Source organism: Rhizobium sp. 268, assembly GCF_036571585.1.
Taxonomy (GTDB): domain Bacteria; phylum Pseudomonadota; class Alphaproteobacteria; order Rhizobiales; family Rhizobiaceae; genus Rhizobium; species Rhizobium redzepovicii.
In genome coordinates this window covers 1-57,671 of sequence record NZ_JAPPSO010000010.1, presented here as the reverse complement: position 1 = coordinate 57,671, position 57,671 = coordinate 1, and the positions used below count along the sequence as shown (strand labels likewise).

Genomic DNA, 57,671 nt, shown 5'->3' with positions numbered 1-57,671 from the left:
TGAAACGATAGAGATCCTCGATGTCGCGTTCCGCATCCTCGGCGAAAAGAACACGATACGACATCAGGATTGGCTGTCGACCAGACGTTTGCGGATACGTGCGAAGGATTCGGCAACAGGGCGTAGTTTGCCCTCCTCGACTTGCCGGTTGGTCAGCGCCAGCACTTTCAGGAGCGCTAGGGTCTCCTGTGTCTCTTCATATTGGCCGACATCCTGCAGAATGGCTTTCGCCTCGCCGTGTAGAGTGATGACGACCGGCTGCGGATTGTCCTTCAGCGTTCGGATGATCTCCGGCGCATGCGCCTTGAGATAACTGATGGGCTTCACCTGTTCTGACAACTTCATGCGGTTGCTCCCTTTCGACCAGAATATAGATCATCAAATGGTCGATTGAAAGAAGCCCTTTGAACACCGGGCTGCAACCCGAGCCTCCGACTTCCCTTTCAGGCACCGCCGCTTTTTTTCACGCAACCTCTGCGAAAGAGAATGCCATTTCTTATAACGAAGTTTGTCTACTGATTTTATAGATTAAACTTTGCAACCAGCGAGCGGATCGTGATCTCATGGCCTATCTCCTCAGCCTTCTCGACAAAAGCCCGATTGAACAGGGTTTCACCGCCGCGGATGCGTTGCGGGCAACGGTCAAGATTGCCGCCCGCGCAGAGGAACTCGGTTATCACCGCTTCTGGGTGGCCGAGCATCACAACATGTCCAATCTGGCGAGTTCCGCGCCGGAGGCGCTGATCGCCTATCTTCTTGCCAGGACCTCGAAGATCCGCATCGGCTCCGGCGGCGTCATGTTGCAGCATTACAGCGCCTATAAGGTTGCCGAGACGTTCAATCTTCTGGCATCGCTTGCACCCGGCCGTGTCGATCTCGGTGTCGGCAAGGCGCCGGGCGGATTTCCGCTGTCGACGCGCGCGCTACAGCTCGCCGTCGATCCGTCCAGGAAGCCGGATTTTGCAAGCCAGCTTTCCGATCTCAACACCTATCTCGCCGCCGATCCGAATCATGACGGTGCGCAGGCGACCCCTTTCCCCCCGACGGCGCCCGATCGTTTCTTGCTCGGGGCCAGCGTCGAAAGCGCCGAACTGGCGGCCGAGAAGGGCTGGGAACTGGTCTTTGCCGGGCACCTGAACGGCGATCCTGACAATCTGCGCAGAACCTTCGAGACCTATGAGCGGGCATCCGGCGGCAAGCGGCCGATCCTGGCGCTCGCAGCCTTTGCCGCCGAAAGCGAGGACTACGCCCGCGAGAGGATCGGCCATCTGCGCATCGTCAAGGTATTCCTGCCGAACGGCCAGACCGTCAATGTCGGCAGCGAGGAGCAGGCGGCCGAATTTGCCCGGCAGGCTGGCGTCACCGATTACCGCATCGAGGAGAAGGTGCCGAGCGTGCTGCACGGCACGGCAAAGCAGATCCGCAAGGAATTGGACGAGCTTCACCGCCGCTACGGCGTCAAGGAATTCGTGCTCGACACGCCGGCGCTTTCGGTCGCCGAGCGCCTGGCCTCCATCGAGCTGCTCGCCGAAGAGCGGCTTTCCCTCGTCGCCTGACCGTTTTTGAAGGAGATCGATCCCATGGCTCAGAAACACGTCACGTTCGGCATCATGCTGCAGGGTCCCGGCGGTCACATGAATGCCTGGAAGCATCCAAGCGGACCAGCCGATGCCAGCGTCAATTTCGACTTCTTCGTCAAGACGGCGCGCAAGGCGGAGGCGGCCGGCATCGCCTTCGCCTTCGTCGCCGACGGGCTCTATATCAACGAGCAGTCGATCCCGCATTTCCTCAATCGGTTCGAGCCGATCGCCATTCTCTCGGCGCTTGCGGCCTCGACTTCGAAAATCGGCCTCGTCGGCACAGTCTCGACCTCCTATAGCGATCCCTTCACCATCGCGCGCCAGTTCGCGTCGATCGATCTCATCAGCGGCGGCCGGGCAGGGTGGAACGCGGTGACCTCGCCGCTCGAGGGTTCGGGGCGCAATTACAGCCGAGAACATCCCGAACATGAACTGCGCTACGAGATCGCCGAGGACTATATCGATGCGATCAAGGGCCTGTGGGATTCCTGGGATGACGACGCCTTCGTCCGCAATCGCGAAACCGGCGTCTATGCCGATAAGACCAGGATGCACCGCCTCAACCACAAGGGCCGCTTTTTCCGCATAGAAGGACCACTCAACATCGGCCGCTCGAAGCAGGGGCAACCGGTGGTCTTCCAGGCCGGCGCTTCGGACTCCGGCGTCAGGCTTGCCGGCAAGCATGCAGACGCCGTCTTTACCAATAGCGGCCCGTTCGAAGAGGCTCGAGGTTTCTATCGGCAGCTGAAGGACAGCGTCATCGCCCATGGGCGCCCGGCAGCCGAAGTCGGCATCTATCCCGGCATCGGCCCGATCGTCGGGAAGACGACCGAGGAAGCGGAAGCCAAATATCAGGCGATCCGCAATCTCGTCACGATCGAAGAGGCGCTCCTCTATCTCGGCCGCTTCTTCGATCACCATGATTTCAGCGTCTACCCGCTCGATGAGGCTTTCCCTGAACTCGGCGATATCGGCAGGAATAATTTCCGTGCCACCACCGACCGGATCAAAAGAACGGCGCGGGAAAAAGGCCTGACGCTCCGCCAGGTCGCGCTCGATTCCGCGACGCCCCGCACGGCCTTCATCGGGACGGCGGAACATATCGCCAACGAGATCATCCGCTGGGTGGACCATGGCGCTGCCGATGGCTTTATCCTCGGCTTCCCCATTATCGCCGAAGGCTTCGCCGACTTCGCCGAACATGTCCTGCCGATCCTCACGGCGCGCGGTTATTTCGATCCGGTCCTGAGGGGCGAGACGCTGCGCGATCATCTAGGCCTGCCCTTCCGGGAAAGCCGCTATGCGGCCGGCGCCGATCAGCTCGATCAGGGAAGGGCTGTCGGCGCCTGAGGCGCCGGCGAACCGCCATGGACACTATCGCTCGGAACCCGCGCAGCAACGATCCGGTCGAGAAGGGCATCGCCGCCTATCTCGACGAGATCATCGCGCTTCGCCACGATCTGCATCAATATCCGGAGCTTGCCTTCCAGGAACTCAGGACCAGCAAGCTCGTGGCCTCCCGCCTTTCCTCCTGGGGCTATGAGGTGGCGACGGGCATTGCCGGCACCGGCATCGTCGCCACCCTCAGGCGCGGCGAAGGCAAGAAGCGCATCGGCATTCGCGCCGACATGGATGCGCTGCCGATCGAGGAGGCGACCGGTCTTGCCTATGCCAGCAGCAATCCCGGCGTCATGCATGCCTGCGGCCATGACGGACATACGTCGATCCTGCTCGCCGCCGCGCGTTATCTCGCCGAAAGCGGCAATTTCAGCGGCACGCTGCGGCTGATCTTCCAGCCCGCTGAGGAAATCGGCGCCGGTGCCCGCGAGATGATCTCGGAAGGCCTGTTCGAACGCTTTCCCGTCGATGCGGTCTTCGGCCTGCACAACTGGCCGGGTGTGCCGGCGGGCCAGTTCGGTTTCGTCGCCGGCCCGGCTATGGCCTCGGTCGATCAGGCGGTGGTCAAAATCGTCGGCAAGGGCGGGCATGGCGCGGAGCCGCACCGTGCCGTCGATCCGGTGCTTGCTTCCGCCTCCTTCATCTCCGCGCTGCAAAGCGTCGTCTCGCGCAATGTCGATCCGCAAGATATGGCGGTTGCCACCGTCGGCTCGATCCATGCCGGCTCCGCCTCCAATGTCATCCCCGAGAGCGTGGAGATGAAGCTCACCATGCGGGCCTTCAGCGAGACGGTTCGCCAGCTGCTGCAGGAGCGCATTCCAGCCCTTGCCCGCGCCCAGGCCGAAAGCTTCGGCGCGGTGGCGGAGGTGAACTACCGGCTCGGTTTTCCGGCGCTGGTCAACCACGCCAATGAAACGGCCTTTGCCCGCGACGTCGCCGACGACGCACTCGGCCCCGCGGCGATCGAGAAGGATTTCCGGCCGAGGACAGCGAGCGAGGATTTTGCCTTCATGCTGCAGGCAAATCCCGGCAGCTATCTCTTCGTCGGGAATGGCGACAGCGCTCCTCTCCACAGCGCCCACTATAATTTCAACGACGCGATCATCGCGCCCGCCGCCCGTTACTGGGTGCGGCTCGCCGAAACCTTCCTCACTGATGACAAGGGGTGATGAACGATATGAGCGATACGTTTCTCTATACCAGCCCTCTCGACCCGCGCGCCAAGCCGCTGATCGATGAATTGATCCACGAATATGACAGCCGCTACGGCAACTATTTCAATGCCGAAGGGGCTGCGGCCGAGCTAAACCGCTATCCTCCTGAAGCCTTTGCGCCGCCTCACGGCAATTTTCTCCTGTTGGTCCGTGATGGCGAGACCATCGGCGGCGGCGCCTTCAAGAATTATGACGAAGGCACGGCCGAGTTCAAACGCATCTGGACGCGCTCCGATCTGCGTCGTCAGGGCCTTGCCCGCAAGGTGCTGGTGGAACTGGAGGCCCAGGCCGCCCGCCAGGGCTATGGCCGCATCTACCTGACGACTGGCTTTCGCCAGCCCGAAGCCGTCGGCCTCTATCTGAACTACGGCTACACCGCTCTCTTCGACACCTCTGCCGATCCAGAGATCTACAAGAGCCTGCCCTTCGAGAAGGACATCACCCATCTCGCTGAGCCTGCGCATGAAGATGCCGAACCGCGCCTGCGCGTGGCCGGCGCAAATTACTGAAAGCGGCAAAGACCGACAATCATAAAAGGGAAGCACAATGGCACTGACGACGGATTTCGCGGGCATCGACCCCGGCAGCAGGACGGCAGGATCGAAGGATTATTCCCGTTACCGCATCGTGCCGGCGCGTCATCCGGGCCGCCTGGCAGGCACGATCTTTGCCGCCGTCGTCATCATCGCCGTGCTCTATTCCATTTTCACCAATCCGCGCTGGGGTTGGGGCGTCTTCGCCGAATGGTTCTTTGCCGAACCAGTCCTCGTCGGTCTCGGCAGGACGCTGCTTTTGACCGTACTTGCCGCCATATCCGGCTCCATCCTCGGAACGGCCCTGGCGCTTGCCCGCGTTTCCAAGTCGCCGCTGCTCTCCGGCCTTTCCTGGGGCTATATCTGGCTGCTGCGCTCGATCCCGGTCATCGTGTTGCTGCTGATCCTGAACAATCTCGGCTACCTCTATGAGACGATCAAGATCGGCATTCCCTTCACCGATACCGTCTTCCTCGACTATCCCACCGTGCAGCTGCTGACGCCCTTTGCCGCTGCCTTTCTCGGCCTGACGCTCAACCAATCGGCCTTCTTCGCTGAGATCGTGCGCGGCGGTATTCTCTCGGTGGATCACGGACAGCTGGAGGCCGCCGCCGCACTCGGCCTGCCGCACCGTCGCCAGGCCTTCCGCATCGTGCTGCCGCAGGCCATGCGCTCGATTCTGCCGACAGGCTTCAACGAACTCATCGGACTGGCGAAGAGCACCTCCATGGTCTACGTGCTGGCGCTGCCGGAGCTCTTCTATACGGTCCAGGTGATCTACCGCCGCAATCTCGAAGTTATTCCGCTGCTGATGGTCGCGACCGTCTGGTATCTGATCATCATGACGGTGCTGTCGATCGCTCAGCGCTATATTGAACGCTACTTCTCCAAAGGCGCCGTGCGCAATCCGACGCCGTTGCCCTTCCAGGCACTTTTCGAGCGTTTCCGCCGTCCGCTGCCTGTCCTCGAGGCGGCCACCGACAGCGTGCGCAAGATCGGTTTACATGATGCGGCGACGCTGCGGGCCGCAGGCGCCGCGGTGCGCATTTACGGCATTTCCAAAAGCTTCGGCTCGCTGAAAGTGCTCGATGATGTCGAGCTCAGTCTGCCTGCAGGCAGCGTGACCGCCATCCTCGGTCCGTCCGGCTCGGGCAAGTCGACGCTTCTGCGCTCCATCAACCACCTGGAGCGTGTCGATGAGGGTTTCATCTCGGTGGACGGCGATTTCGTCGGCTATAGCAGGAAGGGCGAGACGCTCTACGAGCTCAAGGAGAAGGATATCCTCAAACGCCGCGCCGATATCGGCATGGTCTTCCAGAGCTTCAATCTCTTCCCGCATCTGACCGTGCTCGAAAACCTCATCGAGGCACCGATCCAGGTTCGCGGCGTCAGCCGTGAGGACGCCGTGCAACTGGCGCAGGAGCTGCTGGCACGCATCGGCCTCAGCGACAAGATCAACGCCTATCCGCGCCAGCTTTCCGGCGGCCAGCAGCAGCGTGTGGCGATTGCCCGTGCACTGGCGCTCCGCCCGAAGGTACTGCTTTTCGACGAGCCGACCTCGGCGCTTGACCCGGAGCTCGTCGGCGAAGTGCTCGACGTCATCAAGGAGCTTGCCCGCACCGGCACGACGCTTGTCATCGTCACCCATGAGGTCGGTTTTGCCCGCGAAGTCGCCGACACGGTCGTCTTCATGGAAAGCGGCCGCATCCTGGAGGCTGGCCCGCCGGCCCGCATCTTCGCACAAGCGGAACATCCCCGTACGCGGGAATTCCTCGCCAAGGTTCTCTAGCGCCTGATAGCGCTGGCGAAATGCCGGGCCGACGGGCTGCTCCGGCCGAATAACAATAACCACAACCTAAAGATGAAATGGAGAAGGGGCATGACATTTACAGATAGGGCAAGGCTTCTGATAGCGGGAGCCGTCACCATTGGCGCGATCGGTTTCGGTTCCGCTCAGGCGCAGCAGAAGTTCGATCTCAGCCCCGAGCAGGCGAACCGGCTGCGGGTGGAAAAGAACGAGAAGCGCATTGCCGAAGTCAAGGACTTCAAGTTCGTCGAAAACGGCGTCTTCACCGTCGGCATCAGCTCGAGCGGCAATCTTCCGCTGCATGATTATGCCTCCGATTCCAAGACGGTCATCGGTTACGACGTCGATCTGGCCCAGGCGATTGCCGACAGCCTGGGTCTGAAGCTCGAGCTCGTTTCCGTCGCCTGGGCCGATTGGCCCCTGGGGCTGACCTCAGGAAAGTTCGACGCGGTGATCTCCAACGTGACGGTCACGGAAGAGCGCAAGGAGAAATTCGATTTCTCGACCTATCGCAAGGACGAGCTTGGCTTCTACGTCAAGTCCGACAGCTCGATCACCTCGATCAAGCAACCGAAAGATATTGCCGGTCTGAAGGTCATCACCGATGCCGGCACCAACCAGGAGAAGATCCTGCTGGAATGGGATCGTGAGAATGTCGCCGCCGGCCTGAAGCCGATCGAGGTGCAATATTATGACGACGATGCGGTCAAGGATCTTGCCGTCCAGTCGGGCAGAGCAGACACCGTCTTCAGCGTGAACGCGACGCAGGCCTATTCGGCGGGGATCAACGGCAAGACCAAGCTCGTCGGCACCGTCAGCGGCGGTTGGCCGATCACCGCAGAAATTGCCGTCACCACGCGCAAGGGCAGCGGCCTGGCCGCGCCCTTGACCGATGTCGTTAACGACCTGATCGCCAGCGGTGCTTACCGGAAGATCCTCGATACGTGGAACCTCGGTCCTGAGGCGATCGACAAGGCCCAGACCAACCCACCGGGCCTGCCGAAGAGCGGCTCCTGATCGATCCCTATTGGGCCGGCGGCAATGCTGCCGGCCTTTCCTGCCTGACAATTTGGAGATTGAAGACGATGATTGCCTTTCCGGCATTCCGGACCCTAATGATCGCCGCCATGGCGTCGGCCCTTTCCTTCGGCGCAACCCGTGCAGCCGAGGATTTCGACCTTAGCCCGGAACAACCGGGCCGGCTTCACGCCGCCAAGAACGATGCGGCGATTGCCGCAATCCCCAAGGATTTCAAGTTCGTCACGTCAGGCAAGTTCACCATCGCCGTCAGCCCGGGCGGTCCGCCGCTTGCCACCTATGCCACCGACGCCAAGACCGTGGTCGGGGCAGATCCCGATTATGCCTATGCCATCGCCGAGAGCCTCGGCCTGACGCTGGAGATCGTGCCCGTCGCCTGGATCGACTGGCCGCTTGGCCTCGTCTCGGGCAAGTATGATGCCGTCATTTCGAACGTCGGCGTCACCGAGCAGCGCAAGGAAAAGTTCGATTTCTCCACCTACCGCCAGGGCTTGCATGGCTTCTTCGTGAAATCCGACAGTCCTGTCACCTCGATCAAGGAGCCCAAGGATGCGGCCGGCCTCAGGATCATTGTCGGGGCCGGCACCAACCAGGAGCGCATCCTGGTGAAGTGGAGCGAGGAAGATGTTGCCGCGGGCCTGAAGCCGATCGAGCTGCAATATTACGACGACGAGGCGGCAAGCCTTCTCGCGCTGCGTTCCGGCCGGGCCGATGTCATCGTCCAGCCGCATGCACAGCTCGTCTTCATCGCAGCGCGCGACAAGAACATCAAGCGCGTCGGCACGCTGAGTGCCGGCTGGCCGGATCGCTCGGATGTCGCGATCACCACCCGCAAGGGAAGCGGACTGGCCGATGCGCTGACTGCCGCCACCAACGGCCTGATCAAGGATGGCACCTACGCAAAAATCCTCGACCACTGGCATCTTTCCGAGGAAGCCTTGCCGGCATCCGAGACCAACCCGCCCGGCCTGCCGAAATACTGATCATCGGATGGCACGAGTGGGCAACATATCCATCAGCCATATCGGCTTCCTCACCCCCGGCAATTATCCCGACGGCGATCCGTTGTCGGGATTGGAGCAGACGCTCCAACAACTGCAATTTGGCGAGGAGCTGGGTTTCGACAGCGCCTGGGTCCGCCAGCGTCATCTTGAGCCGGGGATCTCTTCGGCGAGCGCCTTCCTGGCGGCGGCCACACAGCGCACCAGCCGGATCGAACTCGGAACGGCGGTCATTCCGATCGGCTATGAGAGCCCCTATCGGCTGGCCGAAGACCTGGCCACGGTCGATATTCTCGCGCGCGGGCGCCTGAACATCGGCGTCAGCGCCGGCCGGCCGCTGCATGCCGAATTGATTGCCCGCTCGTCTTCGACGGCGATTGGACCGGCCACGATGTCTCCCATGATCGCGTGCTGCGCTTTGCCGACAATTTGCGCGGCACCTATCTGGGCGACGAGCAGACGTTCATCAAGACGCCCTTCGGCCCGCAGCGGCCGCGCCTGCAGCCCTATGCCAAGGGTGCCTGATCGACCGCATCTGGTATGGCGGCGGCTCGCAGCGCTCGGCCGGATGGGCCGGCCGCAATGGCTTCAATCTGTTGACCGGCAATGTGATAAGGGGGGAGGGGACGGATGATTTCTTCGTTGCCCAATCCAGGTTGGTTGAAACCCACCGTGCCGCCGGACCTCAGCGCCGTATTGCGCTCGGCCGCGTTATCGTGCCTTTCGACAGCGCCGACAAGGCAACGCGCCGCCGTTACCGCGATTATGCCGAGAGCCGCCATGGGCGCACACTTTCGCCGCAAGGCGAGCGGCGCACCTTATTCGCGCGCGATGTCGTCGGCACCGCGGACGAGATCTTGGCGCAGCTTTTTGCCGATCCGATCCCGCCTGAGGTCGGCGAGCTGAGGCTGGAGCTTCCTTACGAGTTCGAGCACGAGGAATACCGCCAGATCCTCTACGACTTCGTGACATCAATCGCACCCGAGCTCGGATGGAAAGCCCAGCCCCAAATTCGGGCCGCTTCCTGAAAAGGCGGACGCCGAGTCGACGCCAGAAGCGTCATCCCACGAGGAACATTTATCAGTGACCAAAACGGTAGAATACTTCTTTTCGATCGGATCGCCCTGGTCCTACATCGGCTTCGACGCCCTCATCGAATTGGCGGCCAAGAACGACGTCGTCATCACGCCCTATCTGACGACGGTGGTCGAGGAAAATGGCGGTATCTTCTCGCGCAACCGTCCGGAGATCCGGCGCGCCTATTGGACGCGGGACCTAAAACGCTGGGCGCGCGTGCGCGGGAAGGAATTGCGGCTCGAACACCGCCCGGAGCTGAGCGATCCGACGCCGGCCTCCCTTTTCGTGATCGCCGCCTATCTCGATGGACAGGATTGGATCGGCGTCAGCAAGGCCTTGCAGCATGCCTTCTGGAGCGAGGCGAGGGATATCGGCAAACCCGATGTGCGCGAGGCGATCGTCACATCGGCAGGTTTCGATGGCGCAGCCCTTCTCAGGCGGCAAGCCGACGAGGACGTCCAGAACAAGTGGTCGGCGGACCGCGTGCATGCGCGCGACAGCGGCGTTTTCGGTTTTCCCACCTATGTCCATGACGGCGAGATCTATTGGGGACAGGACAATCTGCCCTTCCTCGAGCGACATCTTCGCGGCGACAGACCGTAGGAAGATCACCAAGACGAATGTTTTTTCCGCCGAGCGTCAAAGGAGAGACGCTCATTCCTTTAATCCAGTAATTTTATAGACAATATTTGAGGCGATATAGAGAGGAAAAACCATGTCAGGTTTCAAACTCGTCGGCATCGCCGGCAGCTTCAACCGTCCATCGAAGACACTGGCGCTCGTTCGGCATGTCGCCGACCGCGCCAGCTTCCGATACGGCTTTACCAGCAAGACCTATGATCTGCATGATCTCGGCCCGTCACTGGGCCACGCCTTGTGGCGCAAGGACCTCGATGAGCAGGCCGGGCGCGTCGTCGACGAGATCGTTAGGGCCGATGCCTTGATCATCGGCTCGCCGACTTACAAGGGCTCTTATCCCGGTCTGTTCAAACATTTGATCGATCTGATCGACCCGCAGGAACTTCGGGGCAAGCCGATCATCATTACCGCGACGGGCGGCGGCGACCGGCACGCGTTGATGGTCGAGCATCAGCTTCGGCCGCTATTCGGTTTTTTCATGGCCCATACGCTGCCGACGGCGGTTTATGCCTCTGACCGCGATTTCGCAAATTACGCGGTTTCATCGGAGGCGCTCTCGAACCGCATCAGCGAAGTGATCGGCGAGTTGGCAGCCTTCTTTCCTGAAGCAAGCCCGGCAATAGCGGCGGCGGAATAGGGATCGTCGCGATGGCCCGGTCTCAGGAGGCAGCAATGGACGATGCGGAGCGGCCGGGATCAGACGAGCAATTATGGAGCGTCTTTGAATTCGTCCGACGATATCGCCTCGCCAAGCGGCAAGAGAACCGCCTGTTGATGCTCTACGGACCGACTGCATCGTTTCGCGATCTTCTTGCCAATGCGCAACGTCATTCGCTGATTTCCAAACCGCCGAAGATATCGGTCCCGACAGGAGGTTTGTATGAAGCTTGATTTCTTTTTCCGGCTGAAACGAGTGATCGGCTACTTCCTCCAGCGCAAGGCGCGGAAGCCTGTAATCGGATTGTTTGCTCGTGACGAAGAGCGAGACCGGTCGGCCCGCGAATATGAACTCCATTATTGGGGTGCGATGCCCGGACTTTGGTATTGAGGAGTGCGGTGTGATGGCAATCGTCGTCGAGACCGGCCTCCGCCGGCGCGGCCTGAGAAGACCGGCAGGCAGCGTCATGCCGCAATTCAGGCATGCGGCGGGAATCTGCACGATCGTCGGTTCCTTCACGTTCCTCTTCGCCCTGGCGGTCGGGCTGATCCAATGAGTGCCGTCCTTATTCTTCCCGGACTTTTCGGCTCAGGAGAGGGGCATTGGCAACAGCACTGGCTGCAGGATCAGCCAGGCAGCCTTTGCGTCGCCCAGGACGACTGGGCTCATCCTGACCTCGACTCGTGGCTGGCGCGCCTGGAAGGCGTGCTCGAAGAGGCCGGTGAGGCCTATCTGGTTGCCCATAGTCTCGGATGCCTGCTCGCCGCCCGGCTGGCCGGGCGAAGTGTTGCCCGTCGGGTGAAGGGAGCGTTGCTCGTTGCTCCCTGCGATCTGCCGGCCACGGACATTCTGCACCCCGGGCATATCTCTTTCGGCGGCATGCCGACGGCGCCTCTGCCATTTCCGAGCATCGTTATCGGCAGCATGAACGACGCCTATATGGCGGTCGATCGACTGACCCTGTTTGGTCGCCTGTGGAAGGCCGAGACCAGGAATATCGGCCTTGCCGGCCACATCAATATCGCCAGCGGTTTTGGCCGCTGGCGAAGCGGCTACCAGCTGCTGGATGCCTTGAAGATGCGCGCCGGCGATCGAAGGCGCAACGTTTTCGCGCGGCCGGCTTTCGCGCTGTGAATGGAAACGGAATGTCCGATATCATCGACGATCTTCTGCGCCTCAGCGAAGATCCGAATGTTGACCCGAGGTGCCGGCGCCGGCAAACCATGGAGCGATTGGTAGAGACGCTGCTTGCCATGGCTGATGCCGAAATTGGGCCTGAAGAGGTGCAACATCGTTATTCGATCATCCATTTGACGACAATCATCCGCGACATGACGGGCAGGATCGCAGAGGCCGACGATACGACAATTTGCGGCGATCGTCAGGGAGGCCGCGATGCTGATCCGCAGCTTGCAGCGGCGCCGAGCCGACGCGGCCAGATTTACGGTGCATTGAAACGTGACCGGTATTATCGCGCATAAGCAGCCCGGTATGCGACGAAGCGAGGTTCGGATGCTCGGCGCAACCAGGATGGCTCTCACGGACGAGCTCGTGTCGCTCAGCCTTCGCCCCGAGCTCGATCCCGGCCCCGAGCCGCACCGGACACCGCTGACCGAGATGGAGACGGAGATGTTTGCCAGGCGGCTGCTCCAGGAATCCGATGGCGCGCCGCTCTGGGTTTTCGCCTGTGGATCATTGATATGGAAGCCGGACTTCGATGCCGTCGAGTGGCAGCGCGGCGCAGCAAGGGGTTGGCATCGGTCCTTCTGCCTTAAGATGACCCGCTGGCGGGGAAGCCGGGCGCAGCCCGGCCTCATGATGGCGCTTGATCGCGGCGGACGCCGCAACGGCATCCTCTACAGGCTTGCCGATGGGGATCGTCTTGGCCAGATTCGGCGGTTGATCCGCCGTGAGGTCGGCACGATCGAAGATGCCGCGACGGTTCGCTGGATTCGGGTTGAAACCGCACATGGCTTCGTGCGCGCCCTGGTCTTTTGGGCCGGCCCGAAGGGGGAGCGCGTTTCCCGCAAATTGCCGCTGGAGACGGTGGCGGCCGTGCTTGCCAGGGCCTGCGGACATATGGGCTCCTGCGCCGAATATCTTTATCTGACGGTCAAGCATCTGGAAGAACGCGGCATCCGCGATCGCAATTTGTGGCGGCTTCAGGAACTCGTCGCCGCCGAACTCCTGTCGATACACCGCTTCCAGCGGGGTAACACAAAGCCTTTAAGTGCTGCACGTCTTTTCAGACCCGCGGCGCTTTGAGGTTTTGAATTGGCTGCATTCCCTCAGAGCTTGCCTTTCCACGGCACAAGGTAGGTCTCCAGGAAACGGATGGCGGCCGAGAAGGTGAAGGCGCAGACCGCGATGATGCCGATGCCGACGAAGACGACGTCGGTTGCCAGGAACTGCGATGCCGACATGATCATGAAGCCAATCCCCCGCGTCGAGGCGATCAATTCGGCGGCGACCAGCGTGCCCCAGCCGACGCCGAGGGCAATGCGGATGCCGGTGAGGATTTCCGGCAGGGCGGAGGGCAGGACGATATCGATGAATAGCTGCAGCCGGCTCGCACCCAGCGAACGGGCGGCATTGACGCGCTCGATCGGCAGCGAACGGACGCCTGCCTGGGCCGAGAGGCAGATCGGCGCGAACATTGCCAGCACCAGGAGCGTGATCTTCGACGTTTCGCCGATGCCGAGCCAGATGATCATCAGCGGCAGGTAGGAGAGGGGCGGAAGCGGCCAGTAGAACTCGATCGGCGCATCGAGCACCCCTTTGGCCCAGCGGTTCAGGCCCATGAGCAATCCGAGCGGAATGCCGACGGAGATGGCGATCAGCGCTGCGACGACGATGCGGAACAGACTCGCGAGGATATGCTCGGAAAGCGATGCGCCGGCATAACCGTCACGATAGACGAGGCCGATCTGCGTCAGCACCTCGTCCGGCCGCGGCAGGAACAGGTGTGGCACGAGACCGAGCGCGGAAACGAGCCACCACAGCAGCAGAATCGCCAAGGCGGTAGCGACGCTGATCGCCATCGTGGATTTCTCGCCGGCGCCGAAACTTGCCATCTTCACCAGTTTGACCTGGCGGTCCTCTCTCCGCGCCGCGACCGGCGATCTCTGGACGATATCGCTCATGCGACGCTCCTCAAATCTTCGCTGCTGTGGAGAATGGCGCGTATCTCCTCGCGCAGCTCGGCAAATTGCGGCGAGGCCTTGATCGATCGTGCGTCGCCGGTTTCGGCGAAGCGGCTGATGAAATCGAGATCGAAGCGGGCGACAACGCGCCCCGGCCGAGGCGACATGACCAGAACCTGCGTGCCGAGAAACAGCGCCTCTTCGATCGAATGGGTGATGAAGAAAATCTTCTTCGCCGTCTTGTTCCAGACGGAAACCAGCAGTTCCTGCATCTGCTCGCGTGTCAGGCTGTCGAGCGCTCCGAACGGCTCGTCCATGAGCAGGATGTCCGGATTGGCCGCAAGGGCCCGGGCGATGCCGACCCGCTGGCGCATGCCGCCCGACAGTTCGTAGGGAAAGGCATTGGCGAATTCGTCGAGGCCGACGAGCCGGAGCAGTTCGAACGCGCGCGCCCGTCGCTCCTTGCGGTTGACGCCGGCAAATTTCAGTCCGAGCGCGATATTGTCGGCCACCGATTTCCAGGGCAGCAGCGAATCTTTCTGAAAGACGACGCCGCGATCGGCGCCCGGCCGTTCGACTGCGCGGCCATCAAGCGTGATCCGGCCATCCGACAGCGGAAGGAAACCGGCAATCGCGTTGAGAAGGGTTGATTTGCCGCATCCCGAGGCGCCGAGCGCGACGACGAAACCCCGTTCGGGGATATCGAAGGAGACGCGATCGAGCGCGTGGACGGTCCGCCCGTCCCGAGCTGCAAAGAAAACGCTGGCGTGATCGACTTTAAGCATGGTCCGCTCGCTAGTTCGATGCCGGCGCCACAACAGCCGCGCCGGCATCGGGGAGGATCAGTTGCTGACGCTGGTAAGCGCGTCTGCGGTGACGAAGGCGCCGTAATTTGCCAGCACGTCGGACACCTTGCCCTGCTCTTTCAGGAACGATGCGGTGTCCTTGAGGATCTTGCCGGCGCCGGCCTTTTCGCCGCCGCCGAGCCAGGCGTCCGATGCCTGAACCTCTGGGGTGAGCAGCGTCAGGTTCTTCAGGGCCGAGGCCTGTTGCTCGGCCGTTCCGCCGAGAAGCTTTGCGAGCGACTTGGCGTTGTCGCTGTCGGGACCCCAGACTGCTTTGTCGGAGGCAAAGGAGGCGTAGTATTTGTTGATGACCGAAGCGAAGCCCTTCAGGAATTCCGGGTTCTCGGTCGCAAACGTCGAGGTGGCGACCCAGGCGGAGAATGTCGGTGCACCCTTGTCGGCCACGTCCTTGGAAGTCACGAGAACCTTTCCGTTCTTCTTGAGTTCGGTGAGCGCCGGATCCCAGACGAAGCCACCGTCGATATCGCCGCGGTTATAGCTCGCCACGATCTCCGGCTGCGGGACTGCGAAGACCTGGACGTCCTTCTCGGTCAGGCCAAGCGATTTGATCAGCGCCAGGAGCTGATAATGGTCAGTCGAGACAGGCGCGGCGGCGAGCTTCTTGCCCCTCAGATCGTTCAGGCTTTCGATGCCCGAGCCGTTGCGGACGACGAGGGCCTCGTCGATGCCGGAGATGGAGGCGAGGTAGAAGGCCTTGACCTCGAGCCCGCGCGACACCGCAGCTGCAAACGGGCTGGAGCCGACATAGCCGACCTGAACGTCGCCCGAGGCAATGGCGGCAAAAATTTCGGCGCCGGAATTGAACCTGCGGAAATCGATGTCGTAGCCCGTGTCCTTGGCGAATTCGCCGTTGGCGATCGCCACGGAAGACGGCAGGGCATCGGTCTGATAACCGACGACGACCTTCTTGTCCGCCGCCTCGGCGACGATCGCCGTTGCGAGAGTGCCGACGCTGACCGCGATTGCGGCAACCAAATTTCTGAAATTCATCCTGAGCCCCTTTTGTTTCCAGGGCCACCCGGCCCCTTGATCTCACCTTCAAAGGGTAATCGTCGAGAAGGGGCTGGCGGGAGGAATAACAAACTATATTTATAGACTATAGAGATAATTGTTTTCGTGATTCTGCCGCTCATGCGGTCCGCAGGACCGGCGAGCGACGTCAGGGCTTAAATGACGAGATGTCTCGACAGCGTTTGAAGCTTCAGGGAGAATGCATTGATATACGATGTGATCGTCGTCGGTTCCGGTTTTTCAGCGATCGCTGTGACCTGCAATCTCATCCAGCAGCTTCCCGCTTCGGCGCAGGTTGCCGTCGTCGGCGACGATCCCGGTTTCGGGCGCGGGACGGCATACCGGACGGAGCTCTATCTCCATCGCCTCAACGTTCCTGCCGGCCGCATGAGCCTGCTGCCCCACCACCCCGACGACTTTGTCGACTGGCTGAAAAGCAACGGGCGTCCGCTGCAGGCAGGCGATTTCGCCTCGCGCAGCGATTACGGGCTTTATGTCAGGGATACGCTTGCCCGGCTGCTTCGCAAGCGGGAGCGCCGTTGCCGGGTCGATTTTATCAAGGCCAAGGCGGCGGGCTGCGTGGAACGCTATACGAGCACGCTCGCGTTCCATCTCGGCAATGGCGACGAGATTGCCGGGAAAAACGTGGTGCTTTGTCTTGGCGTCGGAAACGCCAACCTTCCGGTCGATCCGACCGGCGTCCCGCCATTTTTGCGATCCCACATCGTCGAGAACCCGTGGCGGCTCTCCTGGCTGAGGCGAGTCGCGCCGCCCGATACGGTTTGTGTTCTCGGCTCCGGCCTGACGATGATCGATCAGGTTCTGGCACTTCGCGCCCATGGCCACAGAGGCAGGATCGAGGTGCTTTCGCGGCGCGGCCTGGCACCGCTCGGCCATGCAAGGACGCCGCCCGCGCCTCTGCCGATCGACGTTCACGCGCTTCCCGCTACGATCAGTGGCCTGTTGAAGATCTTGCGGGGCAAAAGCAGGGAGGTCGCCGACTGGCGAAGCGTGATGGACGGCCTGAGGCCGGTGACGCAGGCTCTCTGGCAACGGCTTTCGAACGAGGAGCGGGCCCGCTTCCTGCGCCACGCGCTTCCCTGGTGGAACATCCATCGCCACCGGGTCGCGCCCGACGTATTCGCCGGCTTCGAGAAACTGGTCTCGGACGGTTCCGTTCGCTTCCACGCCGGCTTTTTGAAATCGCTCGAGGCCAGGGAAGGCAGGCTCGTTGCCGACTATAGGATCAGGGCCAAGCGTGAGATCGCCGAAATCAAGGCGGACTGGCTGGTCAACTGCACGGGGATGGAGCGCGCCGGGATCAGCCATTCGCCGCTTCTGAAGGAAATGAGCCGGTTTCAGCTGATCGTGCCTGATCGGCTTGGCCTTGGCATTCAGGTGGATGCGGCTTCCGAGGTGACGGCTCCATCTCGAATTTCGCCGGCCCGGCTGTTTGCCGTCGGCGCCTTGACGGCGGGGCAATTCTGGGAGATCACCGCCGTCCCCGACATTCGGCTGCAGGCGAAGGCCGTGGCCGAGGAGATCGTCAGGGCAAGGCCAAATTCCGGCGCATAGGCTGACAAACTCGGGATCGGCGCAGTGCTGTTGAATTGCTGGCCGCCGACAGCTACAGTATTTGGTAGGCCATAATACGATTCCCTGAATTCGGCTGCCGCAGAAGTTGAGCCTGCGAAGTCAATCCAAACACTGAGGTACAGCATGAGCGGTGCTCTGAAGGACGCAGCAATCAGGGTGGAGCGTCCTGCGAAGACATTGCGGGAATTGGCGCTCGACAAAGTTCGCGAGGCCATCGTTAACGGATATTTTCGTCCCGGAGACCGCCTTGTCGAGCGCGACCTCTGCGCCCAGCTCGGCGTCAGCCGGACGGTGGTGCGCGAGGTTCTGAGACATCTGGAATCGGAAGGGCTCGTCGCCAATCTGCCGAACAAGGGACCGATCGTCGCCCTGCTGGATATCGAGGAAGCCAAACAGATCTATGAGATCCGCGGTGCGCTCGAAGGCATGGCGGCACGGCTATGCGCGGAGCGCGGCAGCCCCGAGATCGTCGCCGCTCTCGAGGAATCCCTGACCGCCATCCGCAACAGCTATCGCGACCAAGATATGGCGGCTGTGCTTGCCCATACCTCGTCCTTCTACCAAACGCTTTTCACCAGAGTCGACAGGCATGTCGCCTGGGGCGTTGTCAACCTCCTCACCGTGCGCATCAACCATCTGCGCTCGATGACGATCAAGACGGAAGGGCGCGGCACTGAGGGGCCGCTCCAGATGTCGAAGATTATCGACGCCATCCGCCGTGGCGACGGCGAGGGGGCCCAGCGGGCCGCGATGGATCATGTCGCGGCCGCCAGCGCAATTGCCGAGGCGGTGCTGTCTGCTCAGAAGCCTGCCGAATAGGTTGACACGTCAACCACCGCTGTCTTTCAGGAGGCTGCCAGTAGGGGGCCTCGCATCGACATTGTCGATGCCTGTCGCCTGCATCCGTAATCCGTTCCTGGCCGGCGTTGCGTCGATCCGGAACGATTCTATCGTTTCCATGCGTTGGGAGCCTGAACAATTGCATTGTTTACTCCTCCCAGCGCTTCATCATTCGCGCCGGTAACGTGGCTACGCCTAGCTTAAGGTGTAATAAAAATCGCAATTCAAGAATATCACGCGCTTTTGCTTCCGAAGAAGGCAGCCATGAACCCCAAACCGACGAGAATAATGCCGCTCACATAGCGTTCGATAGTAAGATAGTTGGCGTTGCGCTTCAGCCAGTTTCCGAAGCCTCCCGCCACCATTGCGTAGCTACCGTCGGTCATAATTCCAAGAATGGTGTAAATCATCCCAAGTATGAGGGTCTGAGCTGCAACCGATCCACGGGACGGGTCGATGAATTGAGGCAAGAAGGCCAGAAAGAACAGAACCGTCTTAGGATTGAGAAGGTTGATTGCAAATCCGTCGCGAAACAAATGACCGTAGGGATATGGTTTAATGGGCACGGTCTCATCGAAAGAAACAGCTCGGGAAAGAATCTTCTTGATCCCTATTCCAATCAGGTATGCCGCACCGGCATATTTCACCACTTCCAACGCTATTGGCGATGAGGCGACCATGGCTGAAAGCCCAAACGCTGCAGCAACTATATGTACCCCCGTCGCAACGTGAATTCCGAGAATTGAAACAACACCAGCAACACGTCCCTGCTCAACAGAACGAGCAAAGATATATAAAACTGCCGGCCCGGGAATCAGCAGCAAGGTCAATGCCGCAGCGATGAACATAGCGAGCGTACCGGTGGCGGGCATTTTTATTCCTCCTGCTTGTTCCCCCGGACTGTTGCTGAGGGCGAACGGTTGTGTACCATCTGCGTTTTGTCGGACTATCGCAGCAGGATTTCACACAGGAGGTTCCGTTAGTCTTGAACGCTATAAACTTCGCGCGAAAAATGCGGGTGTCACGCCTGTGGTTTGTTTAAACAATCGGGTCAGGTGACTCTGGTCGGCGAAGCCGACGAGTGCTGCCACCTCGGCGGGCGGTGTACCGGCCCTAAGCAAGTTCCGAGCATGACTAATCCGCAACTGTGTCTGATAGGCATGCGGAGGCATCCCCATGCATGACCGAAACGACCTAACGAGATAGACTGGATTCAATCCCACGACATCGGCGAGACAAGCCAAAGATACACGCTCGTTGTAATGCGCATGCAGAAAATCACGAATCACTTTGATATGTTTCGGTTCTCTGTTGTCGACGCGCCAGGAGGCTCGCTCATTGCGTTGAGACACCAGCATCTCAACGCAAAGCGCCAGGATCGTGTCACATCCAAGAAAGCCATCATCAACCTCAAGCCGCCTGTGAGCTGCACTCAACGCACCAAAAAGACTAGAATCTTGCAAGGAAATATGGGCGGGACATGAAGCTTTCTTCCCCAAAGCTATCATGTAATCGTCCATGAATTTTCTGGGCAAAAATAGGCACCTATAACTTAGGGGCTGCTCGTTTCCAGGAAGGCAAGAATGAACAACGCCAGGATGGATCAAATTGATGCTTCCCGGCTTCAATGCCACCTCTGCTCGACCATACGAGAATATCATCGTCCCGCTTTCATGCAGGTGAACAGCGTACGTGTCGTGAAAATGCTTTGGAAAGCGATGATAACTTTGCGAGACTTTAGACAATTCAACACCAGATATAGCATTGCTTTGCCATAATTTAATTTCAGCTCTTTTCATACTAAGTACCAAAGCCCGAACTCCGTGATTTGCAACCTTTTCATATCATTTTTTATGGTGGTTGATGGTCTCGCTACCTACGAGACCCAGAGAGGCGACAAGTAACTGACACCTGAGTAAGTCTCAGCGCGGTATCACGATGGCAAACAGCCATCCTCCGGTGATCCGACGCCGTCGCGCGCCGACCTCGACATACGAAGCTGTTCATCCAGGCGGCCAAGCCGCTCGACATCAAGGACGGTCATGTCAGCCTGAAAGGGATTGAAGCTGATCTGAAAAGCAGGGGCAAGCTTCAATTGGCGCTCGTATATCAATTTGTACATTGACCGAGTACCGAACCCGTTGCTGCATATCCAAACCCAGAGCGGTTCCGTCTCTGGAGCAGCACCTGTCAGCTACCGTATATCCGTGTCCCTTGGATGTTCAGGGCAATGAGGAGAATTCAAACTCCAAGCTTGACACCCAACTTTGCTCGATGTGATGGTATGCCATAATCACTAATATCTAAGGCGGTCATATGGGCCGGGAAAATATTGGCGTTGTACGTGTCGCGTCACTAAGGGAGCGTCGCGCCGTCCGGCTCTAGAGCTGAAGGAACAAGCGTTTCCGGGCGACGAAGCGCCACACGCCAAGCCAATCTTCGGACTTTATTTTGTCTCGGCCAAAACCAAGTTGACACTCATATATTATGGTATACCATAATACCAAACAGAGAGACGAGATATTCCATGGCCATTCAAATTCGCAAGACGGGACTGCAGATTGAAACGACGCTGATCGAAGGCGGCAAGGCCGCGGCGGTGCCACTGAAGATGTTTACCGCTTTCGCGGTCGTGAAGAACCCATGGGCGGACCAGGGCTTCGTCGAAGACCTCAAGCCCGAAATCCACGCCGGTGCGCCGGTTCTCGGCGAATTGCTGACCAAGATGATCATCGATGCGGTCGGGTCCGGCGATGCCGTCGAAGCCTATGGCAAGGCCGCCGTGGTCGGCCTGGACGGTGAGATCGAACATGCCTCCGCGCTCATCCACACGCTTCGCTTCGGCAATTTTTATCGTCACGCCGTCGGCGCCAAGTCCTATCTCGCCTTCTGCAATACGCGCGGTCCCGCCAATGCGCCGATCATGATCCCGCTGATGGACAAGAACGACGAAGGTCGTCGCTCGCATTACCTGACCATCCAGACCTCGATCCCCGATGCGCCGGCCGCCAACGAGATTGTCGTGGCTCTCGGCGCGTCGGTGGGGGGGCGTCCTCATCACCGCATCGGCGACCGCTACCAGGATCTGAAAGATCTTGGGCAGGACGTCGCCAATCCCGCGGGCGTTTGAAAGGGGCTCCGAGATGCTGACAGCCGGATCGATCTCAGGCGCCGCTGCAGCAAAGAGCGTCGCCGGTGACTTGCCCCGAAGGAAGACGGCAAGCGGAACGGCCTATCACGAGGCCGGCAGCGGTAAGCCGCTGGTTCTCATTCATGGCGTCGGCATGCGGCTCGAAGCCTGGGCGCCGCAGATCACCTTTCTGTCGGCCGGCCATCGTGTCATCGCCGTCGACATGCCGGGACATGGCGAGAGCGCAAAATTGCCGGCGGGCAGCCGCCTCAATGAGTTTGTCGCCTGGTTCGGGCGTTTTCTCGACGAGATGGCAATCGATACGGTGAATGTTGCCGGCCACTCCATGGGTGCGTTGGTATCCGGAGGAGCAGCGGCGACGTTCGGCGAACGGATCAGCCGTGTCGCGTACCTTAACGGCGTTTACAGGCGCGATCCCCAAGCAAAAGCTGCCGTGCTCGCACGGGCCGCGGCCATTCCGGTGACGGGCGTGGACAAGGAAGGTCCCTTGGCTCGCTGGTTCGGCGATGACGCTGACAGCGTTGTTGCGCGGGAATTGACGCGGAAATGGCTCAACCTCGTCGATCCGGAGGGTTATGCTGTCGCTTACGCCGCCTTCGCCGGCGGCGACGAGACCTATGCCGATCGCTGGAAAGACGTGGCTGGGCCGGCCCTGTTCCTAACGGGGTCCGATGATCCGAATTCGACACCTCTGATGGCGCAGCAGATGGCGGCGCTTGCGCCGAAGGGCTGGGCCCGCATCGTCGAAGGCCATCGTCATATGGTGAACCTGACCGCGCCTGATATCGTCAATTCGCTGCTCGCCGAGTGGCTGTCGTTCGGGGAGGATGAACGATGACAATCCAGACTGTCGACCCAAGGGCATTGCGAGATGCATTCGGCGCTTTTCCCACAGGCGTGACTGTCGTCACCGCCTGCGACGGAGATGGAAATCCGATCGGCTTCACCGCGAACTCCTTCACATCGGTCTCGCTCAATCCGCCATTGCTCCTCGTCTGCCTTGCCAAGACGTCGCGCAATTTCGCCACCATGACCGGTACGCCGCATTTCGCGATCAACGTGCTGTCGGAAACGCAGAAGGACGTGTCGAACACGTTTGCGCGGCCGGTCGAAGACAGATTTGCTGCGGTCGAATGGGCCAAGGGATCGGCCGGCTGCCCGATATTCTCGAATGTGGCCGCCTGGTTCGAATGCGCCATGGAACAGGTCGTCGAGGCTGGCGACCATGTCATCCTGATGGGCCGCATCGAATCCTTCGACAATAGCGGCCGCAATGGTCTCGGTTATGCGCGCGGCGGCTATTTCACGCCGACGCTCGCAAGCAAGGCGGTTTCCGCGGCAAGCGAAGGCAATATCGAACTCGCAGCCGTCGTCGAGCGCCGCGGAGAAGTTCTTCTGCTCGGCGACGATGTGCTCTGCCTGCCGAGCGTCGACGCTCATGACGGCAACCCGACCGAGGCGCTGCAGGAATATCTGGAGACGCTCACCGGGCTGAAGGTCAGCATCGGCTTTCTTTATTCGGTCTACGAGGGCAAGAGCGATGGGAAGCAGCATATCGTCTATCACGCCGTTGCCGGAGACGGTGAGCCGGCCGGCGGCAGGTTCGTAAAACCTGACGCCCTGGCTGCGGCAAAATTCAAGACCAGCTCGACCGCCGATATCGTCAACCGCTTCGCGATGGAAAGCTCGATCGGCAATTTCGGCGTCTATTTCGGCGACGAGACCGGCGGCACCATTCATCCTATTCCAGCCAAGGGCGCAAAAGCATGAAGTTCTCCCTCTTCGTCCATATGGAACGGCTCGACGCCAACCAGAGCCATAAGAGCCTCTATGAGGAATTCGTCGCGCTCTGTGAGATCGCCGACAAAGGCGGCATGCATGCGATCTGGACGGGCGAACACCATGGCATGGATTTCACCATTGCCCCCAACCCCTTCGTGACCATTGCCGATCTCGCGCGGCGCACATCGCGGGCAAGGCTCGGGACGGGGACGGTGATCGCCCCCTTCTGGCATCCGATCAAGCTTGCCGGCGAGGCAGCCATGACCGACATCATCTGCGACGGCAGGCTCGATATCGGCATTGCGCGCGGCGCCTATTCCTTCGAATACGAACGGTTGCTGCCGGGTCTCGACGCCTGGGGTGCCGGCCAGCGCATGCGCGAGCTCATCCCGGCGGTCAAGGGCATATGGGCCGGCGACTACGCCCATGACGGGGAGTTCTTCAAGTTCCCCGCGACCACGTCGGCGCCGAAGCCGCTGCAGCAGCCGAACCCGCCGATCTGGGTCGCTGCGCGCGATCCGAACTCGCATGAATTTGCCGTCGCGAACGGCTGCAACGTCCAGGTCACGCCGCTCTGGCAGGGCGATGACGAGGTCCAGTCGCTGATGGACCGTTTCAACGATGCCTGCGCCAAGAATCCCGATGTCGAGCGGTCGAAGATCATGCTTTTGCGCCACACCTATGTCGGCTCGTCGGAAGAAGACGTCGCCCAAGCCGCCCATGAACTCAGCGTCTACTACAACTATTTCTTCGCCTGGTTCAAGAATGAGAAGCCGGTGACCCAGGGCCTGATCGAACGGATTCCGGACGAGCAGATCCGCGCCAACGCCATGCTGTCGGACGAGGTCATGCGCACCAACAACGTCGTTGGCGACGCCGAGACCGTCATCCGCAGGCTCAAGGCCTATGAAGCGCTCGGCTATGACGAATATTCCTTCTGGATCGACACCGGCATGAGTTTCGAGCGCAAGAAGGCGTCGCTCGAGCGCTTCATCGCCGAGGTCATGCCGGCATTTCAGGAGTAGCACCATGCGGCGTTTCCAGCATTACATCGACGGCGAATTCTCGGATGGCGAAGCGAGCTATCCGAGCATCGATCCGGCCACCGGTGCGGTCTGGGCTGAAATGCCCGAAGCGCGAGAGGGCGATGTCGATCGGGCCGTGAACGCTGCCGAGAGGGCGCTTTATGATGGCCCCTGGGCGAAGATGACGGCCACGCAGCGCGGCAAGCTGCTCTACAAGCTCGCCGACCTCGTCGCTGCCAACGCGCAGGTCCTCGCGGAACTGGAAACACGCGACACCGGTAAGATCATCCGCGAAACATCCGCGCAGATCGCCTATGTCGCTGAATATTATCGCTATTATGCCGGCATATCAGACAAGATCGAAGGCTCCTATCTGCCGATCGACAAACCCGACATGGATGTCTGGCTTCGCCGCGAGCCGATCGGCGTCGTTGCGATGGTCGTGCCGTGGAACAGCCAGCTCTTCCTGTCGGCGGTCAAGATCGGCCCGGCGCTCGCCGCCGGCTGCACCATGGTGGTCAAGGCCTCGGAAGACGGGCCGGCGCCACTGCTTGAATTTGCCCGTCTCGTGCACGAAGCTGGCTTACCCGCCGGCGTCGTCAACATCATCACCGGTTTCGGCCCCTCCTGCGGTGCGGCTCTTGGCCGTCACCCGAAGGTCGCCCATGTCGCCTTCACCGGCGGCCCGGAAACCGCCCGGCACGTCGTTCGCAACTCGGCCGAAAACCTCGCCTCCACCTCGCTCGAACTCGGCGGCAAGTCGCCCTTCATCGTCTTTGCCGACGCCGACCTCGACAGTGCCGCCAACGCCCAGGTCGCCGGCATTTTCGCAGCGACAGGGCAGAGCTGCGTTGCCGGATCGAGGCTGATCGTCGAACGCTGCGTCAAGGACAAATTCGTCGCCCTGCTGCGGGAGAAGGCCGAGGCGATCCGGATCGGCGCGCCGCTCGACATGACGACCGAGGTCGGCCCCCTTGCTACCCGGCGCCAGCAGGACAATATCGGTGCACTCGTTACCAGGTCGGTCGAAAGCGGCGCCCGTCTCGTTACCGGCGGACGCAAAATCGATGGTGAAGGCTTTTACTTCCCGCCGACGATCCTCGATTGCGACAATGTCGCTTCGCCGTCGCTGATCGAGGAGTTCTTCGGGCCGGTCCTTTCCGTCGTCTCGTTCGAGACCGAGGCAGAGGCGCTGAGGCTTGCCAACGACACCCGCTATGGCCTGGCCTCCGGCATCTTCACGCAGAACCTGACCCGGGCGCACCGGCTGATGAAGGGCATCCGTGCCGGCATCGTCTGGGTCAACACCTACCGCGCGGTATCGCCGATCGCGCCCTTTGGCGGTTTCGGCCTGTCGGGCCACGGCAGGGAGGGCGGCATGGCCGCGGCGCTCGATTATACCCGCACCAAAACGATCTGGCTCCGGACCTCGGACGATCCGATCCCCGATCCCTTCGTGATGAGGTGACGCGATGTTTTACGAAATCCGCACCTATCGGCTGAAGAACGGAACGATCCCGCAATATCTCAAGGTCGTCGAGGAAGAGGGCATCGAGATCCAGAAAAGCCATCTCGGCACGCTGGTCGGCTACTTCTTCTCGGAGATCGGCACGATCAACGAGATCGTCCACATCTGGGCCTTTACGAGCCTGGATGACAGGGAGGCGAGACGCCAGCGGCTTATGGCCGATCCCCGGTGGCAGGCCTTCCTGCCCAAGATTCGCGACCTCATCGAGGTGGCGGAAAACAAGATTATGAAGCCAGCAAGCTTCTCTCCCGGGAGCGAGGCGCACTGACGGCATAAGGCATAACCCGCAGGACAAATCAGAACAAGGATAAGGGAACATGAAAACGACATTTGCTTTCGCGGCGGTTGCCGCATTCGTCGCCGTCTCCGCGCCGGTGCACGCCGACAACATGGTCTTCTCGAGCTGGGGCGGAACGACCCAGGATGCGCAGAAGGCGGCATGGGCAAGCCCGTTCACCGAAAAGACCGGCATCACCGTCGTGCAGGACGGCCCAACCGACTACGGCAAGCTGAAGGCGATGGTCGAGGCCGGCGAAGTCACCTGGGACGTCGTCGACGTCGAAGGCGATTATGCCGCCCAGGCCGGCAAGAACGGCCAGCTCGAGAAGCTCGACTTCTCCGTCATCGACAAATCCAAGCTCGATCCGCGCTTCGTCACGGACTATTCGGTCGGCAGCTTCTATTATTCCTTCGTCATCGGCTGCAATGCCGATGCCGTCAAGGCCTGCCCGAAGACATGGGCCGACCTGTTCGACACCGCGAAGTTTCCGGGCAAGCGCACCTTCTACAAGTGGTCGGCTCCCGGCGTGATCGAAGCGGCGCTGCTTGCCGACGGCGTGCCTGCCGACAAGCTCTATCCGCTCGATCTCGACCGCGCTTTCAAGAAGCTCGACACGATCAAATCGGACATCATCTGGTGGTCGGGCGGCGCCCAGTCGCAGCAACTGCTCGCATCCGCCGAAGCAGCCTTCGGCAGCGTCTGGAACGGCCGCATGACGGCGCTTGCCGCGACCGGCATCAAGGTTGAAACCTCCTGGGAACAGAACATCACTGCTGCCGATGCGCTCGTCGTGCCGAAGGGCTCGCCGAATGTCGAAGCTGCGATGAAGTTCATTGCACTGGCGACCTCGGCCGAACCGCAGGCCGCCCTGGCAAAGGCCACCGGTTATGCGCCGATCAATGTCGACTCGGCCAAGCTGATGGACCCGGAAACGGCCAAGACCTTGCCGGATCAGCAGACCGCAAGCCAGGTCAATGCCGATATGACCTACTGGGCTGATAATCGCGATGCCATCGGCGAGAAATGGTACGCTTGGCAGGCGAAATAAGCTGAAGCTTGAGATCAACGGGCACGGCGAAGGTCGCCGTGCCCCCGCAGCGCCAGTGCCAATCGGTTGCACCTATGCGCCTCGCGGAAATTGACGGGTGGGAAGGACTGTCATGTCGACGTTTAGCGATGCATCCGGCGTAATTGCGCCCTTGCCGAAGATACGCAGGCCGACAGGTTTCAGCGGGGTCGTTCCGGCTTTCGCCTTCGTCGGTATCTTTTTCGTCGTGCCGGTGGCGATACTGCTGTTGCGAAGCGTGCTGGAACCCGTGCCGGGTCTGGGAAACTATGCGCAACTGATCGGGTCATCGACCTATCTGAAGATTTTCGCCAACACCTTCATCGTCTCGGGTCTCGTCACGGTGATTTCGCTCGCGATCGGTTTTCCCGTCGCCTGGGCGCTGGCAATCATGCCCGGCCGGCTGACCTCGGTGATCTTTGCGATCCTGCTGCTGTCGATGTGGACCAACCTCTTGGCCCGCACCTATGCCTGGATGGTGCTCCTGCAACGCACCGGGCTGATCAACAAGATGCTGATGGGAATGGGCCTGATCGACCAGCCGCTGGCGCTCGTCAACAATCTGACCGGTGTCACAATCGGCATGACTTATATCATGCTGCCTTTCATCATCCTGCCGCTCTATGGCGTGATCAAGAAGATCGATCCGTCGACCCTGCAGGCGGCCGCCCTTTGTGGCGCCAACCGCTGGCAGTGCCTGACGCGGGTTCTGCTGCCGCTGGCGATGCCCGGCATGGCGGCGGGCGCCCTGATGGTCTTCGTCATGTCACTTGGTTATTTCGTCACGCCCTCGCTTCTCGGCGGCACTGCCAACATGATGCTCGCGGAGCTGATCGCGCAGTTCGTGCAGTCGCTGGTCAACTGGGGAATGGGGGGCGCTGCGGCGCTGGTCCTTCTGGTGGTGACGCTCTCGCTTTATGCCGTGCAGTTGCGCTTCTTCGGCAATCAAAACCCGGGAGGACGTTGACATGCTGCTCAATTTCGACCGTCTCGGCTGGTGGAAATACGTCCTTCTCGGCATAACGCTTCTGACCGCAGCCTTCCTGCTGCTGCCGATTGTGTTCATCGCGGCGCTGTCCTTCGGCTCCTCGCAGTGGCTGATCTTTCCGCCGCCGGGCTGGACGTTTCAGTGGTACAGCGAACTCTTTGCCGACCCGCGCTGGCTGGAATCGGCTTTGACGAGCCTCAAGATCGCGGTCATCGTGACGATCTTGTCGGTGCTGCTCGGGCTTGTGACATCCTTCGGGCTGGTGCGTGGTTCGTTCATGTTCCGGGATGCGCTGAAAGCGCTGTTCCTGACGCCGATGATCCTTCCGGTCGTGGTTCTGGCGGTCGCCCTCTACGCCTTCTTTCTCAGGATCGGCCTTGGCGGCACGCTGACGGGCTTCGTCATTTCGCATCTCGTGCTGGCACTGCCCTTCTCGATCCTGTCCATCTCGAGTGCCCTGGAAGGCTTCGACAAGTCGATCGAGGACGCGGCCGTGCTCTGCGGCGCCTCGCCTTTGGAAGCGAAGATCAGGGTCACCCTTCCGGCAATCAGCCACGGGTTGTTTTCGGCGGCCGTCTTCTCGTTTCTGACATCCTGGGACGAGGTGGTGGTGGCGATCTTCATGTCCAGCCCGACCCTGCAGACGCTGCCCGTGAAGGTATGGGCGACGCTCAGGCAAGACCTGACGCCGGTTGTCGCCGCCGCATCGACCCTTCTCATCCTTTTGACGATCATCTTGATGGCGCTGGTTGCCGTCGTGCGTAAGGTACTGAAACAATGAACGAACCATTCCTTCAGATCCGCGGAATACGCAAGGAATACGGCCCTGTGGTCGCCGTACATGATGTTACCCTCGACGTTCGGCGCGGGGAGTTCCTGACCTTTCTCGGGCCATCGGGATCGGGCAAGAGCACGACGCTGTACATCCTGGCGGGATTTGACAATCCGACGAAAGGTGACATTACGCTGGAGGGCAAGACCCTGCTCGCCACGCCGTCGCACAAGCGCAACATCGGCATGGTGTTCCAGCGCTACACGCTGTTCCCGCATCTGACGGTGGGTGAAAACATCGCCTTTCCGCTGAAGGTCCGGCGCAAGTCCAAGGCCGAGATCGACAGCAAGGTGAAGGAGATGCTGCGCCTCGTCCGTCTCGAAGGCTTCGAGGATCGCAAGCCCGCGCAAATGTCCGGCGGCCAGCAGCAGCGCGTCGCGCTTGCCAGAGCCCTTGCCTATGATCCGCCGGTGCTTCTGATGGACGAGCCGCTGTCTGCGCTCGACAAGAAGCTGCGCGAGGAAATCCAGCATGAGATCCGTCGCATCCACCAGCAGACCGAAGTGACGATCCTTTATGTCACACACGACCAGGAAGAGGCACTGCGGCTCTCCGACCGCATCGCTGTCTTTTCCAAGGGGGTCATCGACCAGATCGGCACCGGCCCCGAACTCTACGCCAATCCGAAGACCCGCTTCGTTGCCGAATTCATCGGCGACAGCGACTTCATTTCCTGTGACCTGCTGTCGTCATCCGACGGACAGGCCACCATTTCGCTAGGCCGCGGAACCGTCTTCAACAGCATTCCGGTGCATGGAAAAGGCGCTGCCGGCACAAAAGCAGCCTTGATGCTGAGGCCGGAGCGCATTCGGCTGTCGCGCGCTCATGCGGGAGTGGGTCTCGCCGCGACTGTCAGCGACATCACTTTCCTCGGCAACAATATCCACGTTTCCACCGAAATGGCCAACGGCGAGGCGCTGGCGGTGCGTCTGCCGTTCGGTCATGAGGCGATCACCGGGCTCAGCCGCGGCGATACGGTGAATCTGGATTTCGATCCGGGTGCGGCCCACGTGTTCTGTTGAAAGTCGTCCTATGAAGCTCAGTGATCTCTCGCTGTTCCGTCAGGCATGCCCCGTCGCCGGCCGCTGGATCGAAGCGGAAGGCCGCCAGGCGACGACGGTGCGCAATCCGGCGACCGGCGAACCGCTCGGCGCGGTCCCCGACCTCGGAGCCGCGGAAACGGAGGATGCCATCGCCGCCGCTGTCGTCGCCCAGAAGCTTTGGGCGAAGAAGACCGCTAGCGAGCGCGCCGCCATACTCAAGACATGGCACCGCCTGATGATCGAAAACCGCGACGATCTGGCGATGATCCTGACGCTGGAGCAGGGAAAACCGCTCACTGAGGCTAAGGGAGAGATCACCTATGGCGCGAGCTTCATCGAATGGTTCGCCGAGGAGGCAAGACGCATCAACGGCGAGACCATACCGGGACATCAACCGGATAAGCGCATCCTCGTGCTGCGTCAGCCGGCAGGCGTGGTGGCGGCGATCACGCCCTGGAACTTTCCAAATGCGATGATCACCCGCAAGGTGGGCCCGGCCCTTGCCGCCGGCTGCGCCGTCGTTCTCAAGCCGGCGCCGCAGACGCCGTTCTCGGCAATCGCCATCGCCATTCTTGCAGAGCGCGCCGGCCTGCCGGCAGGCCTGCTCAACATCGTGACCGGTGATGCTGCCGCAATTGGCGGGACGCTGACGGCAAGCCGTGACATCCGGGTCCTGACCTTCACCGGTTCCACCCGGACGGGCGAGCTGCTTTACCGGCAATGCGCGCCGACGATCAAAAAGCTCGGCCTCGAGCTTGGCGGCAATGCACCCTTCATCGTCTTCGACGATGCTGATCTCGACGCGGCCGTCGAAGGCGCAATCATCGCCAAGTTCCGCAATAATGGCCAGACCTGCGTCTGCGCCAACCGGCTCTATGTCCAGGACGGCGTCTATGAGGCCTTTGCCGCCAAGCTGGCGACGGCCGTTTCGGCACTGAAGGTTGGCAATGGCCTGGAGCGCGATGTCGTGCTCGGCCCGCTCATCGACGAAAACGCCGTTGCCAAGATCGAAGCCCATATCGGCGATGCCGTCTCTAGGGGCGCCCGGATTGTTTCAGGCGGCAAGCGCCATGCGCTTGGCGGCCATTTCTTCGAACCGACCGTTCTCCGCGATGTCGCGGCCGGCATGCAGGTCGCCCGCGAGGAAACCTTCGGACCTCTTGCGCCGCTCTTTCGTTTCCGCGACGAAGAGGACGTCATTGAACAAGCAAATGACACCGAATTCGGGCTTGCCTCTTATTTCTATGCACGCGATCTGTCGCGGGTCTTCCGTGTCGCTGAAGCGCTCGAATATGGGATGGTCGGCGTCAATACCGGTCTGGTCTCAACCGCCGAGGCGCCGTTCGGCGGTGTCAAAATGTCGGGTCTCGGTCGCGAAGGCTCCAGGCACGGGTTGGACGAGTATACCGAACTCAAGTATGTATGCTTGGGCGGCATTGCCTGACTTGGTCGACATTTGCGCATGCCGCAAAAGAAAGACCAGCATGCAATTCGCCAGTATAGCGATGTATCTCACACCCCAGCCGCTTGCAGATGCGACGGCCAAGCTCTGGTCGTTCCTCCGGCATTATCTCTCGCAGGCCGGCCTGACGGACCTGCCCGAAACGCTCGATCGGACGCTGCCCTATGACGAGGCCTGGCTGAGATCGGATCTTCTCCTTTCGCAGACCTGCGGCTATCCCTTTGCCAGCCGCCTGCGCGGCAAAGTTCGCCTGGTTGCGACGCCGGTTTATGATCATCCCGGCTGCGACGGTCCGCTGATGCGCAGCTTCATCATCGTCCGCACGGGTTCTTCCCTTCGCACGCTGGAGGATCTGCGCGGCACCACGGCTGCAATCAACAGCCCCGACAGCAATTCCGGCAGCAATCTCTTTCACGCGGCCGTCGCTCCGCGTGCCCGCGAAGGCCGTTTCTTCGGGCGGATCATCGAAACCGGCAGCCATAGCAACAGCATCGCTGCCGTCGTCGAGGGCAGGGCGGATAGCGCGGCCATCGATTGCATCACCTATGGCAATATTCGCCGCTTCAATCCCGGCCATGTCGACGGGGTCCGCATCATCGCCGAAACACCGAAAGGCCCAGGACTGCCGTTCGTAACTTCAGGCGATGCTTCGGACGAGAGGGTCTTTCTCCTGCGCCGTGCGCTGACCGCCGCTGTCAAGGAGCCAGCGCTGGCGGCGACGCGGGCCACGCTCGGCCTCGTTGATTTCGCGGTGCTTTCCGAAGCCGACTACGAGCCGCTTCTCTCATTGGCCGGCGACGCATTGCCGCAATTAACCGCTTGAAGAGGCGGCGGACTTCACTGCGCCGCAGGTGCTTCCAATGCGGCAAGACGATGGGCGATGCGATCGGCATTGGCCATGATCGTCATGGTGATGTATTTCGAGGATAGATCGGGAAGAATGGAGCCGTCGACGACGTGAAGACCCGGGTGAAGATTCAATTCGCCGTCCGAGGAGCTGCCGAACGGGCCGGCTTCGCCCATAGGTAGAGTGCCGGCGAAATGGGCGTCAATACCAGGCTCCGCCAGCGATGCGCCCGGGAGCTGAATAAGCCCCAGCCGTTTCCATTCCCGGCGAAGCGCTTTTTTCAAAGCCTCGGCGCGGATTTCGAAACCGTCCGTGAAACCGCCGCGGACGGTCAGCCCTTTTTTCGCCGTTGCATCCCGATGAATGTAGCTCCGGCTTTGATCGCCGGGATAGTAGATCGTCGCGACGAGAAGGCTGCCGGCGATCAGTTCGAAGGCGGCTCGCCCGGCCTTTCGGCCGAGGGGCATCCTGTTGACGAAACTCTGCACCGGCAGGGAACCGACTTCATAGATCGCGCCCGTCACGTAATCGGATGCGCCGTCACCATAGCGCAGTGACAATCCGAGTTGCGCAAGACTGTGCGTCGGCGTCGTCGAACGCAGCAATCTCGCGGGAGAGAGCAGAGGGATGGCCAGTGTGGGGCTGTTCAGGAGACGCAGTCCCTGCTGGCCGATCGGCAGAAGATCGGTGAGCAGGGCGGCCGTTCCGAGAACTCCTGCGGCAAGAATGATCCGCGGTGCGGAAAATGACGATCCATCGGCCGTTCCGACCGTCCAGCCTGAGCCGCGTGTCAACGAGACGGCCCGCCTGTTGTCGAGCAAACGAAAATGCGGTGACTTTCGCAACGCAAGCAGATCCTGCCTGCTGTTATAGATCGCGCCGCTGGGGCAGCCATAGAGACAGTCGCCGCGCAGATCGCACGTCGCCCGTCCGGGCCTCGCCTCGGAGAGTATCGCATTGACGGCGGCAAATAGCCGAAACGATCCATCCGCCGGTTTTGCAGCCTTGTGCCGACGAAGAACATGGGCGGCGGTCGCGCCAAGCGGCAGGACGGCCTCGCCATCGGCGCCGGTCGTGAGATCGGCGTTGGTGCTGATCCCGATGCGTTGGGCGACCCGCTCGTAAGAGCTCTGCAGGGACGCGAGGTCGATCGGCCAATCGGCGATATCCCCAGCGTCGAGATAGCTGATTTGCGCACCCCAGATATTGGAGAGCCCGCCGCGCGCGAGGCTGCCGATCGGTTTGAAGCCATCGCCCGATATTCCGGCGTCGCGTTGGAACCGTTCGAGAATCCCGCGTGATACAGGGGTCTGCAGTTTCGGCGAGCTGCCGTCGTCGACGCGCAGCGATTCCAGATCGCTTCCCAGGACACGGACGCTGCGGTTTTCCTCCTGCAATCCCAAGTCATCGCCGGCATCAAGCATCAGAACGCGACGGCCGGCCGCTATCAGCGGAAACGCAGCGGAGACGCCGGCAGGGCCGCTGCCGATGATGATGAAGTCGGCGTCGGGCGCATTCATCGATATGTCCCGGCCAAAAGCGCGCGTAGCGGAAAAAGCAGGACATCGCCGGCGATGGTCAATGCTGCGCCGAAAAACCCGGCCCTTTGGCCGGCATGCCTTTCCGGTTCACTCGCGAGGTCGGCTAGATAGAGGGCTCGGGCGAGACGATGCTGCGTCCGACTGGCCGGCGGCTCGAAGAACGCCAGCAGGCGCGGATGCCTGATCACCGTTGTGGAAAGGCCGAGCGGCGAGAGCCCTTCACGCCGAAGCCCTTCGCAGAGCCGCTGGAGCTGCATTTCCGTCGGCGCGATGCCGAGATATCGCAACAGAGCCTGCGCTTCACTGCGCGATCGCTCCTCGCCTGTTTGGCCGAATTCGCCAGAAAGCACAGTCATCGGGTCAGCCAGGTTCAATTTAAGCAATCTGAGGCTCTCGCCGCTTTCCATGGGCGCGGCACCCGCAAGCCCCAGGACGCGCTCCGGATCGACCGTCGGGATCAACGGCACGAGCTTGGTCATGTGGCAGGCAAGGAGTGCGGCGGCCAGGGGAACCGGTATGAAATGGAGATTGCCCTTGCCCTGACTGCGGCGAAGCATTCTGAGCCATGCGGCAAAGCTTATCGGATTTTCCTGCGCAAGCACGAATGTCTGCGGCGGCTGGCTCTCCTGGGTCGCCAATGCCAGCAGACCTTCAACGACTTCGTCGAGATGAATCGGCTGGACCTCGCGGCTGAGCCCGATCATCGGCAGAAGCGGACTTAAGGCGGCCAATTTGGCCATCAGCCCGTACATGGCGGTACGTGGTCCACCATAGACGAGCCCTATTCGTGCAACGCGAACGATCGGCGCTGCGGGGCTGGCAGCCAAATGCTGTTCGATCCTGAATTTGGTGCGGCCGTAAACATTGAGCGCCTCCCGCCGGGACGAAGTGGAGGAGGAAAAGACGAAACGCGGCACGCCGGCTGCCTTTGCGGCCTCCGCCAATGTCACCGTGCCGGATATATTGATGTTGTCTTCTTCGGCGGCCTCCGGCTCGGTGGCCCAGGAATGCGCGAGATGGACGATTCCCACCGCCCCTTCCAGGTCGGAGGCAGCAGGCGCATCACCGATGCGCCATTTGGCTCCGGACCGCCGGCCGAGTTCAACCACCTCGAAGCCGCGCTCACGCGCCATCGCTGCCAGTCTTGCGCCGATATAGCCGGTCGATCCCGTGATGATGAGACGCGGTGCCATTCACACCCTCTACTGCGCAAAGGCGATACGCGCGCCGCTCCAGTCGAAACGAAACTCGATTTCCTTGAGCTGCGACAGCGCCTGGCGCACTTTTTCCTGGCGGTCTTTCGGGCAATAGAGGACGAGGAAGCCCCCTCCGCCAGCACCTGCCAGCTTGCCGCCGATGGCGCCGGCAGCACGGGCCGCATCGTAAAACTCGTCGATCGCGCTGTTGGTGATCTTCGAGGTCAGCGACCTTTTCATCATCCATCCGCGATGAAGCGCTTCGCCGAAGGCGCCGAGATCCCCGCTCATCAGGATGTCGCGCATTTCGTAAGCCAGTTGCACCATGCGCTCGACGGTCCGAAATTTTTCCTCGTCCGCCTCCATGGCCTGCACCTGCGTCGACAGCACAGAGCGCGTATCGCGCTGGCTTCCGGTGAAAAACAACAGGATGTTGCTCTCAAGCTCTGCCATCTTTTCAGAGCTGAGGACGACGGGCTGTACGTTCACGCTGCCGTTGGAATTGAATTCGATGAAGTTCAAGCCGCCATGAGCGGCTGCATATTGGTCCTGTTTGCCAATCGGCTCCTTGAGGATATCGATTTCGAGTTTGCAGGCTTCTTCCGCCAACTGGTCCTTGGAGGCAAAACGCGACCTGTGAGCATAGAGCGCGTTGATCAGTGCCACGGAAAAGGAGCTGGAGGATCCGAGACCCGTCCCGGAGGGAATGTCGGCGACGGAAGCGACCTCGATGCCGGGCTCGACGCGATGCATCCGAAGTGCCTCGCGCAACAGCGGATGCGCAATCTCCTCAAGCGTCTCGGCAAGTTCGGTACGCGTATATTTCAGATGATATTTGTTTTCATTGAAATAGTTGTGCACGATCACGAAGCTGTATTTGGCTATCGCACAGGACAGTACCGCGCCCGCCTGACGGCGGTAGTAGGACGCTATGTCCGAGCCGCCGCCGGCGAAGCTGACCCGAAAAGGTGCGGATGAAACGATCAAAGGATTGCCTCCTCGAGATTGATGACGATATCGGCCGATTTGCGCTGCAGATCGATCCTCGGCCACTCTTCCTGAATTCGCGACTGCCAGAGCGCTTCGGCGGCAACTGGCGTAAGGCCTTTCCAGGCGTAGAACGTGTGAAAGCGGTTCAGCAGGCTCTGCTGAGATGCTTCGACGAAGACGGACATGTCGACCTGTTCTCGGATCGACGCATGTCCGGCAAAGATGCCGTCCATGAGGATGACCTCGGCATCGCGGGCGTCATAGGCGGTGGTACCCCTAAGCCGGCCGCGGCTTGCCGCGTCATAGCCGGGTGCCTTAACCTGTCCGGAGCGGCGCAGCATGCTGACGATCTCGGGATAGAGCTCCACTCTGCTGCGCTCTTCCGCATTCATGTCGGGGCGGCGATGTTCGAGCGGCAGTATCCAGCGGTCGAGTTCAAGTCTCTGCACCCTCCGCCCTGTTTCCGAGAGCATGCGTTGAACGGCATGCGCAAACGTGCTTTTCCCGGAGCGGGAACGGCCGCATATGCTGATGAGCAACGGACCGGCCGTAGATGAAAGCCGTTCATCAATCGCACCGGACAGAGTCTTGCCGATCTCTTGGTAGCCGCATTGGAAACGGACCGCGTCATAGACCGTGTCGAAGACAAGATCGGCATGCGGAATCTCTGTTTCGACGGTGGGATAGCTCTTTTCGTCCCGCAGGCCATAGCCTGTCCGAACGCCGTAGGACCAGATGCCCGCCTTGCGGCCAGCACCTATGTCGCGCAGGCTGTCGCCGATGATGATGGATTTCGATTTTTCGACAGGCAGTTCCGACATGGCCTGGCGGATCATCAGATCGCCCGGCTTCCGGCAGGCACAATCGATCTTGAGCGCGGCGACTTCGTTGGGAAATCCTTTGTCCGGATGATGCGGACAAAAATAAATGCGATCCAGGACGCCGCCATCTTCGGCAAGCTCGGCCTCGAGGCGACCGAGAACATGATCCAGCCCGGTTTCATCAAGAAAGCCTTTGGCGACCTGCGGTCTGTTCGTGACCGCAATCGTCAGGAAGCCCGCCTCACGGGCGAGCCGCACGGCTTCGCCTGCCCGGTCGATCAGCTTCACCTGGTCCGGATGGATGACGCCATGGCCGCCGACATCTTCGTTGAGCACGCCGTCGCAATCGAAGAAAACCGCGGGCCTTCGCACCGACAGATGCGCCGCATGAATCCGTTCCTGCCGGAGGTCCTCCTCGGCGGCAGCATGCCGGCTCGGCGACCCGGTATCCTTCATATATTCCGGCGTGTCATAAATCGCGACCGGAACGGACCGTTCGAGGAGGCGGGGAATGACGTCGTGGATCATATCCGCCGTTTGCGCCGGCACGAGCGCCTGGAAAAACTGCTCGGAGGCAACATACAAACCGGCCGGCACCAGATTGCGCCAATCCGCATCGCGCGGCGTTTTGTGGGGCAAGAGGCGCTGGAGATAACCGCTCTTCTGGACGACGAGATCGGATGTGCGGGGATGATCGTTGGGATGGGCGATGATGGTCAGAGCGGCGGGAAATTGCTGACGATGACGCGTCAGCGCCGATAGATCGATATCGAAAAGCATGTCGCCGTAGACGATCAGGACGTCGCCGGCCGTCATGTCCAATGTCGTCAGACAGCCCGCCGTGCCGAGCGGAGATTTCTCGACGAAGACCTCGATCTTGATGCCGAGTTTTTCAGCTTCCGGACCAAGGGCGGGCTCGAGCTGGCTGCCGAGGTGACCACCAAGCACGCGCACATGCTGAATACCTTCGCGGGCCAGGATGCGGATCTGCCGCAAGATGATCGGCACGCCGGCAAGCGGCAGAAGCGCCTTCGGGATAGCATCGCCCGTCATGCTGCGCGCGCGCGTTCCAAGGCCACCGGCAATAATGATCGCCTGGCGGATCGCGTCCTCAGAAGCCATTCGCCAGAATCCGTTCGACGGCAAGTTCAACGGCTTCTGTCGATTTCCGCTTCGGAGACCAGCCCAGCGTTACCAGCCGGCTTATGTCGTAGCTGAAGCGCGGCACGTCGCCCAGCCAGCCGCGGTCCTCGCTTCCATATTCGATGGCAGCTCCGGCCGCGACCTTGGAGACCACGATTTCGGCGATATCCCGGACGGACGTCTCGCCGATGCCGCTGGCGTGAAATACCTCATAGGGGCCGGGCGCCTTGTCCCAGGCCAGGAGAATCGCGTCCACCAGGTCGCCGACATAGAGATAGGGCTTCGTCTGCCTTCCGTTGCCGAGCACCTGAAGTCTCGTCGGATCGGCTTTCAATCTGTTGATGAAGTCGTAGATTGCCCCGTGGGTTGAGCGCTCCCCAACCACATTGGGAAAGCGCAGCACCAGCGTCTTGATGCCGAATGACAGAGCATAGACGGACAGATAGGCCTCCGCAGCAAGCTTGCTGGCGCCATAGAGCGAGATCGGCCGCAGGGGGCCGTGGTTCTCGTGGATGTTTCCTTCGGCTTCGCCGAAAACCGCAGAAGTGCTGGCAAAGAAAAGCCTGCCGACACCGTGCTTGCGCATGATGGCAAGCAGCGTCGTCGTCGTAAGCTGGTTCAGCTGCAGATCCAATTCCGTATTGGTATTGCCCGCGGCAATATCGGAATTGGCGGCGAGATGGAAAACAGCATCAGGACGATCTGTCGCAAAGAGTTGATCCATGCCCTCCCGATCGAGCATATCAAGCTTCTGGAAGCGAAAATCCGTCCGGCCCTGGAGATGATCTATATTGCGCATCCGGCCGAGGTGAAGATTGTCGATCGCGGTTACCCGATAGCCCAAGGCCAAAAGGCGATCGCAGAGATGGCTGCCGATAAATCCGGCCCCTCCCGTTACCAAGGCATGCATGTCGGCAGCTCCATATGATCTGTTAAGGCTCATCAGAGCGCTTTGATCTTTCCCGAATGGGGACGCGAAAGGACGAATACACCACCGGCCAAGCCGACCACAAGCTGCAACAGGCCGAAAACCACCGATAGCGTTGCGGCGTCCGTCGTGCCGATGCCGAATACGGCAAGCGAAATGACCATGCCGCCTTCCCGCAGCCCCCATCCTCCGACAGAAATGGGAACCATGGCGATCAAAAGCACTGGCGGGAAAGCGGCTGCGGCCTGACCCCAATCGAGCGGGAGGCCAAGTCCGAGAACGAGGATCTCAAGCGAGACGACACTCAAACCGTGAATGACGAGGGTCAATAGAGATATTCCGAGCATTCCCCGGTGGGTGAGAAAAGCCCCCAGCGCGTCGCTCAGCGCGTGCAGCTTTTCCGGAAGAAGCCGAACGAAGAGATGGCGACACCAGCAGAACACCAGGGCCGATGCGATGGTTCCCGCGACGCCAAGGGCCGTGAGTTCGGTGAGATAGGGGATTGGGAAGTCGTGCCCGTAAAACGCCCGCATGATGATCAGACCGATCAGCGCAACGACCGCCAACCCGAACAGGGTGAGGATACGGTCCATGACGACGCCGAGCGTGGCTTCCTGGATCGTCAGGCCGTATTTGAGGGCGCCGAAAATGCGTGCGGCATCGCCTGGAATGGGACTTGGAAGAGCCTGATTGTAAAAGAGGCTTTGCATGAACAGTTTCATGGCGCCTGATATTTTCAGCCTCTGCCCGATCATCTCCGCTAGAAGGCACCACCGCCAGGCCGAAAGCAGGGCCTGCAGGAGAAGAAGGAAGATGCTGAGGCAGATGGTCGTCGCCGATAGGGTCCGGACCGCGGCCCAGCCTTCTGCGAAATCGACCTTACGCGCGATCCATATGACGAGGCCAAGCGCCACGGCCACTTTCAGAACCGGTATGCCGATGCGAAGGAATGCTCGGGAGGATGGAGTCGTCACGATGCCCGATCCGCGTCAAAACGGTAGAGCTTCCAGCCGAACCGATCCGTCAAGATCAGTGAGGCGCGGGGCATCATGTGGGCTATGACGCTGTTGGCCAGCATTATTTTGTCTTCTCCTATGCGTTCTGCGAGGAACGCGCTGCCAGCATCCGGGGGAAGGATGAAGTAACCTATATGATTATCCCGGATGAAAGCATCGATATCCGACCCCGGTCTGGGCAGCACATAGCGTGGCAATTGCCAACCGCCATCGCGGCCGTCGTTATAAGCCGTCGACAATAATGTGTTGGCGGTGTCGAAAGGCTGAAAAACGGTCCGCAGGTCATGCTCCGCGATGTAGCGATACATGAAATAGGCTTCGCGGTGGCTCTCCATATATTTGTCGACACTGATCATCCCGAGCACGACGTCGAGGTCTTTCGCCTTGCCGGGATCCATGTCGCTGCCGCCCACGCGGTACCACTGCGACAGCCAGAGTCCCCCGGCCAGCACGCCTAAGATCACCGGGCTGGCGATCATGCATGCCGGCGAAGAGGCGATTTTCGTAATTGGGGCCATCCGCGGCAGAACTTGCCGGTCGAGCCATTGATCCAGCCGTTCCCGAACCAGGGAGGCGCCGATAAACCCGGTCGAAAAGAACAGCAGATAGGCTGGCGTCGCCCACCGGATGTGATTGAACATAACGGTGTACCATATCACAAACATGGCAGCGGTAATCGCTGCGAGAAATGCGATGCGCCGAAAGGCCACGGCGAGACCGGCCAGGATCAAAGCGAGAGCGACGAAAGCATTCGGCTTGCCGGCCAGGAACCAGCTGTAAAGGATATGGAGGAAGTCGCGCCAACCTTGCAGAGTTGCGAGGTTCGTTACGAAATGTCGGTTAGCGGGATCGAAGGCCCGGCCCAATTCGAGCATGTAGTCCGCCATCCAGGCGTCGGTGAGGCCCGGATGACCGAACATGAAAGGATAGATCGGATTGCCGAGAACGATCAGGTTTTTCGCATACCAGTAGCCCGCGACTGCAAGGAATGCGCAAAGGCATGACAAAAAGAGCGGCAGCGATACCTTTCCCTTGAGAAGCATTTGCATCAGCGCCAGCCCTATCAGGCAAACCATTTGCAGTTCCGTATATTTCCCTCCGACCGCTCCCCCCAGCACGAGCGCACAATGAAAAAGCTCCGCCGGACGCCGGGTTTCCAGATAACGCCACAGGAAAAGCACAGCGGCGACTGAGAAACACGACCGTGCCAGATCCGTCATCGGTTCGCCGACACTTCCCCTGAAGAAGGGGATGCTGAGCATCAGAGCGGCCACCAGGAAAAAACCGCATCCCCGCCAACGACTGGCGCAGCTTGAAAGCAGGAACAGAAATCCGAAGAAAATTGCGACATTCATGATCGCCGCACCGGTCCAGTGACCGCTGACCATCATGACGAGCGCAAACAGCAGATTAAAGAAGAGCGGAATATTGCCGTAGAAGGGATGGTCGATCTGCGGCGACACAAAGCCGCTGTGTTCGATGATACTGTTTGCGAGCGGGATGTGGAAAACCCAGACGTCGGCAATGCCGGATGGAAACAGGGCCATAACGCTCCACACATAGCAAAGTACAGTGCATGTGAGTGCTGCAAGCACCGGAACCGGGTTTCCGGATCTCGTTTCAGCGGCAATTTTACGAAACAGCGAACCGAGGTCGTAGAGAACGGCGACGAGATCGCGCCACCGCCAAATCATCGAGACAGCGACGATCGGGAGAACGATCTCCCATCGCAGCCCATGGAACGCCCCAAGGACGGTGGCCGCGCCCCCGGCGATCGCCAGAGCCGGCAGAATACCGCTGAGCAGAAAGTCGGTGCCGTCTCGAAAGGGTTGATCGCAACGTTGGTTGAGCGAGGCAACGATGCCTCTGTCGATCACGAGGCCCCATAATATTATGGCGAGAACCGTGCACCAGCCTACGATCATGATCGACCCTTTCGTGGCTCCTATCCCGCGAGAGGAGGCGTAGGCTTTTTGACGGGCAGCATGACCCCAAGGGCTCTTATCATCAGCCCTGATATAAAGATCTGAAACGCGGTAATGATGAGCCAGAGCCCGAAGACGGCCCAGTTGGTCTCGATGCCGATCTCAGGCAGCAGGTATCCGTTCCCGACATAGGAATCGAAGAGCGGAACCGCCAGAAAAACGCCGGCCAGAACGGCGACCACTGATCCCCAGATGGTTGCATTGTAAGGCAGGAGCCGCTCGAAACGGCTCTGCACATGTCCTGAATAGTCGAAAATCACCCGACCGATTGCCGCCGAAACCAGCATTGATTGGCCAAGGACGGCCAGGGCCATGGCAAACAGCATGGCATTGGACGAAAACCGCACACCGCCAATAGACATCGGCCCGGCGAGCAGCGGCAGCATGATTATCAGCCCGAGGGCCAGAAGCAGGAATCCCGGCCAGATGAGAAAAAAATCAAACCCGTAGACGAACATTGCCTGCAGATTGCGCCAGCCTGCGCGCCACGGCTCCATCCAGCCCCGCCGCTTCATGTGGCTTAGCCGGCCTTCCGGATCCTTCAGGAAGTGGATTGGCACCTCTGTGGTCGGAAGCTCCATATGCACGGACTTCAGCACCATCTCCGACGCATATTCCCATCCTTGCGACCGAAGGTCCATGCGAAGCAAGGCATCGACGCTGATGCCCCGCATGCCGCAATGGATGTCGGAAAAGCGGCTGCTGAACATCCGATTGAGGATCCACGTGGTCAGCGGCGTTCCGAAATAGCGATGCAGCGGCGGCATCGCTTTGTCTTCGATCGAGCCCTTGAACCGTGAGCCCATGACGAAGTCGAAGCCCTTCCGGAAGGCTTCGATAAACGGCGCTATTTGCCGAAAATCATAGGTGCAATCCGCATCACCCATGATGATGAACTTGCCGCGCACGTATGGAATGGCATCGATGTAAGCTCTGCCCAAACCGCGCTTCGGTGTCCGCAATACGCGGGCTCCTCTGTCACGGGCGATTTCCGGGGTTCGATCGGTGGAGCTGTCGACGATAAGGATCTCCACAGCCGCACCGCTTGCCGCAATACCCTCGCGGCACCAGTCGACGAAGGTTCCGATCGTCAATTCCTCATTGAGAGAGGGAACGAGGATCGTCACTTCGGGGTTGGCGACGTCATCGTCGGGCGTCAGAAGCGTCAATTCCGGATCGTGGATGCGGGGAAAATTCATGCGCGTGAAACGGCTCTTCAGGAAAGGGTAGGCGGAACAAGTCCGCAGGAAAAATCCAATACGGCATGGCATATCGCCAGATGGGCGATCTCCACATAACCATATTGATCGGACGCCACATAAAAGTTCAGGTCACCCAGATCGCGCAGCGGATTGCCCGGAGCGAAGCCGCTCAGGGTCATGACGGCGCAGCCCTTGTCGCGTGCGGTCCGGACGGCCTTGGTAATGCTTTCCGATCTTCCGGAGCTGCTGATTGCCACCAGCAGGTCACCTTCATTGGCGTGCAAATCGATCTGCTTTGCGAAGACGTTCTCATAGCCGAGGTCGTTTGACAGGCAGGTCAGCGTCGCGCCGTCGTTCATCGCCATCGCGCGCAGCCCACCGTTTTTCGAGTAGTCCGTCGCCATGTGGCTGGCAATTGCCGCGCTGCCGCCGTTGCCGATGAACATGATCTTTCGGCCGGCATCGTGTGTGGCACGGGCCAATTGCATGGATTCCGTCACAGCCGCCGCATAATCCAACGGCTTTCCGGCTGACCGCGTGGCGGTCGTATTCACCAGAACATGGCGGAGAAAAGTGAAGTAGCGATCCAGATCGCCGGTTGTGACACCGAGCCCCGAAGACCTGTTCTCATGATCTGACATGCTCGTCCAGTCCCTCCGCCTTGGAAATTGGGGCGTCCTTAAAGTGTAAATGGTACAAAGGCAAGTTGCTCGCCCGCTCTTTTAAGGGTTGTCGGCAAGTGTCACGGCTTTGCAACCAACGGCCTCACGCCGCTTTCAGCGCTCGCACGGGTCATGCCATACCGGGTGGGCGAGGGGTTGGCGGTCGTTTCCAGCAAGGACCGACCGTCAGTTCCCGATTGCGGCGATCATGCCGATCTCCACGGAAAATTCTGGCGCGGCGAGCCTCGCTTCGACGGTGGCGCGCGCCGGCGCATGGCCGGACGGCACCCAGGTGTCCCAGACGGCGTTCATCTCTTCGAACTTGGACATATCCGCAAGCCATATCGTCGCGCTGAGGATTCGTGTCGAATTGCTGCCCACGCTCTCCAGAAGCCGCGTGATCCGCGCCAGGATGTCGGTCGTCTGCTCGCGTACGGAGGCATCAGGCGCATCAATCGCGACCTGGCCTGCGAGGAAGACGAAGCCGCCATAGGTCACGGCCTGGCTCATCCGCTTTCCGGTTTCGTAGCGCTCGATCTGCATGCTCGAACTCCTTGAGTTAGTCCCTGTGCGCAATCTTCTGGCGTTCGGCGCGTCGCTGCAGCCATTGGATCGTGGCGAGAAACAGCGTCGAAAACAGGATAAGGAGGGTGGCGACGGCGGCGATCGTCGGACTCAGCGTTTCCCGCACGCCGCTCCACATCTGGCGCGGCAGGGTGCGCTCCTCGGAACCGGCGATGAAGAGCGCAATCACCACTTCGTCGAACGACGTCACGAAGGCAAAGAGGGCGCCGGATGCCACTCCAGGCGCGATGACCGGCAGCATGATGCGCAAGGTTGCTTCAACAGGGGATGCGCCGAGACTGGACGCTGCCCGCATCAGATTGTGATCGAAGCTGGCGAGCGTCGCCGTCACGGTGATCACCACGAAGGGCGCTCCGATTGCCGTATGCGCCAGCACCAGGCCGGTCAGGCTGTTGAGCAGTCCGATGGCGGCAAAGGCATAATAGATGCCGACGGCCGAAACGATGACCGGCACGATCATCGGCGAGATCAGAATGGCGGTTAGCGTTGCCCGCGCCGGGCAGGATGGCCGGCTGAGACCGATGGCGGCAAGCGTGCCGAGAAAGGTCGACAGGATAGTGGCGCAGACGGCGACAATGATGCTGTTTTTCAGCGCCAGTTGCCAGACGTTGGAATCGAAGAATTCGCGATACCAGCGCAGCGACAGGCCGGGCATCGGATAGGTGAAGAACGGCTCGGCATTGAAGGAGAGCGGCACGATCGCGATGATGGGCGCGATCAGGAAGAGGATCACCAGGCCGCCGGCCAGCCATAGGAGCAGCGAAAACAGCCGAGGGAAAGAAAGCAAGTTCGTCATCAGCCTATCCTCAGCCTGTCGATGCCGACGATGCGATTGTAGACGGCGTAAAGGATGAGCACCGCCACCAGCAGGATCGTGCTCAAAGCCGCCGCCATGCCCCAATTGGTGACCTGGTTGGAATAATAGGCGATGAAATAGCTCACCATCTGATCTCCAGGCCCGCCGACCAGAGCCGGCGTGATGTAGTAGCCGAGCGCCAGGATGAAGACGAGCAAGCCGCCGGCGCTGACGCCGGGCATGCTCATCGGCAGGTAGACACGGAAGAAGGCCGATGCCGGCGGCGCGCCGAGCGATGAGGCGGCCCTCAAATAGACCGGCGGTATGCTTTTCATGACGCTGTAGATCGGCAGCACCATGAAGGGCAGCAGGATATGGGTCATGGCGATCAGGACGCCGATGCGATTGTAGATCAGGTCGAGGGGTCGTGCGGGATCGACGAGGCCCAGCCAGATGAGCGCCGAATTGATCACGCCGCGCCCCTGCAGCAGCACGACCCAGGCGCTGGTACGCACCAGCAGCGAGGTCCAGAACGGCAGCAGCACCAGGATCAGCAGCGTATTGGCGACTGTCCCTTTCGACCGGGCGATCAGGGCGGCGAGGGGATAGCCGAGAAACAGGCAGATCACGGTCACCGATGCGCTGACAACGAAGGTGCGGATCAACACGTCGACATGCACCGCATTTTCAGCCGAGACCCTGCCGATCGCGCCCGAGGCGTCGCGCTCCAGATCGAGCGAGGCGAGCAGATAGTAATCGGTGAAGGGCGGCGATGCGTTCTTGATGATCGTCCAGTAATGCGGCGTCTCCCAGTTGGGATCGATGGCGATGAAGGCGGCCTTATAGGGCGGCTCGGCGTTGCGGATCGTGCGCGCGGTTTTCAACAGCATCGAGCGCATGCCCGTCTCGTAATAGTTGAGACGTTTGGCCACCTCGGCGATCTGATCGCGGGGCGATTGTTTCAGGTCGGCGGCAAAGGCGGCAAACAGCGCTTCGTCGGGTGGAGATTGTTCATCCCAGGCTGATAGAGCCGACATCGTATAGGGCAGGGCGGCGGAAGCCGCCCTGTTGTCGACCGCGCGCGTCAACAGCAAGGCGATCGGCAGAACGAAGACGAGCAGAAGGAAGACCAGCAGAGGCGCGACTAGCAGCAGCGCTTTCAGCTGGGCCTTGCTTTTTGCACTGCCGAGGCTTTTCACCCGTATGCCGGCGGCAATCATCGAGCCGTCGCCTTCATTCATTGTCGCGGTCACCATCGCTCATGCCTTTTTGCGGTAGAGAAAGGGGCGGACGAAGCCGGGGGACACTCGCCCGCCTGACGAGGTTACTGTGCGAGCCACTTGTTGAAGCGTTCGGTCAACTCCTCGTCATGGTCGGCCCAGAACTCGGAGGAGACGACGAATGCGTTCTTCGTGTTGTCGGGCGCGGTCGGCAGATCGACGAGAATATCCGGCGGAACCTTGGCAATGGCCGCCTTCAGGGTCGGGCCATAGGAGATATATTTCGATTGCTGCGCCATCACATCGGGATTGACCGTGAAAGCGACGAATTTATCCGCCAGTTCCTTGTTCTTCGAGCCTTTCGGCTCGGCCCAGAGATTGAAGTCCATGCCCTGGCCGTCCCAGACGATCTTGAAGTTCTTGCCGCTGTTCTTGACGGCATCGTAGATGCGGCCGTTCCAGGCCGTGGTCATCACCACTTCGCCATCGGCGAGAAGCTGCGGTGGCTGCGCACCGGCGGTCCACCAGACCTTCACATCCTTCTTGATCGTGTCGAGCTTCTTGAAGGCACGGTCGACACCCGCTGGCGTCCCGAGCACGTCGTAGACCTCAGACGGTTTGACGCCGTCGGCGATCAAAGCGAATTCCAGCGTGGTCTTCGGCGACTTGCGCAAGGCGCGCGGACCGGGGAATTTGGCGGTGTCGAAGAGATCGGCCATGGTCGTCGGCCCGCCATTCGGGAACTTTGCGGCGTCATAGGCATAGATGGTGCCGAAGACGATGGTGGCGACCGCGCAATCCATCGCCGCGCCGTCGATGAAGGCGTCCTTGCCTCCGAGTTTCGAATAGTCGATCGTCTCAAGCCAGCCTTCGTCGCAGCCTTGCAGTGCATGGCTGGGTTCGACGTCGACGATGTCCCAGGTCACCTGGCCGGTCTCGACCATGCCTTTCAGCTTGGCGGTCGAGCCGTCCCACTCGTCCTGGAGAATCTTGGTGCCGGTCTGCTTGGCGAATGGCTTGAAAAAGGCCTCCTCCTGGCTCTTCGTATAGGCGCCGCCCCAGGATGTGACGGTCAGCGTATCCTCGGCAAATGCTGCTCCCGCGGTTGCAAGAGCCATGACGGAACTGAGAAACATGCAGTTTAAACGCATCATGGTGGTTCCCCTTTTTGTTGCTGCGTTACGAAAGAATGAGCACTGGGTCAGGAGAGTGCGAGCGCGCGGCAATCCTCCGGCGCCCAGCCGATGACGGTGCTGGAGCCGAGCGACCGAACCGGAATATCCTGTGCGGCGGCGACCTTTATAAAAACGTCGTCACAGCCGCAGGCGGCGACACGTAACCGCACATGATCGCCGTGATAGATGATTTCCTTGAGCATGGCGGTGAACCGGTTCGGAATGTCGGCACCAGGTGCCAGCTGAATTCGCTCGGGCCGTAAGACCAGGGTTGCCCGTGCGCCTTCCTTCAGCCCTTCTCCGGCTTGGCCGGTGATGATTGAACCGCCGGGCGAGCGAAGCCGGCAGAGGGCATTATCGATTGCGACGACTTCACCCGATATCGCATTGTTCTCGCCGATGAAGGTTGCGACGAAGGGATTTGCCGGCGCCTCGTAGAGCGCATGCGGGGCCGCGATCTGCTGCAGGATGCCATCATTGAACACACCGACCCGATCCGACATGGTCAGCGCCTCTCCCTGGTCGTGGGTGACGTAGACGACATTGATGCCGAGGCGGGCATGCAGGTGTTTGATCTCGAGCTGCATATGTTCGCGAAGCTGCTTGTCGAGCGCACCGAGCGGCTCGTCCATCAGCACGAGCTGCGGCTCGAAGACCAGCGCGCGGGCAAGCGCGATGCGCTGCTGCTGTCCGCCCGAAAGCTGGTTGGGCCGCCGCGCTTCGAAACTCGCCATGCGCACCATGTCGAGCGCGCGGCGAACCCGTTCGGCAATCTCCGCCTTGCCGAGCCGGCGCATCTTCAGGGGAAAGGCGACATTTTCGCCGACCGTCATATGCGGGAAAAGGGCATAATTCTGGAAGACCACGCCGATATTACGGCGATGCGGCGGAACGCTGTCGATCCTGCTGTCGGCCAGAGTAATGGTCCCGCTGCTCGGAGCCTCGAAGCCGGCCAGCATCATCAGCGTCGTGGTCTTGCCGGATCCGGAAGGGCCGAGAAGGGTCAGAAACTCGCCTTTTGCGACGTCGAGATCCAGACCGCGCACGACATAGCTGACGCCGTCATAGGATTTACGCACGCCTTCGAAAGCAATGAAGCGCTCGCTCATGAATTCCTCCTGTTTGCACCGGCCGGGTCCCTGCCTCTTTGTCTCGATGCTAGGCCATATTGTCTCGGTCAATTTCCGTTTGTCAAGCCACACAAATAATTTTGTATGGCGACGGTCGAAGGCCTCGAAAACACTGGGAAAGCGTGTTATGTCGCAAGAAATCATGCTGAATCGTAGAGCCAACGATCAACTGGGCCGCGCCAAGCTAACGGAATTCTACACGGATTGCAGGAATTGTATGTCTGAACGATCGGAACTGAGCCAGACAAACCAGGAGCGGGAAACGCGCATGCCGGCCTATCTCGAACTCGCAAGCGAGCTCGAGGCGCGAATCCGCTCGGGCGCCCTGCCGCCCGGCAGCCAACTCCCACCGCAACGCGATCTCGCACGGGAGCGCTCGCTTAACGTCTCCACAGTCACGCGCGCTTACCGCGAATTGCAGAACCTCAATCTTGTCATGGGCAGCACCCGGCGCGGTACGATCGTCACAGGCGACGGCGCCATGCCGCGGGTCGATCGGGCGGCGAGCCCTGCCGGGGTCATCGACCTGACGGTCAACCGACCGGCCATCGACGATTTCCAGCAGCGTCTCGCCCAATCCCTGCCGGATCTTTCGTCCGATCCGCGCTTCCGCCAGATGCAGGAGTACCAGCCGCCGGAAGGGCCGGCCTGGGCGCGCCTTGCTGCGAGAAAATGGATATCGCTCAACGGCTTCGACCCGTCCGAAGACGATATCGTCGTCACTAGCGGCGCCCAGCACGCTCTTCTCGCTGTCATCAGCAGCCTGATCGAGCCCGGCGACACGATCGTCTGCGATCGGCTGACCTATTACGGACTGATTGCGCTTGCCCAGATGTTCCGCTTCCACATTATCGGCATCGGAAGTGACGAACAGGGCATGTCGGCGGCGGAGCTCGACGATATCTGCAGCCGGGAGCCGGTGCGCGCCGTCTTCACGGTTCCGTCGATGCACAATCCGACCGTCGTCACCATGAGCGAGGCGCGTCGGAAGGAATTGGTCGAAGTCGCGGAAAAGCATGATCTCGTCATCATCGAGGACGATGTCTATGGACCGATGCTCGGGACCCGGGCAAGCGCCCTGATCACGCTCGCTCCGGCCAGGACCTACCATATCTCGGCGCTTTCCAAGGCCTTGGCGCCGGGTCTGCGCGTCGGCTATCTCACTTGCCCGCCCGGCCGTGCGCTGCTCTCCGCGGAGGCGGTACGTACGACCGCCTGGATGCCTTCGCCGCTGCCGCTGCTGCTTGCCACCCGCTGGCTGGAGGACGGCACGGCTGAAGCGATCCTGAAGGCCCAGCTTGCAGAGCTGCGCGCCCGCCATGCGATCGTGACGACGATCCTGGCCGGCCACTCTTTCTCCGCCGATCCGCGCTGCATGTTCCTCTGGCTCAGACTGCCGGCGCCATGGCGCTGCGAGGATTTCGCCGCCAATCTGCGCGCCCATGGCGTTGCCGTCATGGCTGCCACCGCCTTTGCCTGTGATCGCCAGCCCGTCGAACATGCCGTGCGCGTCAATGTCGGCTGCGCATCGTCGCGGGAGGAACTGGCAACGGCCCTGCGTATCATCGCCGCGACGCTGAACGACCGTCCCCGCGCTTTGGCCGGCCTGGTCTAGGATGAACAGGCCGCTCCCCGAGCTTCAGCCCTTGCCCGACGCCGAGCGCCGGCATGTGGCTGTTGTCGGCGCGGGATTGGTCGGCCTCTGCTCGGCCCTCTGGCTGCAGAGAACGGGGCATCGGGTCACGATGATCGATCCGGCACCGCCACTGGACGATGCATCCTACCGGCAGGCATGTTCCTATGGAAACGCCTGCACCTTTGCGCCGCACGGCGTCGTTCCCGTCGCAACGCCAGGCGTCATTTGGCGTGTGCCGGGAATGCTGCTCAATCCCCTCGGTCCTCTGGCGATTGTCTGGAGATACCTGCCGCAACTGGCGCCGTGGCTCTGCGCCTTCCTGGCATCGAGCACGAAAGCCGAGGTCGAGCGCATCGCCACGACACTGGCGGCGCTGCTGTCCCATGCCGATGCCGCCTGGCAGCCGCTTGTGATGCAGGCAGGCGCCGAACGGCTGAAGCGGCATGACGGCTGCCTCTATCTCTACAAGACCGAAGCGCAATTCCAGGCGGCCGATGCCGAATACGCGCTGCGTCAACGCCATGGCGTCGCCATGGAGCAGCTCAGCCGCGCCGATATCCAAAGCCTGGAGCCCAATCTTGCGCCGCTCTATCATAAGGGCGTGCTGTTCCGGGACGCCTATGTGTTTTCGAGCCCCAGGCAGCTCGCCTTCGCGCTGGCGCAAGCGCTCGTCTATGGCGGAGGAGAGATCATCCGCGGCGAAGTCTCGGCAATCGAGCAACGTAACGACGGCATCGGTCTCAGGATCGCGGGCAAGGCAATGCTTGCCGACCACGCCGTCCTGGCCGCCGGCGCTCATTCCCGCAAGCTTGCGGCATCGGCAGGCGATCATGTCCTGCTCGATACCGAGCGCGGTTATCACGTTCTGTTCCGGCAGGCGGGCGATCTTCTGTCGCGCCCGGTCTGCTATCCCGAACATGGCTTCTACATGGTGCCGATGTCGGATGGATTGCGTGCCGCGGGTACCGTCGAACTCGGCGGGCTTGCCGCTCCCTTGAACCCCAGGCGGACGGCGATGATCCGTGACGGCGTGAAAATGCTGCTGCCGGCCGCCGGACAGGGCAGCGACGAGTGGCTGGGTTTCCGGCCGTCCATGCCGGATTCGCTGCCGGTTATCGGCGGCTCCCGCCGCTTGCCCCGCCTCACCTATGCCTTCGGCCACGGCCATCTCGGCCTGACGCTGTCGGCCTTGACCGGCTATCTCGTGTCTCAGCTCGTTGCCGGGCAGGATCCGGTCATCGACCTGGCGCCACTGCGTCCTCACAGGTTCTGAGCCATTATCGCGTCCGCGTCTTTTCAGACGCGCAGAGGACGCTCAAACCATTTGAATCGCTGAATATTGACGGCTTTCGGTTGGGTCGGGACCACGCCTTGAGCAGGGCCGCGGCGTGAAAAATCACAGCTTCACGCAAGCCAGCCAACCTAGGCTGGCAGCGATTGTGGGGACATTCATTTTTTCGATTCGGGAAGACGCGCTTAGCCAAGCTGCGGCCTTCCGGTCCTATTCATATTGGCTACTGAAAGAGTCTTGCCATGACTTCGATAGTTTCTTCCTACAGTCTCACTCAGATCAAGTCGCTTTCGACGGCGGCCGTTGCTGCCTGGACGACGGAAGACGTGGCAACCCTTTCAACGAAGCAGATCAGTGTCCTCTCATCGGCTCAAATCGCCGCATTGGATACCGAAGATGTGGAGGTCCTCAGCTCTCAGCAGCTGAGTGCGATTTCGCAAGGTGCCGTTTCCGGCCTCACGCTTGATCAATTGGCCGTACTGTCGACATCGGCCATCGAAAGTTTCACCTCCCTGCAGATCGCCGCAATCACGACCAAGCAGATCAGCGCGCTGTCGACGGCGCAAGCAGAGGCTTTAACATCATCCCAGGTCGGCGCCCTCAGTTCGCTGCAGATTGCGGCTCTGAGCACTGCGGATGTGACAATGTTTTCGACCGCCGATATGGCGGCAATTATCAGCAAAGCTATAACAGGCCTGTCGACATCAGCGGTTGCGGCTCTTTCGACGGACCAGGTCGCCGCTCTAAGCACCGGCGCTATTTCCAATCTTACGACCGCTCAGATCGCGGCCTTGGGAACGGCGCAGATTGGCGCCCTTGCGACTGCGCAGATCGCTGCACTCAAAGCCGCGCAAATCGCCGGCATGAGCACGAACGCTATCACGGCGCTTTTGACCGCGCAGATTGCTGCCTTGAGCACCGGCGCGACCGCCAGCCTGAACACGGCTCAAGTCGCTTCCTTGAGTACGGCGCAAGCCGAGGCGCTCAGCTCCGATCAAGTGAAAGCACTGACTTCACTTCAGCTGTCCATCCTGGGCGCGGACGACATTGCTACATTTTCCACCGCAGATATTGCGGCGATCACCGTTTCTGCCGTTTCGGGCCTGTCGACTTCAGTTCTTTCCTCTCTGTCGACGGACCAGGTTGCGGCCCTGAGCACCGCCGCCGTCTCCGGCCTGACGACAGCTCAGATAGACGCGTTGAGCACGGCACAGATCGGCGCCCTGACGACGGCGCAAGTTACGGCCCTTAAAGCGACGCAGATTGCGGTCATAGGCACGAACGATATCGCGGTGCTGACAACCGGACAGATTACCGCCATCAGCAAGGCTGCCATTTCCGGTTTGACGACGGTCCAGATCGCTGCTTTGAGCACAATGCAGATCTCTGCTTTGACGACAACTCAGGTCGCCGCACTAAAAGCGACGCAAACAGCGGTCTTAAGCACGGACGAGATCTCGGCGCTTTCAACAGCGCAGATCGCTGCCCTCAGTCTGAGCGGCGTATCGGGCCTTGCCACGGGGCAGATCGGCACACTCACGACAACGCAGGTGGAAGCGCTGACGACAGCACAGGTCGCCGCTTTGACTTCGACCCAGATGTCCGCCTTGGGAACGGACGATGTCGCCAGCCTCTCGACTGACGACATTGCGGCGATCACCAGTGTCGCGATATCGGGCCTGAGCACGGCTGCGGTCGCCGCTCTCTCGACGGCTCAGGTCGTCGCTTTGAGCTTGAAAGGAATTGCTGGTCTAAGCACTGATCAGATTGCCGTCCTGACCACGGAGAAGACGGGCGTTTTGACCACGGCGCAGATCGCCGTGCTGAGCTCCAAGCAGATTGCGGCGCTGGGCACGGATGAAGCCGCGACGCTTTCGACCGCGCAGGTGGCCGCCCTGAGCACAGCCGGCGTCAAAGGGCTCACGACCGGCCAGATCGCCGCGTTGAGCACGCAGCAGGCCGAAGCTTTGACGAAAGCACAGATTGCGGGGCTGAGCTCGACGCAGCTTTCCGTATTGTCTGCCGACGACATCGCCACGTTCTCCACCGCGGAAATAGCAGCGATCACCAGTAGTGCCATAGCCGGATTGAGTACCGGCGTTGTCGCATCTCTCTCCCCTGATCAAATCGCCGCGCTCACTGCTAGCGCTGCTGCCGGACTGACGACGAGCCAGGTTGCAGCACTTTCAGCCACGCAAATTGCCGCCCTGAGTTCAGCTGCCGTTGCAAGCTTGACGGCAGGCCAGATCTCGAGCCTGAACACCGCACAGGTTACGGCGTTGACGACCACCCAGGTCAGCGCGTTGAAAGCAGCGCAGATTGCGGCCATGACGACGGGTGACGTTTCGGTCCTTTCAAGCGCACAGATCGCTGCACTCACCACAAGCGCGATCGCAAGCCTAACCACCAGTCAAGTCGCGGCCGCAAGCACGGCACAGATTGCGGCGCTATCGTCTACCCAGATCAAAGCGTTGGGTTCGACGCAACTCGCTGCCCTCAGTTCGGAGGACCTGGCGACCTTTACGACCGATGAAATGGCGGCGATTTCCAGCAAAGCCGTCAGCGGCTTGACGACCGGCCACATTGCATCGCTTTCCACTGATCAGGTTGCCGCGCTGGCGACGAGTGCGATCACGGCCCTGACGACCGATCAGATCTCAACTCTGAGCATCGCTCAACTGGCAGGTCTGACGACCAGCCAGATTGCGGCATTGAGTTCGACTCAAACGGCAGTCCTGACGGCGAACGATTTAGCGGCTTTCTCAACCGCCGACATGGCGGCACTTGCCAGCAATGCCATAAAAGCTTTGAGCACGGACGTTATCGCGTCTCTTTCCACCAGCCAGATTGCCGCCCTGAGCACGAGCGTAGTTGCGGCCTTGACCACCGGTCAGGTTGCCACCTTGAGAACCGATCAGGTCTCAGCGCTGGCTCCAACGCAAATTGCGCTTTTGACGTCGAACCAGGTCGCAGTTCTCGACACGGGCATCATCGCATCCCTCTCCACTGCGCAGATCGCAGCGCTTAGTGCATCCGGCGTCCTGGGCCTGACCACCGATCAGATTTCGGCTTTAAGCACTGTTCAGACCGAGGCATTGACGGCTGCCCAGATCGCCAAGCTGAGTTCCACCCAGGTCTCTGCGCTCGGAGCCGACGATATTGCGACCTTCACAACCGCCGAAATCGCCGCAATCTCGAACAAGGCCGTAACGGGCTTGGGCACGAAGGTCATTGCAGCCCTTTCCACAAATCAGATCGCCGCGTTGAGTGCGGCCGGCATCGCCGGATTGACCACGAACCAGATCACCGCGCTGAGCATAGCGCAGATTGCCACCATGCCCGCAGCATGGATGACGGCTCTGAGCTCAACCCAGATTGCTGCATTTGATACCGGCGTCATTGATTCTCTATCGACTGCCCAGGTCGCTGCCATAAGCACATCAGGCATTACCGGTTTGACGACCGATCAGGTCAATGCGCTGAGCACAACGCAGATCGCGGCTTTGACGACAAGCCAGGTCGCGGCCCTGAAATCCGCCCAGCTCTCCGCTCTGGGAACGGATGATATCGCCGCGATGTCCGCTGCCGACATTGCGGTGATCAGTTCAACCGCGATGTCGGGATTATCGACGGCCGCGATTAAAGCTCTATCGGCCAGCCAGATTGCCGCTCTGAGCACGGCGGGCGTTGCCGGGCTCAGCACCACGCAAATTGACGCGTTGAGTACGGGTCAGGTCGATGCCCTGCTTACGAACCAGATTGCGGTCTTAAGCTCATCGCAAATTGCCACAATGGATGCAGATGTCGTTGCTTCGCTCTCCACTGCACAAATTGCCGCCCTCAGCACATCCGGCATTGCCGGCCTGACAACGACACAGATTGACGCATTGGGCACTGCGCAGGCCGAAGCACTCACTGCCTCGCAGGTGAAGGTCCTCAATTCGACCCAACTTGCTGCGCTCAGCACGGAAGACATCGCCACCTTTTCGACTGCCGACATCGCTGCGATTTCGAACAAAGCGGTGTCGGGCCTCGGCACCTCAGTCATTTCAACGCTCTCGACCGCTCAGATCGCTGCCCTAAGCACGACCACCGTTAAAGCCTTGTCGACCGATCAGGTTGCCGCACTCGGCGCGGCGCAGCTTGCCGCCCTCGCGACGACGCGTATCGCGGCGCTGAGTTCGGTCCAGGTAGCAGCTCTCAGCACGACAATTGTCGCGTCGCTTGCCACAGATCAGATCGCAGCCCTTAGTACGGCGGGGATTTCCGGCTTGAGCACCGATCAAGTCAATGCCTTGGACAGCGCGCAGGTCGCCGCACTCACGACGAGCCAGGTCGCGGCATTGAGTTCCGCGCAGGTGGGCGTGTTGACCACGGACGACATAGCCGCCTTCTCGACTGCGGATGTGGCAGCAATCGGTTCGACCGCCATTTCCGCCCTGTCCAGCGCGGCCATCGCCGCCTTGTCGACGGCTCAGATCGCCGCCATCAGTGCCGCTGGCGTCATTGGCATAACGAGCGATCAGATTCTCGCTTTGAACAGCAGCCAGATAAGCGCCCTGACGACCAAGCAGATGGCGGCCTTGAACTCGACGCAGGTCTCCGTCCTGAGCCCGAGCGCTGTGGCGGCCCTTTCAACCGCACAGATTGTGGCCCTGAGCAGCGCCGGCATTGCCGGATTGACCACAACGCAGATCGCGGCCTTGAGCACCGGCCAGGCCGAAGCTCTGACTTCGGCCCAGGTGGCGGCCCTCAGCTCCAAGCAAATAGGCAGCCTGAGCGCGGCCGATATCGCCACGTTTTCGACCAAAGAAATCGCGGCAATCGGATCGGGCGCCGTTTCCGGCCTGTCGACGGACGCTATTGCAACCTTGTCGACGACACAGGTAGCAGCCCTCAGCGCATCCGGCGTTACCGGCCTGACCACTCAGCAGATCAGCGCGTTGAGTACCGGCCAGCTTCAGGCTCTGACAACAACGCAGATCGCCTCCCTCAGTTCGGCTCAGCTTTCGGTGCTGACGACCGCCGATATAGCGGCTTTGTCAACCAGGAGCATCGCGGCAATCGGTTCCGGCGCTATATCCGGCCTGTCCACGGCGGTCGTATCGGCCCTGTCGACGGATCAGATTGCAGCTTTCAGCACTTCAGGCGTTTCCGGCCTGACCACCAAGCAGATCGCTGCCCTGAGCACCGATCAAGCCGAGGCATTGACGAGCACCCAGGTCGCGGTGCTCAGTTCAACGCAACTTTCAGGACTGCCGACCGCCGATATAGCGGCCTTCTCGACCCAGGATATCGCCGCAATCGGTTCCAGTGCCATATCCGGCCTGTCCACCGCGGCGATTGCGGCATTGACGACAGCCCAGATTGCCGCGCTCAGCACGTTGGGGATCTCCGGCCTGTCCACCAGGCAGATCGCTGCCTTGGACACCAGTCAGGCCAAAGCTCTGCTTGGCAAGCAGCTTGCGGCTCTGAGTTCCACGCAGGTCAGAGCACTCAGCACCGCCGATATCGCTGCGATGTCGACTGCGCAAATCGCAGCGCTCAGCACCTCCGGCATAGTCGGTCTCAGCAGTCTGCAAATTTCCGCTCTGAGGACTGCTCAGGTGCAAGCCCTGACGACGGCACAGATCCGCGTTCTCGGCTCAACGCAAGTCGCCGCCCTGCCGACCGCCGATATTGCGGTCCTGACAACTGCGCAGATTGCTGCACTTGGCAGCGTCGGCATTGCGGGTCTGACCAGCGTTCAGATCGCGGCGTTGAGTACCGACCAGGCCGAGGCCCTGACATCGGTTCAGGTCGCCTCTTTGAGTTCGGCGCAAATTGCGGCCTTGGACGCCGCCAATCTGCAAACCTTTTCGACAGTTGATATCGCGGCAATCAGTTCAAGCGCCATTTCTGGCCTGTCAACGACCACTGTCGCCGCCTTCTCGACGGAGCAGGTTGCGG

Annotated in this window: 53 protein-coding genes and 2 pseudogenes (1 of these 55 running past the window's edge); 33 read left to right on the top strand and 22 right to left on the bottom strand. The window is 60.8% G+C overall.

What is annotated here, in order from left to right; translation table 11 throughout:
- Both OS035_RS20155 and OS035_RS20150 read right to left on the bottom strand, forming a co-directional pair.
- A protein-coding gene (locus OS035_RS20155) for a type II toxin-antitoxin system RelE/ParE family toxin (RefSeq protein WP_183779902.1) crosses the window boundary here: on the bottom strand, positions 1-64 show its 5' end (the start). Its footprint begins 260 nt before the window's first position; only the first 64 of its 324 coding nucleotides appear in the window; its start codon is at positions 62-64; its stop codon lies off the left edge, out of view.
- Entirely contained in the window at positions 64-345 is a 282-nt protein-coding gene (locus OS035_RS20150; protein WP_183779901.1) for a type II toxin-antitoxin system Phd/YefM family antitoxin, read from the bottom strand. The genes OS035_RS20155 and OS035_RS20150 overlap by 1 nt, the downstream gene beginning before the upstream one ends.
- A 218-nt stretch (positions 346-563) precedes the next feature.
- On the opposite strand from OS035_RS20150, the gene OS035_RS20145 reads away from it, so the two are divergent.
- The 16 genes and pseudogenes from OS035_RS20145 to OS035_RS20070 all read left to right on the top strand — a co-directional run bounded on the left by OS035_RS20145 (position 564) and on the right by OS035_RS20070 (position 13,210).
- Complete coding sequence (locus tag OS035_RS20145; protein ID WP_183779899.1) at positions 564-1,556, top strand: LLM class flavin-dependent oxidoreductase; 993 nt, start codon at positions 564-566, stop codon at positions 1,554-1,556.
- A 24-nt stretch (positions 1,557-1,580) separates the two neighbouring features.
- Entirely contained in the window at positions 1,581-2,930 is a 1,350-nt protein-coding gene (locus OS035_RS20140) for an LLM class flavin-dependent oxidoreductase (RefSeq protein WP_183779897.1), read from the top strand.
- Positions 2,931-2,947: 17 nt separating this feature from the next.
- A complete protein-coding gene (locus tag OS035_RS20135) occupies positions 2,948-4,147 on the top strand; it encodes a M20 aminoacylase family protein (RefSeq protein WP_183779895.1) in 1,200 nt (399 codons plus the stop codon).
- The gene (locus OS035_RS20130) at positions 4,144-4,701 is read left to right on the top strand and encodes a GNAT family N-acetyltransferase (RefSeq protein ID WP_183779892.1); all 558 of its coding nucleotides are present in this window, start codon (positions 4,144-4,146) and stop codon (positions 4,699-4,701) included. Before OS035_RS20135 ends, OS035_RS20130 begins: the two co-directional genes overlap by 4 nt.
- Before the next feature lie 37 nt (positions 4,702-4,738).
- Positions 4,739-6,514, top strand: a complete 1,776-nt coding sequence (locus tag OS035_RS20125) for an amino acid ABC transporter permease/ATP-binding protein (protein WP_183779889.1) — start codon at positions 4,739-4,741, stop codon at positions 6,512-6,514.
- 90 nt (positions 6,515-6,604) lie between these two features.
- Positions 6,605-7,549, top strand: a complete 945-nt coding sequence (locus OS035_RS20120; protein ID WP_183779886.1) for an ABC transporter substrate-binding protein — start codon at positions 6,605-6,607, stop codon at positions 7,547-7,549.
- Between the two features lie 68 nt (positions 7,550-7,617).
- Positions 7,618-8,553 carry an ABC transporter substrate-binding protein gene (locus OS035_RS20115; RefSeq protein WP_183780315.1) on the top strand — a complete coding sequence of 312 codons (936 nt, stop codon included), beginning with the start codon at positions 7,618-7,620 and terminating at the stop codon, positions 8,551-8,553.
- A gap of 7 nt (positions 8,554-8,560) precedes the next feature.
- Positions 8,561-9,599: pseudogene (locus tag OS035_RS20110) on the top strand (LLM class flavin-dependent oxidoreductase).
- A 55-nt stretch (positions 9,600-9,654) separates the two neighbouring features.
- On the top strand, positions 9,655-10,251 hold the full coding sequence (locus tag OS035_RS20105) for a 2-hydroxychromene-2-carboxylate isomerase (protein WP_183779882.1): 597 nt from the start codon (positions 9,655-9,657) through the stop codon (positions 10,249-10,251).
- Positions 10,252-10,363: 112 nt separating this feature from the next.
- Positions 10,364-10,924 carry an FMN reductase gene (gene msuE / locus OS035_RS20100; protein ID WP_097626309.1) on the top strand — a complete coding sequence of 187 codons (561 nt, stop codon included), beginning with the start codon at positions 10,364-10,366 and terminating at the stop codon, positions 10,922-10,924.
- An 11-nt stretch (positions 10,925-10,935) separates the two neighbouring features.
- A complete protein-coding gene (locus OS035_RS20095; protein WP_183779866.1) occupies positions 10,936-11,178 on the top strand; it encodes a hypothetical protein in 243 nt (80 codons plus the stop codon).
- Positions 11,168-11,335 (top strand): hypothetical protein, encoded by a 168-nt coding sequence (locus OS035_RS20090; RefSeq protein ID WP_165503926.1) that lies wholly within the window; start codon positions 11,168-11,170, stop codon positions 11,333-11,335. The genes OS035_RS20095 and OS035_RS20090 overlap by 11 nt, the downstream gene beginning before the upstream one ends.
- A gap of 13 nt (positions 11,336-11,348) precedes the next feature.
- Positions 11,349-11,501 (top strand): hypothetical protein, encoded by a 153-nt coding sequence (locus OS035_RS20085; protein ID WP_183779863.1) that lies wholly within the window; start codon positions 11,349-11,351, stop codon positions 11,499-11,501.
- Entirely contained in the window at positions 11,498-12,079 is a 582-nt protein-coding gene (locus tag OS035_RS20080; protein WP_183779860.1) for an RBBP9/YdeN family alpha/beta hydrolase, read from the top strand. Before OS035_RS20085 ends, OS035_RS20080 begins: the two co-directional genes overlap by 4 nt.
- 11 nt (positions 12,080-12,090) lie before the next feature.
- Positions 12,091-12,400: pseudogene (locus OS035_RS20075) on the top strand (hypothetical protein).
- 3 nt (positions 12,401-12,403) lie between these two features.
- Positions 12,404-13,210 (top strand): gamma-glutamylcyclotransferase, encoded by an 807-nt coding sequence (locus tag OS035_RS20070; RefSeq protein WP_442967705.1) that lies wholly within the window; start codon positions 12,404-12,406, stop codon positions 13,208-13,210.
- Positions 13,211-13,233: 23 nt separating this feature from the next.
- Here OS035_RS20070 and OS035_RS20065 read toward each other — a convergent pair whose 3' ends face one another.
- Genes OS035_RS20065 through tauA form a run of 3 tightly spaced genes read right to left on the bottom strand, consistent with a single transcriptional unit; the run spans position 13,234 to position 15,944 of the window.
- Positions 13,234-14,088: an ABC transporter permease subunit gene (locus OS035_RS20065; protein ID WP_097626305.1), complete on the bottom strand. Its 855-nt coding sequence runs from the start codon at positions 14,086-14,088 to the stop codon at positions 13,234-13,236.
- Complete coding sequence (locus OS035_RS20060) at positions 14,085-14,873, bottom strand: taurine ABC transporter ATP-binding protein (protein WP_183779857.1); 789 nt, start codon at positions 14,871-14,873, stop codon at positions 14,085-14,087. The genes OS035_RS20065 and OS035_RS20060 overlap by 4 nt, the downstream gene beginning before the upstream one ends.
- Positions 14,874-14,930: 57 nt before the next feature.
- Positions 14,931-15,944, bottom strand: a complete 1,014-nt coding sequence (gene tauA / locus OS035_RS20055; protein ID WP_183779854.1) for a taurine ABC transporter substrate-binding protein — start codon at positions 15,942-15,944, stop codon at positions 14,931-14,933.
- A 225-nt stretch (positions 15,945-16,169) separates the two neighbouring features.
- Between tauA and OS035_RS20050 the strand changes: the two genes are divergently transcribed.
- Both OS035_RS20050 and OS035_RS20045 read left to right on the top strand, forming a co-directional pair.
- Entirely contained in the window at positions 16,170-17,540 is a 1,371-nt protein-coding gene (locus tag OS035_RS20050) for an FAD/NAD(P)-binding protein (protein ID WP_183779851.1), read from the top strand.
- Positions 17,541-17,684: 144 nt separating this feature from the next.
- Positions 17,685-18,380, top strand: a complete 696-nt coding sequence (locus OS035_RS20045; protein WP_097626301.1) for a GntR family transcriptional regulator — start codon at positions 17,685-17,687, stop codon at positions 18,378-18,380.
- 254 nt (positions 18,381-18,634) lie between these two features.
- Here OS035_RS20045 and OS035_RS20040 read toward each other — a convergent pair whose 3' ends face one another.
- The 3 genes from OS035_RS20040 to OS035_RS20030 form a co-directional block, all read right to left on the bottom strand.
- Entirely contained in the window at positions 18,635-19,273 is a 639-nt protein-coding gene (locus OS035_RS20040; protein WP_183779848.1) for a LysE family translocator, read from the bottom strand.
- 120 nt (positions 19,274-19,393) lie between these two features.
- Entirely contained in the window at positions 19,394-20,200 is an 807-nt protein-coding gene (locus OS035_RS20035) for a helix-turn-helix transcriptional regulator (protein ID WP_183779845.1), read from the bottom strand.
- A 134-nt stretch (positions 20,201-20,334) separates the two neighbouring features.
- Positions 20,335-20,496: a hypothetical protein gene (locus OS035_RS20030; RefSeq protein ID WP_183855695.1), complete on the bottom strand. Its 162-nt coding sequence runs from the start codon at positions 20,494-20,496 to the stop codon at positions 20,335-20,337.
- Positions 20,497-20,928: 432 nt separating this feature from the next.
- Between OS035_RS20030 and OS035_RS20025 the strand changes: the two genes are divergently transcribed.
- The 12 genes from OS035_RS20025 (at position 20,929) to OS035_RS19970 (ending at position 32,381) form a co-directional block, all read left to right on the top strand.
- Positions 20,929-21,531: an amino acid synthesis family protein gene (locus tag OS035_RS20025; RefSeq protein ID WP_097626299.1), complete on the top strand. Its 603-nt coding sequence runs from the start codon at positions 20,929-20,931 to the stop codon at positions 21,529-21,531.
- Positions 21,532-21,544: 13 nt separating this feature from the next.
- Positions 21,545-22,390: an alpha/beta fold hydrolase gene (locus OS035_RS20020; RefSeq protein ID WP_097626298.1), complete on the top strand. Its 846-nt coding sequence runs from the start codon at positions 21,545-21,547 to the stop codon at positions 22,388-22,390.
- Entirely contained in the window at positions 22,387-23,322 is a 936-nt protein-coding gene (locus tag OS035_RS20015) for a flavin reductase family protein (protein ID WP_183779842.1), read from the top strand. Before OS035_RS20020 ends, OS035_RS20015 begins: the two co-directional genes overlap by 4 nt.
- Positions 23,319-24,359: an LLM class flavin-dependent oxidoreductase gene (locus OS035_RS20010; protein WP_183779839.1), complete on the top strand. Its 1,041-nt coding sequence runs from the start codon at positions 23,319-23,321 to the stop codon at positions 24,357-24,359. The genes OS035_RS20015 and OS035_RS20010 overlap by 4 nt, the downstream gene beginning before the upstream one ends.
- Positions 24,360-24,363: 4 nt before the next feature.
- Entirely contained in the window at positions 24,364-25,827 is a 1,464-nt protein-coding gene (locus OS035_RS20005) for an aldehyde dehydrogenase (RefSeq protein WP_310808110.1), read from the top strand.
- 4 nt (positions 25,828-25,831) lie between these two features.
- Entirely contained in the window at positions 25,832-26,155 is a 324-nt protein-coding gene (locus tag OS035_RS20000; protein WP_088939231.1) for an NIPSNAP family protein, read from the top strand.
- Between the two features lie 49 nt (positions 26,156-26,204).
- On the top strand, positions 26,205-27,215 hold the full coding sequence (locus OS035_RS19995) for an ABC transporter substrate-binding protein (RefSeq protein WP_097626294.1): 1,011 nt from the start codon (positions 26,205-26,207) through the stop codon (positions 27,213-27,215).
- A gap of 112 nt (positions 27,216-27,327) precedes the next feature.
- Positions 27,328-28,200 carry an ABC transporter permease gene (locus tag OS035_RS19990; protein WP_064841519.1) on the top strand — a complete coding sequence of 291 codons (873 nt, stop codon included), beginning with the start codon at positions 27,328-27,330 and terminating at the stop codon, positions 28,198-28,200.
- Between the two features lies 1 nt (position 28,201).
- Positions 28,202-29,002: an ABC transporter permease gene (locus OS035_RS19985; protein ID WP_097626293.1), complete on the top strand. Its 801-nt coding sequence runs from the start codon at positions 28,202-28,204 to the stop codon at positions 29,000-29,002.
- Positions 28,999-30,075 carry an ABC transporter ATP-binding protein gene (locus OS035_RS19980; protein ID WP_097626292.1) on the top strand — a complete coding sequence of 359 codons (1,077 nt, stop codon included), beginning with the start codon at positions 28,999-29,001 and terminating at the stop codon, positions 30,073-30,075. The genes OS035_RS19985 and OS035_RS19980 overlap by 4 nt, the downstream gene beginning before the upstream one ends.
- A gap of 10 nt (positions 30,076-30,085) precedes the next feature.
- Positions 30,086-31,540 carry an NAD-dependent succinate-semialdehyde dehydrogenase gene (locus OS035_RS19975; RefSeq protein ID WP_183855684.1) on the top strand — a complete coding sequence of 485 codons (1,455 nt, stop codon included), beginning with the start codon at positions 30,086-30,088 and terminating at the stop codon, positions 31,538-31,540.
- A 40-nt stretch (positions 31,541-31,580) separates the two neighbouring features.
- A complete protein-coding gene (locus tag OS035_RS19970; protein WP_331813996.1) occupies positions 31,581-32,381 on the top strand; it encodes a phosphate/phosphite/phosphonate ABC transporter substrate-binding protein in 801 nt (266 codons plus the stop codon).
- A gap of 14 nt (positions 32,382-32,395) precedes the next feature.
- On the opposite strand, the gene OS035_RS19965 is transcribed toward OS035_RS19970, so the two are convergent.
- From OS035_RS19965 to OS035_RS19900, 14 genes are all read right to left on the bottom strand, one after another.
- Positions 32,396-33,925 (bottom strand): FAD-dependent oxidoreductase, encoded by a 1,530-nt coding sequence (locus OS035_RS19965; RefSeq protein ID WP_097626289.1) that lies wholly within the window; start codon positions 33,923-33,925, stop codon positions 32,396-32,398.
- A complete protein-coding gene (locus OS035_RS19960) occupies positions 33,922-35,139 on the bottom strand; it encodes an NAD-dependent epimerase/dehydratase family protein (RefSeq protein ID WP_097626288.1) in 1,218 nt (405 codons plus the stop codon). The genes OS035_RS19965 and OS035_RS19960 overlap by 4 nt, the downstream gene beginning before the upstream one ends.
- A 9-nt stretch (positions 35,140-35,148) precedes the next feature.
- The gene (locus tag OS035_RS19955) at positions 35,149-36,129 is read right to left on the bottom strand and encodes a GHMP family kinase ATP-binding protein (RefSeq protein ID WP_003591637.1); all 981 of its coding nucleotides are present in this window, start codon (positions 36,127-36,129) and stop codon (positions 35,149-35,151) included.
- Positions 36,126-38,075, bottom strand: coding sequence for an HAD-IIIA family hydrolase (locus tag OS035_RS19950; RefSeq protein ID WP_097626287.1), 1,950 nt, complete (start codon positions 38,073-38,075; stop codon positions 36,126-36,128). The genes OS035_RS19955 and OS035_RS19950 overlap by 4 nt, the downstream gene beginning before the upstream one ends.
- A complete protein-coding gene (locus OS035_RS19945; protein ID WP_097626286.1) occupies positions 38,065-39,006 on the bottom strand; it encodes an SDR family NAD(P)-dependent oxidoreductase in 942 nt (313 codons plus the stop codon). The genes OS035_RS19950 and OS035_RS19945 overlap by 11 nt, the downstream gene beginning before the upstream one ends.
- A 32-nt stretch (positions 39,007-39,038) precedes the next feature.
- Positions 39,039-39,998, bottom strand: a complete 960-nt coding sequence (locus OS035_RS19940; protein ID WP_097626285.1) for a lysylphosphatidylglycerol synthase transmembrane domain-containing protein — start codon at positions 39,996-39,998, stop codon at positions 39,039-39,041.
- Entirely contained in the window at positions 39,995-41,965 is a 1,971-nt protein-coding gene (locus OS035_RS19935) for a hypothetical protein (protein ID WP_331813995.1), read from the bottom strand. The genes OS035_RS19940 and OS035_RS19935 overlap by 4 nt, the downstream gene beginning before the upstream one ends.
- A 20-nt stretch (positions 41,966-41,985) precedes the next feature.
- On the bottom strand, positions 41,986-43,224 hold the full coding sequence (locus tag OS035_RS19930; protein ID WP_131711278.1) for a glycosyltransferase family 2 protein: 1,239 nt from the start codon (positions 43,222-43,224) through the stop codon (positions 41,986-41,988).
- Between the two features lie 17 nt (positions 43,225-43,241).
- On the bottom strand, positions 43,242-43,868 hold the full coding sequence (locus tag OS035_RS19925; protein ID WP_183779813.1) for an SIS domain-containing protein: 627 nt from the start codon (positions 43,866-43,868) through the stop codon (positions 43,242-43,244).
- 207 nt (positions 43,869-44,075) lie between these two features.
- The gene (locus OS035_RS19920) at positions 44,076-44,432 is read right to left on the bottom strand and encodes a RidA family protein (protein ID WP_131711276.1); all 357 of its coding nucleotides are present in this window, start codon (positions 44,430-44,432) and stop codon (positions 44,076-44,078) included.
- A 16-nt stretch (positions 44,433-44,448) separates the two neighbouring features.
- On the bottom strand, positions 44,449-45,270 hold the full coding sequence (locus tag OS035_RS19915) for an ABC transporter permease (RefSeq protein WP_183779810.1): 822 nt from the start codon (positions 45,268-45,270) through the stop codon (positions 44,449-44,451).
- Positions 45,270-46,526, bottom strand: a complete 1,257-nt coding sequence (locus OS035_RS19910) for an ABC transporter permease (protein ID WP_183779806.1) — start codon at positions 46,524-46,526, stop codon at positions 45,270-45,272. Before OS035_RS19910 ends, OS035_RS19915 begins: the two co-directional genes overlap by 1 nt.
- Positions 46,527-46,594: 68 nt before the next feature.
- Positions 46,595-47,644, bottom strand: coding sequence for an ABC transporter substrate-binding protein (locus OS035_RS19905; RefSeq protein ID WP_331813994.1), 1,050 nt, complete (start codon positions 47,642-47,644; stop codon positions 46,595-46,597).
- Positions 47,645-47,691: 47 nt separating this feature from the next.
- Positions 47,692-48,774, bottom strand: a complete 1,083-nt coding sequence (locus OS035_RS19900) for an ABC transporter ATP-binding protein (protein ID WP_331813993.1) — start codon at positions 48,772-48,774, stop codon at positions 47,692-47,694.
- Positions 48,775-49,012: 238 nt separating this feature from the next.
- Between OS035_RS19900 and OS035_RS19895 the strand changes: the two genes are divergently transcribed.
- The 3 genes from OS035_RS19895 to OS035_RS19885 all read left to right on the top strand — a co-directional run.
- The gene (locus tag OS035_RS19895; protein ID WP_183780309.1) at positions 49,013-50,410 is read left to right on the top strand and encodes an aminotransferase-like domain-containing protein; all 1,398 of its coding nucleotides are present in this window, start codon (positions 49,013-49,015) and stop codon (positions 50,408-50,410) included.
- A 1-nt stretch (position 50,411) separates the two neighbouring features.
- Positions 50,412-51,704: an NAD(P)/FAD-dependent oxidoreductase gene (locus OS035_RS19890; RefSeq protein ID WP_183780306.1), complete on the top strand. Its 1,293-nt coding sequence runs from the start codon at positions 50,412-50,414 to the stop codon at positions 51,702-51,704.
- Positions 51,705-51,964: 260 nt separating this feature from the next.
- On the top strand, positions 51,965-57,671 hold a 5,707-nt coding region (locus OS035_RS19885; protein ID WP_331813992.1), incomplete at its 3' end, for a beta strand repeat-containing protein.

Excerpts from the sequence above, each read along its gene's own strand:
- OS035_RS19975 (WP_183855684.1), top strand. The coding sequence starts at position 30,086 with ATGAAGCTCAGTGATCTCTCGCTGTTCCGTCAGGCATGCCCCGTCGCC.
- OS035_RS19965 (WP_097626289.1), bottom strand. The coding sequence starts at position 33,925 with ATGAATGCGCCCGACGCCGACTTCATCATCATCGGCAGCGGCCCTGCC.
- OS035_RS20065 (WP_097626305.1), bottom strand. The coding sequence starts at position 14,088 with ATGAGCGATATCGTCCAGAGATCGCCGGTCGCGGCGCGGAGAGAGGAC.
- OS035_RS20045 (WP_097626301.1), top strand. The coding sequence starts at position 17,685 with ATGAGCGGTGCTCTGAAGGACGCAGCAATCAGGGTGGAGCGTCCTGCG.
- OS035_RS19960 (WP_097626288.1), bottom strand. The coding sequence starts at position 35,139 with ATGGCACCGCGTCTCATCATCACGGGATCGACCGGCTATATCGGCGCA.
- OS035_RS20150 (WP_183779901.1), bottom strand. The coding sequence starts at position 345 with ATGAAGTTGTCAGAACAGGTGAAGCCCATCAGTTATCTCAAGGCGCAT.
- OS035_RS20145 (WP_183779899.1), top strand. The coding sequence starts at position 564 with ATGGCCTATCTCCTCAGCCTTCTCGACAAAAGCCCGATTGAACAGGGT.
- OS035_RS19910 (WP_183779806.1), bottom strand. The coding sequence starts at position 46,526 with ATGGTGACCGCGACAATGAATGAAGGCGACGGCTCGATGATTGCCGCC.
- OS035_RS20035 (WP_183779845.1), bottom strand. The coding sequence starts at position 20,200 with ATGAAAAGAGCTGAAATTAAATTATGGCAAAGCAATGCTATATCTGGT.
- OS035_RS20005 (WP_310808110.1), top strand. The coding sequence starts at position 24,364 with ATGCGGCGTTTCCAGCATTACATCGACGGCGAATTCTCGGATGGCGAA.
- OS035_RS19900 (WP_331813993.1), bottom strand. The coding sequence starts at position 48,774 with ATGAGCGAGCGCTTCATTGCTTTCGAAGGCGTGCGTAAATCCTATGAC.
- OS035_RS20000 (WP_088939231.1), top strand. The coding sequence starts at position 25,832 with ATGTTTTACGAAATCCGCACCTATCGGCTGAAGAACGGAACGATCCCG.
- OS035_RS20040 (WP_183779848.1), bottom strand. The coding sequence starts at position 19,273 with ATGCCCGCCACCGGTACGCTCGCTATGTTCATCGCTGCGGCATTGACC.
- OS035_RS20010 (WP_183779839.1), top strand. The coding sequence starts at position 23,319 with ATGAAGTTCTCCCTCTTCGTCCATATGGAACGGCTCGACGCCAACCAG.
- OS035_RS20135 (WP_183779895.1), top strand. The coding sequence starts at position 2,948 with ATGGACACTATCGCTCGGAACCCGCGCAGCAACGATCCGGTCGAGAAG.
- OS035_RS19890 (WP_183780306.1), top strand. The coding sequence starts at position 50,412 with ATGAACAGGCCGCTCCCCGAGCTTCAGCCCTTGCCCGACGCCGAGCGC.
- OS035_RS20015 (WP_183779842.1), top strand. The coding sequence starts at position 22,387 with ATGACAATCCAGACTGTCGACCCAAGGGCATTGCGAGATGCATTCGGC.
- tauA (WP_183779854.1), bottom strand. The coding sequence starts at position 15,944 with ATGAATTTCAGAAATTTGGTTGCCGCAATCGCGGTCAGCGTCGGCACT.
- OS035_RS20085 (WP_183779863.1), top strand. The coding sequence starts at position 11,349 with ATGGCAATCGTCGTCGAGACCGGCCTCCGCCGGCGCGGCCTGAGAAGA.
- OS035_RS20060 (WP_183779857.1), bottom strand. The coding sequence starts at position 14,873 with ATGCTTAAAGTCGATCACGCCAGCGTTTTCTTTGCAGCTCGGGACGGG.
- OS035_RS19935 (WP_331813995.1), bottom strand. The coding sequence starts at position 41,965 with ATGATCGTAGGCTGGTGCACGGTTCTCGCCATAATATTATGGGGCCTC.
- OS035_RS20120 (WP_183779886.1), top strand. The coding sequence starts at position 6,605 with ATGACATTTACAGATAGGGCAAGGCTTCTGATAGCGGGAGCCGTCACC.
- OS035_RS20090 (WP_165503926.1), top strand. The coding sequence starts at position 11,168 with ATGAAGCTTGATTTCTTTTTCCGGCTGAAACGAGTGATCGGCTACTTC.
- OS035_RS20025 (WP_097626299.1), top strand. The coding sequence starts at position 20,929 with ATGGCCATTCAAATTCGCAAGACGGGACTGCAGATTGAAACGACGCTG.
- OS035_RS20115 (WP_183780315.1), top strand. The coding sequence starts at position 7,618 with ATGATTGCCTTTCCGGCATTCCGGACCCTAATGATCGCCGCCATGGCG.
- OS035_RS19945 (WP_097626286.1), bottom strand. The coding sequence starts at position 39,006 with ATGCATGCCTTGGTAACGGGAGGGGCCGGATTTATCGGCAGCCATCTC.
- OS035_RS19990 (WP_064841519.1), top strand. The coding sequence starts at position 27,328 with ATGTCGACGTTTAGCGATGCATCCGGCGTAATTGCGCCCTTGCCGAAG.
- OS035_RS19915 (WP_183779810.1), bottom strand. The coding sequence starts at position 45,270 with ATGACGAACTTGCTTTCTTTCCCTCGGCTGTTTTCGCTGCTCCTATGG.
- OS035_RS20095 (WP_183779866.1), top strand. The coding sequence starts at position 10,936 with ATGGCCCGGTCTCAGGAGGCAGCAATGGACGATGCGGAGCGGCCGGGA.
- OS035_RS19985 (WP_097626293.1), top strand. The coding sequence starts at position 28,202 with ATGCTGCTCAATTTCGACCGTCTCGGCTGGTGGAAATACGTCCTTCTC.
- OS035_RS20080 (WP_183779860.1), top strand. The coding sequence starts at position 11,498 with ATGAGTGCCGTCCTTATTCTTCCCGGACTTTTCGGCTCAGGAGAGGGG.
- OS035_RS20020 (WP_097626298.1), top strand. The coding sequence starts at position 21,545 with ATGCTGACAGCCGGATCGATCTCAGGCGCCGCTGCAGCAAAGAGCGTC.
- OS035_RS19920 (WP_131711276.1), bottom strand. The coding sequence starts at position 44,432 with ATGCAGATCGAGCGCTACGAAACCGGAAAGCGGATGAGCCAGGCCGTG.
- OS035_RS20140 (WP_183779897.1), top strand. The coding sequence starts at position 1,581 with ATGGCTCAGAAACACGTCACGTTCGGCATCATGCTGCAGGGTCCCGGC.
- OS035_RS19970 (WP_331813996.1), top strand. The coding sequence starts at position 31,581 with ATGCAATTCGCCAGTATAGCGATGTATCTCACACCCCAGCCGCTTGCA.
- OS035_RS19930 (WP_131711278.1), bottom strand. The coding sequence starts at position 43,224 with ATGAATTTTCCCCGCATCCACGATCCGGAATTGACGCTTCTGACGCCC.
- OS035_RS19895 (WP_183780309.1), top strand. The coding sequence starts at position 49,013 with ATGTCTGAACGATCGGAACTGAGCCAGACAAACCAGGAGCGGGAAACG.
- OS035_RS19905 (WP_331813994.1), bottom strand. The coding sequence starts at position 47,644 with ATGATGCGTTTAAACTGCATGTTTCTCAGTTCCGTCATGGCTCTTGCA.
- OS035_RS19950 (WP_097626287.1), bottom strand. The coding sequence starts at position 38,075 with ATGGCTTCTGAGGACGCGATCCGCCAGGCGATCATTATTGCCGGTGGC.
- OS035_RS19925 (WP_183779813.1), bottom strand. The coding sequence starts at position 43,868 with ATGTCAGATCATGAGAACAGGTCTTCGGGGCTCGGTGTCACAACCGGC.
- OS035_RS20125 (WP_183779889.1), top strand. The coding sequence starts at position 4,739 with ATGGCACTGACGACGGATTTCGCGGGCATCGACCCCGGCAGCAGGACG.
- OS035_RS19980 (WP_097626292.1), top strand. The coding sequence starts at position 28,999 with ATGAACGAACCATTCCTTCAGATCCGCGGAATACGCAAGGAATACGGC.
- msuE (WP_097626309.1), top strand. The coding sequence starts at position 10,364 with ATGTCAGGTTTCAAACTCGTCGGCATCGCCGGCAGCTTCAACCGTCCA.
- OS035_RS19995 (WP_097626294.1), top strand. The coding sequence starts at position 26,205 with ATGAAAACGACATTTGCTTTCGCGGCGGTTGCCGCATTCGTCGCCGTC.